Here is a 53,443-nt window from a genome sequence, read left to right as displayed (position 1 = left end):
CTTGTGGTCGCCGGACGCTATCCCGCCGAGGATCGCGTCCAAGACGACGCCGCCCACGACGGCTCCAACGTCATTGCCGCGATCGTTGTACATGCGGGCGTGGGGATCGAAGCCGTCACCGCGGCCATAATGATAACCGCCGACGTCGGCGAAGACGCCGGCGCAGCCTTGCGCGACCCAGATGTATTTGCTTTTGGGGTTGTAACCCCAAGTCCGGTTCAGGATGCACGAGCTGCTAGAAATCTGATGAATGAGCTGAGGTTGCTTCAGAGGGCCGGCATAGCACTCGTCATACTGGTAGTTCCGGGAGCGGCATTCGACGGTCGACTGCGCTTGCGCCTCGGGCGCGAACCAAAGCGCGCCTAACGCCAGGGCCACGGCAAGGCTTACACGGTGCATGGAGATACCCTCTCAAGTCGGATGTCCGCAGATACCTGTCCTGCGTCACTTTCTTCACATTGCTTTAAACAGTTTTTTGGTTTGAGCCCGAGAGCTGCCAATGCGCTATAGATTCTGTAGGGCGTCATTCCGTCGATCGGCGGCTCCTGGACGGCTTTCTGATCGTCAATGGCTGCGCCGCGCTGAGGCAGGCCAATTATTTCCTAGTGAAACGCATCGATGAGTCAATCACCAGCGCCTGGATCGGCGGCCTGCATTGTCGCGTGCCGCTCGGCCGCGAAACGACATTTACCATGTCAGGCCTGCGCGCCTCGACATCGCCGGGCGTTCGTTTTTAATCGGCAGATCACAGGATCAGGCGATGAACGGGGATAAGCGGATGGCCAACGCGACAAGACGGTTTGCAGCGTCGATCGTCCTGAGCGTCGTGTTCATCGCGCCCTCAGGGCTGGCGATCGCCGCCGAGCCGGTCGCCTTCGACGTCAACGTCACGTTGTCGAAGAAGGCGGCCTCCGCGCTCGCGGCCGCCTCCGAGGGGATCGTCGTCGGCGCGTCCTACTCGGCGGAGCCGCTGCCGTCGGCGCGGAAACATGCCGGCGAGATCGGAGAGATCGATCTCGGGAGCGAACAGGTCGAAATTCCCGGAAAGCCGGGGACGGCCCATGTTTCGGGCTCCAAGTTGCGCACGGACCGGCTGAAATGGATCACAGGCCCCATCCTGCTCAACATCAATGTCTATTCGGCGCGGAAAGGCGGGCCGGACAATATACTGGCCTGTGACTTCTTCGACGGGAAGCTGGCGGACGTGCGGTCGCCCATCACGCTCCGCTGCGCCCTGATCGAGGAAAAGCCTCAAACGGAACAGAAGTCATGAAGCCCGTGAGATGCGGGCCGGAGAGAAGAAAAATGAGGTTCTCAGGCGCAATTCTTGCTGTCGTTCTCGGCGCCACGGCGATGGCTTTTGTGTCATATGCGATTGCTGACGAATGTAGCAACGCGGACAGCCAGGCGAAGCTCAATGAATGCTATGGAAATGCGTTCAAGAAAACCGATTCCGAGCTGAACAAACTCTACAAGGAGATAGAACGAAGGCTTTCTGATGATCCCGACACCAAGAAAAGCCTTGTCGTCGCGCAGCGCGCCTGGGTCGCTTTCCGCGACGCCGAATGTAACCTGCAGGCCTCTGGCGGCGGCAGCGCCGCCGGCATGACCTACCCGATTTGTCTGAGCAGGCTGACGGAAAACCGCATCCAGGACTTCAAGAATTATCTCAAATGTGAAGAGGGCGACACGAGCTGCCCGATTCCGCCGGCGAACTGATCCGAGCCGAGACGTCCTCCCACAACCGTTTCTGCGACGACCGATCTCGTTCGGCCATTTCTGCTTGAATCATGATTGGTATTTCCGTGAACGAGTTTGCTTGGGCTGCGATTTCGACGAGCCGCGCGGACGCTCTCGGCGACGGGGTCGTCAAGGGCATGAAACTGGCCGATGTCATTGAGGACGGCGTGAGAGCGCGTGGCTTCGCGCAGCCGGAAGCCGGCCGGTTGATGTCATGATCAGGCTGCTCTTTCTTCTTCTCGGCGCCCGGGCGCTGAAGCCCATGTGGCGGCTGCTGATGGCGGCCGGAATTGTCTGGATGCTGCTCGGCGCCCTGATCTTGTTCGATCTGAGCGACGGGGCGCTCGTCTTTTTCCTCGACACGCTTGCGCTTCTTCTCGTGGTCGAAGGGGCCGTGGAGATCATAACCGCCGCATCGGTGGGGCTGCGCAGATATTGGATCGACGCGCTGCGTGGCGCCGCCTTTCTGTTCGCCGCTTTCCTGGTGTTCAACGTGCCATGGGACAACAACATCGGCGCGGCGATCGTATTCGGAGCCGCATTCCTGGTGGACGGCCTGTTCCGCATCGGTTCGGCCTATGTGGTGCACAGCCCCCGCTGGCGGGTCGGGATCGTCGCCGGGGCGATCGAGATCTGCCTCGCGCTGATGATCCTGTTCGCGTGGCCTGTGCCGCATTTGTTTACTGTGCCGTTCTGCTTCGCGCTCCTTCTTCTGACCTCCGGTTATGAGCTCGTGCGCATGGCGTCGCCGTTGCGGCGGCTGCCGGACGGCGCGTCGATCCGATCCCTTCCGCTTTACGCGGCGCGCAACTGGCAGGGCGCCAAAGTTCACCCGATCGTTGGAGACGGCGCGATCGTCGCGGACGGCGACAGGATCCTCAACGTTTACGTCTGGACCGCCGTCGGCTCGGTGAAGGATCCGGAGCGCCGCCTGCTGATCGACCGGTATGTCGCCGCCGTCGACAAGGACGGCGTCATTTCCACCGGCCACTCCGCGCTGGAAATGCCCGGCGAACTTTATGTCAGCCACTACCCGGCGAACGACATGGATCACAGCCCGGACGATTTCCGCGCGCTGCTCTCGGCGGGTCCCGAAAACGACGTGCCCGGACGTTTCAACGAGTCCCTGGCGCTCGAGGCCGCGGCCTGGTGCATGCCGGACCAGAAGATCACCTTCCGCCGCTTCAACCCGCAGGCGCTGCGGACCTTCTGGGACGCCTATTCGAGAGACAAAACCTACAATCTCACCGCGCGCAACTGCTCGACCACCGTCATCCAGGCTCTTGACGCCGCGACCGAAGGCACGGGCCATACCGGCAGCCTGTGGCGCGACCTCTTCCGAATCCTCAGCGATCCGCACTTCTGGCTGATGCGCATCGTGCGCGGGCGCGCGGAGGCGATGACCTGGACGCCGGGGCTGGTGCTGGATTACGCGCGGCTGCTTAATCAGGTCGTGGAGCACGGCGAGCGACGCTGGAGAACGCGGATCGGCGAGGCGTTTCGCTCGAGACGGGCGCTGGTTCACGAGCAGGAGCGGAATGAAGGCGAAAGGGCCGCAGTTTGACCGGGCAGGCAAGGACAACGGCGGTCGTGATCCTCACGGCGGCCACGTTCGGCCTGACCTACGGCCTAAGCGCGCCGCTGATCGCGCTGGAGCTTTCTGACGCCGGCTATTCGGAAACCCTGATCGGCGCCAACAGCGCCATGTACGCGATCGGCGTTCTGCTGGTCGCCCCGGCCCTGCCGGCGCTGCTGAAGCGTCTCGGTTTCGGCCGGCTGGCCAAGGGCGCATTGCTCCTTGCCGGCGGCCTATTCGCGATCTTCCCAGCGGTCCCGTTGCTCTGGCTGTGGTTCCCTCTCCGCGTGGTGCTGGGGGCGGCCTCCGAAACCATGTTCGTCGTCTCCGAAGCCTGGTTGAACCAGATCACCAGTGAAACGAACCGGGGCAGGACGGTCGCGATCTATGTCACCGCCCTGTCGGCCGGCACCGCGCTCGGACCTGCGATCCTCACGCTCGTCGGACGCGAAGAGGCTCTCGCCTTCGTTATCGGGGCGGCGCTCGCGCTCGCCGCCTGTCTGGTTCTCCAGGTGGGACGACCTGAGGAAGCGCTCCCCGAAAGCGCGGCGAACGAAGGCCCATGGCGATTCCTGCGGCTCGTTCCCGTGGCGGTCGCCGCCGCGGCGCTGAACGCAGCGCTGGAATCGGCGGGGCTCAGCCTGCTTCCGCTTTACGCGATCGCTCTTGGCTGGCCGGAACAGTCGGCGACCTTCCTGCTCACGATATTGCTCTGCGGATCGATCCTGCTCCAGCTTCCCATCGGCTGGCTGGGCGACAGGATGAACCGGCGCCTTCTTGTCGTCGTCCTGGCCACGATCTCGGCGGCAGGCGCCGTCGCCTGGCCCGCCGCGCTGGCGCACGCCTGGTTGGCCTATCCGCTGCTGTTCGTCTGGGGCGGCGCGTTCGTCGGCATCTACACGACCACCATCGCCGTTCTCGGCGATCGCTATAAGGGCGGCGAACTGGTCAGCGTCTATGCGCTGCTGTCGGTCGCCTGGGGGTTCGGCGCGCTCGCCGGCCCGCTGATCGGCGGAATGGCGATGGAGATTTCTCCGCACGGATTACCGATCTTCGCGGCGATCACCTGTGGTCTCTTCGCCTTCTTCGCCGGATTCGACAAAACCGAAAGTCGAAAAATCATCTAGAAGCGGGGAGGAAGCCAGGGTTCGGGATGAAATGATGAAATGGAATTTCCCCATGATCACGCTTTTATGCGCGATCCTGGCTATGGCCTCGGGATCCGTGTCGGCGCAGGCCCAGAATGAAACCACTCCGTTGCAGCCGCTGGCGGTCGGCGTCCATGTGAGCCCGCCTTTCGTCGTCAAGGATGGCGCGCGCTATTCCGGCATGGCGATCGAGCTCTGGGAGGCGACGGCGAGGCCGCTCGGGCTCGCCTACTCCTATCGCGAGTATCCGACCTTCGAAGCCCTGATCGCGGCGACCGAACGTGGCGAAGTCGCTGCGGCCGTCTCCAATCTGACGATCACCAGGGATCGCGTCGAGCGCATCACATTCTCTCAGCCCTGGTATGACGCCGGCCTCCGGATCATGATCGCCGACGATCAGGGCTCCGGTTTCTGGCAAGTCCTGGGAGGGCTGGAAAAGGCCGGGCACCTCCGCGCCATGGCCTGGCTCGTCTTCCTCATATTCGTCGCCACGATCGTGCTGGCGGCGTTTTACCGGCGCTTCGACAAGAGCTTTCCACGAAGCTGGCACGAAGGCCTCGCCGAAGGGTTCTACGAGGTCATGTCCGTCGCCACGTCAGGCAGGGTGACGCGAGCGAACGCCCTTGGCTGGATCGGCCGGATTTCCGGCGGCGTTTGGATGGTGTGCGGCGTGGCCGTGATCGCCTACGTCACCTCGTCGGTGACAAGCGTCATGACGGCGCTGACGCTCACGCACCAGATCAACTCCCTCGCCGACCTTCCCGGGCGCAGCGTCGGCGTGCTCGGCGGCAGCGTCGCGGAAAACTATTCAAACGAATTGCGCCTTTCGACCACGCCCTATGACGACATCGGCGGCGCGGTCCAGGGACTGACGTCCGGCCAGACGGAGGCGATCGTGGGCGACGCGCCGGTGCTGGAGCATTACGCCCACAGCAACCCGACGCCGCCGGTCTCGGTTGTCGGACCGATCTTCCATCCGGACAAATACGGCTTCGGCTTTCGCCACGGCGATGCTCTCAGCCACAGCATCACGCTTCAGATCCTCGCGCTGCAGGAGGCGGGCGAGTTGGAGGCTCTGAGGCGGAAGTTTTTCGGGAACGAGCGGTAGCAGATTAGACCGCAAGGCCGCGTCCTGACCGGGCCAAAGATCAGAGCATGGTCAATTCCGGAGGCGGCCCAACTGTCCGTGGAGATTAGAGAGGCGCGGCGGCGACATCGTCGGCGTCTCTGGCCCCGGCGGCCGCCAGATTTCCACCGTCAGCGCGCCGAGCCGCGTCTTGAAAAATGGCGGGCGGCGTCCCCGGGTTATCCAAATCACCGCTTTTCGTTATGACAGGGGCGAGGTCGCCAAGCCGGCGACGCGATCATGGCGCGCCGGTCGCCATGATGGTGGAGTGGTCAAGTGACGTCTGAAAACGCGAACTCGAAGCCGTCGCCGGCAAGACGGCTGAAGCCTCGCGCCGAGATCATCGACAATGAATCGGCCGCGGGGCCGGAGACGTCCCGGCAGCAACGGCGTTTTCTCGCCCGCAAGGCCGTGATCCTTGACGCGGCGCTGAGCTTGTTTTCGCAATCGGGACTGCACGGCGTCAGCACCGAACAGATCGCGGAAGCCGCCGACGTCTCGAAAACCAACCTATTCTATTACTTTTCCTCCAAAGAGGAGATCTATGTCGGCGTGCTGAAGCGCCTGCTCTCCGACTGGCTGGCGCCGCTTGACGCCCTCGACCCCGAGGCGGACCCGATCCAGGCGATCGGCGACTATGTCCGGCTCAAGATGGAGATGTCGCGCGCCGACCCGCGCTCCTCGCGCCTGTTCTGCCTCGAGATCGTTCAGGGCGCTCCGATGATCGGGGACGAACTGAGGACCTCCCTCAAGACGCTGGTCGACCGCAAGGCCGCGGTCATCCGGCGGTGGAGCGAGGACGGCAAGATCGCGTCGGTCGACCCCCACCATCTGATCTACGCCATCTGGGCCACGACCCAGCACTACGCCGACTTTTCCGCGCAGATCGCCGCCATCTCGGGCCGCACGCTCGACGACGAGCTCTTCTTCCGGGAGGCGACCGAAAACGTGCTGCGCGTGATCCTCGGCGCGCTCTCGACTGGCGTGGAAGCGAAGCCTTCGAAAGGCGCCGCCTGACGTCCCTAGGACGACCGCGTCAGCGAAAGCGGCCGCCGCTATCCCGGATCAAGTCCGTGATGAAAGGGAGCCCTGGCGCTTCCACTCGGCGACGAGGTCCGCGCTCGTCGTCACGACGCCGAGATGGAGGGAGACCATGGCGAGCGCCGCGGCCTCGAGCGCGGCGTCCGTGCCGCGCACGAGATCCGACAGCACCGTGACGCGGTAGCCGAGATTGCTCGCGTCGAAGGCGGTGTTCAGCACGCAGCAATCCGCCATGCAGCCGGTCAGGACCACGCGCTTCACGCCCATGTTGCGCAGGAGGAAGTCGAGATCGGTCGGGTAGAAGGCCGAGAGCCGCTTCTTGCCCGAGACGATATGGTCGCCCTCCGCGACCTCAGTGACGAATTCGGTCCAGCGGCTGCCCGTGAGCGCATGGGCGTCGGCGTTGGGAATCTCGCCGACATAGAGCGGGAAGGTCATGCGCCAGGCGGACGGCGTCCCCTTCACGTCGTCGACGCCGCCGGGGCGGAGCTCGCTTCGCACATGAATCACCGGCACGCCGAGCCGGCGCGCCTCGGCATGGAAGGCGTTCACCCCGTCCACCACCTCGCGCGCCCTCGGCGCGGGACAGGGGCAATCAGGATCGGCCGAGAGATGCCCCTGATGGAGGTCGATCGAGATCGCGGCGGTCGCCTCCCGGGTCGTGAACTCATTGAAAGCCGCCGGCAAAGTGCGCTTCTCGCCGTAGACGAAGGCGTCCATCGAACAACTCCTCACCGCCGCTCTTCGCGGACATGCGGCACGCCGAGCGCTCCCGGCTCGTCCGGCGCCGCGCCGCGACGGGCGACGGCGATCCAGATCATCACGCCGAGCGTCGCGAGATAGGGGGTCATCAGCATCAGGTACTGCGGCAGGCGGACGCCTGCCGCAGCGAGTTTCGGCACCAAAGCCTCAATCGCGCCGAAGAGGATCGCTCCGGCGAGCGCACGCCAGGGACTCCAGCGGGCGAAGATCACGAGCGCCACGGCGATCCAGCCGCGGCCCGAAGTCATGTCCTCGACCCAGATCTTGGCGCTGCCCACCGATATGTAGGCGCCCGCGAGGCCGATCAGCGACGCGCCCGCCATCACCGCGAAGAAGCGGACGCCCGAGACGTCGACGCCGGCGGCGTCGGCGGCCTCCGGGCTTTCGCCGACGGCGCGCAGCCGCAGGCCCGTATGGGTGCGGAACAGCACATAGGCGACCCCGAGGAAGATCGCGGGCGTCGCGTAGATCACGACGTCCTGCGCCGCGAGGATCGGGCCAAGGACGGGCAGGTTCGCGAGCGGCCCTAGGTCGATCTTGGGCAGGCCCGTGAACGGCCGATTGGTCCAGCCGAACTGCGAGCCGATCAGGCTGGTCGCGCCCTGGCAGAAGAACACCATGACGAGTCCGGCGATCACCTGGTTGACCTTGAGCCAGACGACGAGCGCGGCGAACAGCGCGCTGACGAGGGCGGCCGCGCCCATGGCCGCGGCCATGGCGGGCAGCGGCGGCATGCCGAAGGACAGGATCACGCCGACGCCGATCACCGCGCCGACCAGCATGAAGCCTTCGGCCCCGAGGCTGAGGACGCCCGCGCGCTCGCTCACGATCAGCCCGAGGGCGGCGAGCGCGTAAGGCGCGGCGAAGCCGGGCGTGTTGGCGACCCAGGAGATCAGAAAGTCGATCAGCATGGCTTCACCGGATCCAGCGCAGGCGATGGCGGACGAGGAAGTCGGAGGCCGCGACGCAGATCACCACCAGCGCCTGGATGAGCTGCACCATCGCGCCGGGGATCGAGTAGAACACCTGCAGGTTCTGGCCGGCGACGTAGAGCGTCGCCATCAGGATCGCGACGATCGCGGCCGCCAGCGGATTGCTGCGGGCGAGGAAGGCGATCAGCACGCCGGATACGCCGTATCCGTGGAAGAACGACTGGGTCAGCCGTCCTTCCTGCCCGGCGACGATGACGAAGCCGGCGAGCGACGCCAGCACGCCGGAAAGCAGCACGGCGAAGATCGTCACGCCGGCGACCGGAACGCCGAGCGCCCGCGCGGCGCTCGGGCTCGCCTCGACGAAGCGCATGTAGATCGCGGCCCGGCTGCGGGCGACGAGATAGCCGCAGACCGCGACGGCGGCGAGCGCCACGACGAGCGCGGCGCTGAGGTCGAAGGCGACCGTCGGCAGCGTCTCGAAAGGCGCGTAGGCGGGCGAATGCGGAAAGCCGTCCTTCGGGTCCTTCCACGCGCCGTAAAGCAGGTGGAAAAGCAGGTTCATGGCCACGTAGTTCAAGAGCAGGGTCGAGATGATCTCGTTCACCCCGACCTTGAGCTTCAGGAACAGCGGCAGGCTCGTCCAGGCGATCCCGAACAGGACGGCGGCGAGTCCCATCATCGGCAGGCGGAGGCTTTCGGGTCCGAGCCCGGCGAGCGAGACCGCGGTCGCGCCGATCCCGCCGAAGATCATCTGGCCCTCGAGGCCGAGATTCCAGAACCGCACCCGGAAGGCCATCAGGGCGGCGAGGCCAAGGAGCATCAGCGGCGCCGCCTGGAACAGGACGGCGTGGAGGTTCTGGCCGTCGAAAAGCGTCTGGACCAGTAGCTCGTCGACCAGGTTTTGGGCGGGCACGCCCGCGGCGACCAGAATCGCCGCCGACAGACCGAGGCCGAGCGCGACCGACGCCGCGGTCAGGAAGGCCCGCCATGCCGCGCCCGCCTCGCGCCGCACCTCGACGTTGAGGCGTCCGAGGCGGAATTTGCGTTCGGCGGCAGGGGCGGCGGCGACAGGTTCGATGGCCCGATCGCTCATGTCGCCGCCGCCTCGTCATGCGCCGGCGCCGAGTGGTCGACCATGGCGCGGCCGATGGCCTGCCGGTCGAACGGCGCCTCGAACTCCGCGACCAGCCTGCCGCCCGACATGACGCCGATGCGGTCTGCGAGCGCGGTCACCTCGTCGAGGTCTTCGCTGACGAGCAGCACCGCGGCGCCCCGGTCGCGGGCCTCGGCGAGCCGGCCGTGGACAGCGGCCGAGGCCCGCGCGTCGAGGCCGCGGCTCGGGCTCTGGGCCACGACGATCTTGGGGTCGCCGCTGAACTCCCGGGCGATCACAAGCTTCTGGGCGTTGCCGCCGGAAAGCAGCGCCGCCTTCTGGTCAAGGCTCCGCACGCCCTGAACGTCAAAGGCTTCGACCGCAGCCGCGGCGTCGGAGCGTATCGTCCCGCGCCGGGTCCATCCGATCGGTCCGTAGTCGCCACGGCGCACGCGCCCGATCGCATAGTTGTCCGCGACCGAAAGGCCGCCGGCGAGCGCGTAGGAGTAGCGGTCGGCCGGGATGAAGGCCGCGCCGTAGCCTCTGAGGCACGAGGGAGACGCGGCCTCGACCGGCTGCCCGGCGTCCTCGAACTGGATCGCGCCGCGATCGACCCGGCGCAGGCCCATCAGCACTTCGGCGAGTTCGCTCTGGCCGTTGCCGCTGACGCCCGCGAGCCCATAGATCTCGCCCGCGCGCACATGAAAGGTCACGCCGTCGACCGCGGGCGCCCCGTCGCGCCGTAGGCATGTGAGGTCGATCGTCTCGAAGCGCCGCCGTCCTGAAGCCGACGCGCGGCCGACCGCCGAGAGCGGCGCGTCGCCGACCGTGAGGCGGGTGAGCTCCGCGGTCTCCGTCTTCGCCGGGTCGACGGTCGCGACGGTTCGGCCGCCGCGCATCACCGTCACCCGGTCAGCGAAGCGCCTGACGTCGGCGAGCTTGTGGGTGATGAGCACGATCGCGGTCCCGCGCGCGGCGAGTTCGCGGAGCGTCTCGAGCAGCCGCTCGGCGTCCGGCGCCGCGAGCACCGCGGTCGGCTCGTCGAGGATCAGGATGCGGGCGCCCGCGACCAGCGCGCGGACGATCTCGACCCGTTGCTGCTCGGCGACCGAAAGAGCGTCGACGCGGGCGTGCGGGTCGATCGCGAAGCCGAGCGCCGCGCCTTGCGCCCGGATCGCTTCCGCCGCCGCCTCGACGGAAGCGCGGTAGCGGAAGCCGCGCCCCGCGCCGCGCGCCTGGAGGACGACGTTGTCGACGATCGAGAACGGCCGCACCAGCTTGAAATGCTGGTGCACCATGCCAACGCCGAGCTCCGCCGCCTGCCGAGGGCCGGAGAGGTTCGCGGGCGCGCCGTCGATCAGCACTTCCCCGGCGTCCGGGGCGTAAAGCCCGCATGCGACGTTCATCAGCGTCGACTTGCCCGCGCCGTTCTCGCCGAGCAGCGCGTGCACCTCGCCCGAAGCGACCGAGAACGAGGCGTCCTTCAGCGCGGGAAATCCGTCGAAGGACTTGTCGACGCCCTTGAGGGCCAGGGACGGGACCGTCATCGCGACGGTCCCGTGGTCGAGCGGCGAGACGTCATTGTTGCGCCACGACCCCTTCGACGAACCAGTCCATCTTCCAGAGACCCGCGTCGTCGATCTTGGCGCCGGCCGCGAGGCGCTCCTTGCCGTCGCGATCCTTCAGCGGGCCGACGAAGATCGGATCGCCGTCGATGATCGCCTGGCGGGCCGCCATGATCTTCTCCTTGGCCTCGGCCGAGACCGCCGAGCCGCAGCAGGCGACGTCCGTTCCGCCCTCCTTGATGCCGGGGAAGGCGCCATAGGGCTGCGGCTTCCAGTTTCCGGCCTTGATGGCTTCGAGCTCCGGCCCCAGGAACTTCGCCCAGGTCCAGATCGAAGAGCACTGGGTCGCCTTGGGCGCGAACTCCGAGAGGTCGCGGTGATGGCCGGTGCCAAAGACGCCGCGCTCCTGAGCGACGATCTGAGGCGTGGGCGTGTCGACGTGCTGGCCGATGACGTCGGCGCCTTGGTCGATCAGGGCGGCCGCGGCGGCGCGCTCCCTCACCGGATTGTTCCAGGCTCCGGTGAACACCACCGTCACGGTGGCGTTCGGGTTCATCTTCTTCGCGCCGAGCTCGTAGGCGTTGATCGTCCAGTTGACGACCGGCAGCGGGTTCGCCGCCACGAAGCCGAGCTTGCCTGTCTTCGAGACCGCGCCCGCCACCATGCCGCAGAGATACTGGCTCTGGTAGGTCCGGCCGTAGAAGGATTCGAGGTTCGGCCCGTTGGTGATGCCGGAGGCGTTGAGGAACGCGACCTTGGGATGCTTTTCCGACAGTTTCTTGAAGGTGTCGGAATAACCGAAGGCCGTCCCGATAATCACGTTGTGGCCGCGCTGGATGAAGCGCTCGACCGGCGGCGTGATGGAGGCCGCGTCCTCCGGCACCTTGTCGACCACCGGGATGGTCGCGCCCATCACCTTCTCGAGGCTCGGCCGCGCCTCCTCGAAGGCCTGGCTCCAGCCGCCGTCGTTCTTCGGCCCGAACAGCACGACGGCGACCTTTGGCGCTCCCTCGACCTTGAAGACGTCCTGCGCGACCGTGGGCGTCGCGGCCCCGATGGCGAGCGCCACGAGCGCGCAAATGCGGATTCTAGACATGCCAACCCCCGTCGCCGGCCGCGCCGGCCGTTGCGTTGTGATCAGAGCATCTTGTTGATGCGGAAGACGTTTTCTTCCGGGTCCAGTAGCACCGACTGGTACCAGTTGTAGTAGGTCTTGTAGGGCGGCTTGATCAGCCGGGCGCCGAGCCCGACGGCGAGCGGCGTCATGCGGTCGACGTCCCCGACGCTTTCGACGTCGAAGTTGAGCAGGAAGTTGACCCCCGTCGGGTCCTTGAACTCCGACAGCTGAAGCAGGTCGTAGGCGTCCGGGGCGTTGAAGCCGAGGTTGCTCTGACCCGTGCGCAGCCCGACGAAGATCGGGGAGCGGATCTCCTCGATCTCCTCGAAGCCGAAGACGTCGCGGTAGAAGCCCGAAAGCTTCTCCACGTCCTGTGCGAAGATGTTGACGTAGGACAGCATCGTGGCGCGCCTCGCTCAGGCCGCCTTGTCGCCCTGGCCGAACGTCGTCTGCTTGACGAACTTGCTGCGCAGATGGTCGCCGGAAGAGATCGGACCGTATTTCGGCGGGTTTTCGGGGCTCTGACAGCTCGGCAGGCACTCGACCACGGCGTCGAAATTCGGCTGGTGGAAGAACACGATCGACATGCGGTCGACGTTTTCCGGAGAGTCGAGGTCCGGGTTGACGACGCGATGGACCGTCGAGCGCCAGAGGTCGTTGGTCCACTGCTGCATCAGGTCGCCGATGTTGATGATGAACGAGCCCTCGACGACCGGAACGCTGACCCACTCGCCCGCGAGATTCTTCACCTGCAGGCTGCCGTCGGACAGCTCCTTGCGCAGGATGGTCATCGAGCCGTAGTCGGAATGGGCCCCGGCGCGCAGCTGGTTGGCCAGCGGCCGCTCGGTCTGGCGCGGATAGCGCAGCACCCGCATCATCGAGATGTTCTTGTCGATCGTGCCGTCGAAGTAGTTTTCGTCGAGGTCGAGCGCGAGCGCGAAGATGCGCATCATGTCGGTGGCGAGCCGGTCGACCTCGCGGAAATACTGCTCCCAGACCGGCTTCAGCTCGGCGGGCTTCTCCGGCCAGACGTTCGGCGCGAAATGGGGGCCGGCCTCGGCGCTCGTGAAGTACGGGTCCCCCGCGGGAACGTCGACCGGGCCGATCGAGAGCGACTCCTTGATGTCCGGCGGCGTCGGCTCGTCGAGGCTGTAGGACAGGCCCTCGCCGCCGACCGCGCTGTAGCCGCGGACCTGGTCGGGAGCAGGACGGTCGGCCTTGACCTTCTCGCCATGCGCCAGCGCGAAGAACTCTTTCGAGACGTCGTAGGTCTGTTTGATGAGTTCTTCGGGAACGCCGTGGCCCGAAACAACCAGAAAGCCGATGTCCCGGCAGGCCTGGCCGACTTCGGCCGCAACCCTCGCCTTTCCTTCCATGGAGCCCTCCCGATAGGGAGTGAGGTCGATCACGGGGACATGAAGCAGCGTCATGGCGGGGCCCTCTGATTGGTTCGGGGCTCCCTTTGCATAGCGCATGCCAAATACCGCCGCTTATCGGCAGCCGTCAGCAATTCAGACCATTCGGTCCTATTTTTGATTGCCCGGTCCAAGAACTGCGTCGCGTCGGCGCTGAAATGAGCGTCGGACGCCTAATTCGAAATCAGCCCCGACAGGCGCTTGAGCCGGGGCGCAGGCTGTGGGGACGGCCGAACAACGAGCGCCTGATCGTCTCCAACTGGCGCCGCGGCATGGACGGGAGCAGAGCACGGCGCGTTGGGGGCGCGCTCCACGCCCTCGTCGGCGGGGGGAGGTTCCGCGCCCCCACGCCGGCCCTCGTCCGAGAGTTTTCGGCGTGGCTCTGGCGCGTGACTTGGCGAAACGGGCGGGCGTAAGGTCCGTCCGCACAATTCGCCCGTCAGACGCGGGGCGCCGGGGTGGGCGAGCGGCGCGACGCGTGCGGCGTCGCCCTCCTCGGCGGACGGTCCGCCTACTCCCATGGAGCCGCCGTGAGCAAGCTCGTCTCGGAAACCGAAATCCCGCTCGACGATCCCGAGTTCGTGGTTTCGGCGGTTTGCGAGCACCTCGTCGAGCACGGCGCAACCGTCGGCCGCGACGGGGCGGCCTGGACCCTGACATGGCCGCAGGGCCGGGCGCGGCTCGATCCGCGCGGCGGCGGACTGCATGTGCGGGCCGAGACGGCCGACATGGAGTCGCTCTATCTGTTGCGGTTTGGCATCGCCTCGCATGTCGTCGAATTTTCGGGCGACGAAGCCCTGCAGATCCGGTGGTCGGGCGACGGGGGCGACATGACGACCCCGCCCAACTACCGCGTCGCCTCGGTGGTCTCGGCCGAGGACGTCACGCCGCACATGCGCCGCGTCACCCTGACCGGCGAGGGTATCGAGCGCTTCATGACCGACGAGGCGCTGCATCTCAAGCTGCTCATGCCTTCAAGGCCTGGCGCTCCGATTCAAGCGCCGACGGTCGGACCCGACGGGCTGATACGCTGGCCGCAGGGCGACGACGCGCCGCTGCGCCGGACCTATACGATCCGACGCTTCGACCGCGCCGCAGGGACGATCGACATCGACTTCGTGCTTCACGACGATCCAGGCCCCGGCGCGCGCTGGGCGGTCGCGACGACGCCCGGCGACGTCATCGGACTTATGGGCCCCGGCGGCGGCGGCGTCCCGACCGCCGAGCGCATCTTGCTCGCCGGCGACGAGACAGCCCTCCCTGCGATCTCACGCATCCTCGAGAGCTCGCCACGAAACACGCGGGGCGTCGCGATCCTGGAGGTGGCGGGAGCCTCCGAACGCCAGCCGATCCGCAAACCGGACGGCGTCGAACTGGTCTGGCTCTTTCGCGACGAGGGCGCGCCGAGCCTGCGCGAAGAAGTTCTCAAGCGCGTTCCCCTCGGCGAAGCCGACGCAGCGTTCTATTGGGCCGCCTGCGAGTTCGAGACGTTCAAGTCCATCCGCGGCGTTGTCCGAAAAGAGCTCAAGGTTCCCAAGGAAAGACACCTCGTGGCATCCTATTGGAGGCGCGGAACGTCGGGGGACGCCGCCGACCGCGAATGACGGACGGGCTTTGCATTTCGGCGGACGCCTGATCCGGGAGCGTCCGCGCAGTGATAGGGCGCGCCAAGGAGACGATCGTCTCGCTTGCGGGCGCAGGCCAGCGGCGATGACCCGCGTGATCGGAGACGACGCGATGCTGCGCATTCCCGAGGACATCTTTTCCGAGCCCGACGTTTCGCCCGACACGCTTGGCCATCTCGGCCCGCTGAGGCGGCTCGCGGGCGTCTGGCGGGCGGACAAGGGCGTCGACGTCAACCCGAAGGCGGGCGGCCCGGAGCGCAAGGTCTTCATCGAGCATGTCCGGATGGACCCGATCGACGCCCAGACCAACGGGCCGCAGCTTTTCTATGGCCTGCGCTACCACATCCACATCAACACGCCGGACGAGAAGATCACGTTCCACGATCAGGTCGGCTACTGGCTGTGGGAGCCGGCGACCGGGCTGATCCTGCAGAGCGTGACGATCCCGCGCGGGCAGGCGCTGCTCGCCTCCGGCCGCGCTGGGCCCGACGACATGACGATCTCGGTCTCGGCGAAACGCGGCCAGACCGACTACGGCATCTGCTCGAACGACTTTCTGGAGCAGGCTTTCCGCACCGACAGCTACCGGCTCGACATCACGTTCCACGACGACGGCAGCTGGAGCTATCTCGCCGCGAGCCAGCTTACGGTCAAAGGCCGTGACCAGCCCTTCGACCATCACGACGCCAACACGCTGAAGCGCGTCTCCGCCGCGACGCCGAACCCGCTGGCCGGCGCGCAGGGGTAGCCGGCCGGTCCTCTCAGCCGCGCTTCGGGAACAGCGGCGCTGACGATCGAGGCGCGGCTTCCGGCGCGGGCGCGCGCGGGATGGGCGCCGTCGGCCTTATAGGGTCGCGGCTCCGCTCCGCCCGGCGAGACGGTCCGCGATCTCGCGCCGGACGGACTCCGGGGCCGTCGCCAGGGCCTCGTCGAGCTCCCGCATCCGTCGCCGCGCGGCGTAGAGCTGGTCGATCAGCGACAGCACCACCGGCAGCGCGTCCTCGTTGACGTCCATGTCATCGCGCAGCTGCAGGATGAGCTCGACGCGGGCGACGTCGATCTCTCGGAACAGGTAGACGTCCGCGTCGCGTTCGGCGCGCACCCATTCCATCGCGACCCAGCGCTCCACGTCGGCCCGTTCGAGCGCGGGAAAGCGGGCGACAAGCGTCTCGATCCTGATCATGAGCCTGACCTCGCATCCGCCCCGGCGCCCGCGCCCGGCTCCCAGCTCCGCAGGAAGCTCTCGAGCGCGGCGTCGGGCTTGCCGATCTTCACCCGCAGCGTGACGTAGAGGTCGCCGGCGGAGGCGGATCCGCGCGCCGCGACGCCGCGCCCGCGAAGCCTGAGCTCGGAGCCGCTGTCGGAACCGGCCGGCACGCGCAGCCGCACGGTCCCGCCGGGCGTCGCGGCCTCGACATGGCCGCCGAGAACCGCCTCTTCGAGGCCCACGTCGAGGGTCATGCGGATGTCGGATCCGTCGCGCGTGAAGATCGGGTGAGGTTCGACCGAAATCTCGATCAGCGCGTCGCCGGCGGGGCCGCCGTTCCAGCCCTCCCCGCCCTTGCCCCTGAGGCGCAGCGTCTGGCCGTCCTCCACGCCGGCGGGGATCCGAACGTCGAGCACGCCGCCATCCGGCAGCGTCAGCCGCCGCGTCGCGCCGTTGACCGCGTCGAGGAACGCGACCGAGAGCGCGTAACGCTCGTCCGGCCCGCGCATCCTCGCCTCGGCGCGGGCGCGGCGCTGCTCGCGGAACGCCTGGCCGAAGATGTCGTCGAAGTCGAAGTCGTCCTCGCTCCAGCCCGGCCCCTCCGCCCCACGGCGGCTGTAGCGTCGTCCGGCCTCGCTCTCGGCATGGGCGCGGTAGCCGCCCGCAGGCGGCCGCTCCTGGCCGGCGGCGTCGATCTCGCCGCGGTCGAAGCGGGCGCGCTTCTCGGGGTCGGACAGGATTTCGTTCGCCGCGGAAGCCGCCTTGAACGCCTCCTCCGCCTTTCTGTCGCCGGGGTTGAGGTCCGGATGATGCTTTTTCGCAAGCGTGCGGAACGCCTTGCGGATCTCGTCCTGACTGGCGGCGCGGGAGACGCCGAGCGTGTCGTAGGGATCCATTGTTGCGTCCGGAGTTCAGCGGTGGCCCAGGCGCTCGCGCGCGGCGTCCCCAAACAGTTGGCTCGCCCGCGCGAAAATCAAGGTTCCGGTCCTAGCGGGAGAGGCTGCGGGCCCGCCGGCTGGCGGCCTGCGGCGTCGTCTTCGGAAACGCGCCGCTATGTGGTCGGGGTGAGGCTGAACTGGCGGCTCGCCGGGCCATGGCGTATGACGTCGCACATGTCCGACCTTCCGCCATCCGAAGCTGAGGGGCGGCGCGTCGCGATGTTCGTCGCCGCCGTGTTCCTCACCGTCGCCCTGATCTTCGGCGGCGTGGCGGGCTATCTGCTCCTGTTCAATGATGGCCCGCAGGACTTCGCCGCGGTGATGGGCGGGGCCGCCTGGATCCTCGCCTCGGTCACGGTGGCTCTGGCGCTTGCGGCTCGCTCCGGCAAGATCATCGGAACGTCCGGGTGGGACCACACGACGTCGGCAGGCGCAAGCGTTGATCCCGACGCGATGACCGCTCAGGCTTGGGCTCATGAGGGCGTCCAATGGGGCGGCGAAGCCAGCGTGCCCCTTGGCGAACCTGCGCCGACGCTGTTCATGCTGGCGTCTGGCCTCACGCTCGCTTGCGCGGGCGTCGGCCTATGGTGGATCGGCAGGCTGACGATTGGCGGCGTCGCCGTGACCTGGGGCATAGGCGCCTTCATGCTCTATTGGGCTTGGCTCGCTCACTCCAGCGGCCGCGCCGCCTGATCGTATGGGTGGTTGAACGACGGGCAGAACGGTATGGGCGCGCGCATGTTCACTCCGAAAAGTATCGTGTTCCTCGGGCTGGCGCTTGCCGGACTCGCCGTGATGGCGACGCTGTTCCAATCGCCAGAGCCGCCGAAGGGGCGGCAGATCACCTATACGGCCCTTCGCGCCATGAGCGGCGAACTGAAGTCGGCGACCATCTATGACAACCAGCTCATCGGGCGAGACGCCCAAGGCAATCCTGTCGTCACGACCCTTCCCGCCGATCCCGGCGTCGCGACATGGCTCGCCGAGCGCGGGGTGGACGTCACGATCGCGGCGCCCGCAGATCCGCAGAGCGGCCTGGGCAGCCTCGTTCAGATACTCGTCTATTACGGCTCGCTTCTCATCTTCTTTGCGCTGCTCCTGCGCATTGCGCGAGCGCTGGAGAGCGGAGCTCCTCGCTCATGAACCTCGCGTCTCCCGCGAGACATCGCCGCGGCGCGAAGCCATAGCCCCATGAACCTGGGGCGTGAGGAGCGGCGGAGGCGCCCTTCAATCGTATGAAAGCTGGGAGTTTGGCGATTTGCCGCTCTAGCTGAGCCGCAGGCTTAACGACTTAGCGTCAGCCGTCCGGTGGCAGCTTTATGATCACTTGCCGAGCAGGAAATTAACAAATTCCTCGTTGAATTCGAAGCGCGGCACCTGATTGAAAGCAATGTCTTTTATTGCTCCATAATTTATCAATATAGTCATCAAAGAATGTAGATATTCAGGGTCTTCAAAAAAAATAATGAAAGAACGGCTTCGTATTTCCGCCGTAAATGACATGTCTTGAAAGGATAATAAATTCCCGCACTAGGGGCGATTTTTTCAGGTCTTCACGCATTTCTGCGAGGAGTTTAGGGCACTTTTCCTCGAGCTCTTTGAAGGGAGCTGCCCGCTGGACTGAAAAACCGCGAGCCTCCAAAGCGGCCATATGCTCCGCTAGTTCTTTCCACTCCTCAAGCAGTGATGATGGAAAGCTAATTTCATCGTCGTCGATCAGCTTCGCGTGGGTTTGGCACAGCCAAATCCCGTTCGTGATATCGCTTCGCTGCTCAGGCGTCAGGTCCTCGTTGTAGCGCGCTCCACCGGGCGAAGCCGCTGAGATATGAGCAGCCACACCCGTGTTCGTCACGCCCCCGTCACCATCTGGGCCTGACGTCGGCTGTCTGCAGTCGGGATTAGAGCATTTCATGCCCACTCGTCTCGCCAGTCGGTCGACAACCGGCCTTGAAAAATCGTCCCTAGCCAACCTGCTCACCCTTACATTTTGATGGAGCAGTTAGGTGCTGTGCTATCGCGTTCCGCGCGCCACAACGGCAAGCTCGTCGTCGGGTTTCGAACGAATCAGTCCGCCCGCCGAACTTGAAGCGACTGCTATCGCAGTCGCTCAAACGGGCGACTGGGTCGCGGCAGATAGGCGGAGCCAATAAACTCCGGCGCGGTCAGGACGTCGGGTTGAACGCCGCGATGCCCTTAACAAGCGGCGGGTAACCGATGGCTGCCCTGCTCATCAAATGAGAGGAACCTTTGCGGACCGGCGGAAGGTTGGGATTTTGACGGCGAAGGCGGAGGCGCTGGATTGCCTCGTCTATGCCTTCGCCGCCCGGAGCTTGGTCAACGTGTCGCTTGACCGGCGCGAGGAAGAGGTCTCGACGGCCGCAGCGCCCCCGAAGCGGCCCACGGTAATTCGTAGCGCTTGGCTGGACAGGTAGCCGCCAGCGGGCTTTTCTCGCTTTCCGTGTACACGGAAGCAGTCATGCACGGACGCGCCTCGTAGCGACTGTCGAAAGGATTGATTATGGCCAGACCAGAAATTCCAAATATGAGAACGTGGCCTCGAAACTTAAGTACCTCTCAGTATGGCGGTCTTTCTACGTCGCAGTACGGAGGCATGTCCACCTCTCAGTATGGCGGCGCTTCCACCTCCCAATACGGCGGCATGAGCACGTCACAATACGGAGGGATGAGCACATCTCAGTACGGCGGACTCTCGACTTCGCAATATGGCGGCCTGTCCACATCTCAATATGGAGGCCTCTCGACTTCTCAGTACGGCGGTTTGTCTACTTCCCAATACGGAGGGCTCTCGACGTCTCAGGGTGGAGGAATGTCCACGTCGTCATCGTACGTTTATAAAAGCAACATTCCCCCGTGGCCGGTTTTTTTGAGAGAAGTTGAAGCACGGGGCTATCAGCAAGCCGGAGATCTGATCCGTCGCTACTTACCTCAGGCGCTTTGGCCCGAAAACTTTTTTAAAAGCTCGGGGCGCTGGCCTTAATCTTTTTCCTTGAATACACCTTCAAAAAATAGGGTGGCAAAGATAACGAGGAGCGTCCAGAGAACGCCGTCTATAAAGCTTTTTAGGGCCGCCGCATCATGCACGGTCGTGCCGTACAGAAGAGTGCCAAGCCAAGTCCAAATAAGATAGAGATAGCCGAGGGCGCATACCGAGATAACAATACAAGTTGTCCAAAACAGAAACCAGAAAAACCAAGCCTTGATTTTGGCGAGGTTCTTTTTGGACTCAGATTTTGTCTTTCGACGCTCGTGAGCTTCGTCGTCTTCTGTATAAGGCGTGACTGCGCGAGCCGCCTCTCCGACAGCCTCGTTGCTAGTTCCCTTCAGCCGCTCAAGTAGAGCGGGATCACCTTCAGAAGGTGGCTTGTCTGTCGGCTGCGTCAAGTATTTCCCGAATCCGCTTCTTAAAATGAGGCGCAATCAGTGTATCGGGTATCTCCTTATCGGAAACACCCTCTTCATAGGTTTGGCTCCACGGCGTTCCCGGCTCGTGGGTCTTCTGACGAAGAGACCAGCCTGAGAACATTTTGTAAGCGGACCAAACTTTATCAAGAATGGCCTTTGTTTCCTTATCGGAAGCCTCAATCTCGGGCACCGTAAAATCGAAGGTGTCGAGATCAAAACACGTCGCCTTGTCTTCGATAGGTCGCTTACCGTAGTGCTTAAACTCATGATACACGGACGGGATTACAGGGCCGTGCTGCCACGCTTGAATGGGCTCGTCAAAGAGCCGCTTTCCGGTTAGGGCCAAGACCCACCCGTACGCGATGTAGACGAGCTTGATGAGCTTGAGCGGAGTCAGTGGGCGTCCTTCACGCTCAGCGCGCGTCAGGAAATAATTCACAATATGCTGAGGGGTGTATTTCATGTTTCCTGTATGTTCTCGCCTCGCAGCGCTAGCATATGGTGATTCTGGGGTCAGTGTCGATCCTGCTCTTGACAAAAGTTGATTCTGGCGCCTTCGCGAGAGTTGCCGATTCCTTCGTGATTTGGGTCGTTTAGGGAGCGACTCACCCAAACCACTTCGTCGCCAGCGCGCGCATGTTGTCGAGGAACTCGCGGAACGGCGGCAGTTCAGCCGCGACCGCCTCGCACTCTTCCTCGCTCTCGGGCCAGCCCGTCACTGGCCCGCCAAGCTCGGCCTCCAGCCTGGCCTTAAGCCGATCTGCCTCGCGCTCGAAAGCGCGACGGCGCGCCCGGGAGCCATAGGCGACGGCGTTGAGTGAGCACCGCCGACCGCCCGCCGCGCCCATGGCGGCAAGTCCAGCCATCGCCAGTCCGGTCGTCGTCACTTCGCGCATGGGCGAATCCCTTACGAAAAAGCCCGACCGCGACGCCGAGGAATCAGGCGCGGCCGGGCTTCGCGGAGACGCGACCGGAGGCAGGACAACCCCGGGCGCGAAGCAATCATGCCGAGTCCATAGCTCGGTTGCAAGACGTAAATTGGATCGTAAACTTCAAGTTGGCTATCGGATATTCACCCAGCGGTAGAATATGCTTCCGTGTACACGGAACAGGCTCGCGAATCAGCTTGACTCCCATGCTTTGGACTCGGTCTATTCGGGAAACTTCCTGAGGAGACGAAGATGCAGACCGAAATCGCTTGGCCCGCGCGGGACGTCCCGGAGACCATGGACCGCGAGAGCGGCATTACGTCGGTTGAGGTCGCGGAGCGCCTATCCGAGGGCGGCACGCTCGACCGCGACGGCCTCGTGGCCCGCTTTCGGGGCTTCGTCCGCCGCAACTACATCACCCCGGCCGCGCTCTACATGGGCGACCGGAAGGGTGCGTATCTCTACGGCGCGCCGGAGGTCTTCATCGGCGCTTGCCTTGGCCGCCTCTGCGACCACGGCTTCAACGACTCCGATGTGTTGCTCGCGGCGTCGAACGCGCTGACGAACTGGAACGTGGACGATTGGCCGGAGGGCATCCCGACGCTTCGCGCCGATCCCTCGCGCAAGCCCCTCACGCCCGCCGAATATCTCTTGGACATGCACGTGACGGGCGTGGATGGCTGGGCGCTTGAGATCGGCTCGTTCCGCCATCCCGACGACGACCGGCCGCGCATCAAAGCCCGGGTCCGCAACGGCTTTTATCGCAACCCGGGCGGCGGGTCGGTCGGGACCAACTTCCACGCGGGCGACGGCTATGAGCTTCGCACGCTCACGATGATCGACCTCGCGACCGTCATGGCGAAGCTCGTGGGCGTGGTCCGCGAGCCCGGAGCGGCGACGCACTGATGCTCGACCGCGCCCGCACCGCTCTGGCGAATCTGATCCGTCCCGCCGCTCCGAACGCGGTCCGCCGCTTCGACGGCGCTGCGGGCGGTCGGCGCTTGCGCGGCGTCGGGACGTTCGGGCCAATCAACCCGGAGATCGGCGCGGCGGCGTTCATGGTCCGGGCGCGCGCCCGCTACCTCACCCGGAACAATCAGTGGCTCAGCAACGCGGTCGCGAACTGGACAACGGCGCTCGTGGGCTCCGGCATCCGCCCCACGAGTGAGAGCGCGGAGGCCGTCGCCGAATTCGACACGTGGGCGCTCGACGCCGACGCGGACGGCCGCACGGACTTCTGGGGCCTTCAGGCGGTCATCGCCCGGGCACTCGTTGAGGACGGCGAGTCCTTCGTCCTGCTGCGGGCTGAAGACGAGGGCTTCCGGGCGCTCGTCATTCCGGCGGAGCAGGTTGACGAGTCGATGACCCGCGACCTCGACGGGGGCGGCTACATCGTGCAGGGCGTTGAGTTCGACGCCTCCGGCCGCCGCGTTGCCTATTGGGTGCTCCCGCACCGGCCGACACAGGCGTTCGCCAGCTATGCCGCACCCGTCCGGGTGGACGCCGCCGACGTGCTCCACGTCATGGCCGCTATCGCCCCGGGGCAGGTGCGCGGCGTCTCGTGGCTCGCGCCGATCATTTTGCCAGCGAACGAACTGGACCAATTGACCGATGCGCTCTTGGTCGGCGCGAAGGTCGCGGCCATGCATGCCGCCTTCCTCGTGGACCAGAACGGCGCGGGCGAGCCGTTCGACGGCGACCCCGCTGATATCTCGCTGGAGCCCGGCACCGTCCGGCGGCTTCCGAACGGCTTCGACATCAAATTCAACACCCCGCAGCAGGCTCAGCAGACCGCCGAGTTCGTGAAGCATTCGCTTCGGGGCCTCGCGGCGGGCCTTGGCCTGCCGAGCCACATGCTCGATGGCGACCTCTCCGGGGCGAACTATTCGAGCCTCCGCGCGGGCCTCATCCCGTTCCGCGCCCCGTGTCGAGCAAGTCCAGTACGGCGTGCTCGTGCCGCAGATGCTCCGCCCCGTCTGGGGCCGCGTGCAGCTTCTCACGGGCGTGCCCGAGGCGACCGCCGAATGGCTCCCGCCCGCATGGGCTCAGGTGGACCCGCAGAAGGCGATTGAAGCCGACGTTGCGGAGATCAACGCGGGCCTCGCATCGCGCCGCCAGAAGGTCGCCGAACGCGGCTGGAGCGTCGAGGAACTAGACGCGGAGATCGCCGCCGACCGGGAGCGCGAAGCCGCCTTGGGTTTGTCCTTCGGCGCGCCGGAGCTCGCAGCAACCGAGGAGTTCGCCGATGCCTAGCGGCAGGGTCGCGACCGGCGTGGCCGGGAAGCGCAAGAACGATCCGACGTGGGTCCGCCCCGAGCGTGACGACGTGATGGCGGAGCGCACCATTCTGCGGCGCATCCCGGCCGAAGCCGCACCCCTGATCGTTCGTCGCGGCTCGTTCGGCCCGAGCACATTCGATGGTGACGCCATGACCGCCGAGGCCGTCATCACGGCCTATGCGGACGTGGCGCGGCGCGACGCGCGCGGCGGCTTTATCGAGCGGCTGGACCCGGCCGGGCTGGACACCGCGAGCCTTGGCGGCGCGCCCTTGCTCGACGGCCATCGGCAGGGCGGCGCGCGCGACGTGATCGGCGTGGTCCAGAGCCTCCGGCATGAGCCGGGCCGCCTCGTGGCGGTCCTCCGTCTCTCGACCGCAGACGACGCCGCCCCGGCCGTCACCCGCATCCGGGAGGGCACGCTACGCGGCGTCTCTGTCGGCTACCCGGTCGCCAACTGGCGCGAGAGCGTCGAGGGCGGCCAACGCATCCGCACCGCCACCTCGTGGGCGGTCTTCGAAGTCAGCGCGGTCCCCGTGGCCGCTGATCCCGCAGCGAGCTTTAGGAGTCGCACCATGGAAGAAGATGACGTCCAGACCGTCGAGCGGCCCGAAGCCGAGCCGACCGTCACTGAAACCCGCGCCGCCATCCGTGGTATCGCCCGCGCCGTGGGCGGATGAGCAGATCGACGCGGAGGCGACCCCCACGGAAGCCCGGGCCGCCGCCTTCGAGGCGATGCAAGACCGCACCCGCCGCACGCCGCGCACCCGCACGGCCGCGCCCGAGGCTGACCCGGCTATCCAGCGCCGCGCCATGGAAGACGCGCTCGCCACTCGCGGCGGCGTGGCGCTCGACGACGCCCGCGCGGAGGCGGCCCGGCCGTTCCTGGGCTTCTCTCTCCGCGACTTCGCCCGGGCCTCTCTGGAGGCGCGCGGCGTCTCGACGGTCGGCATGGACCCGGACGCGCTCTTCCGCGCCGCCATGACGACTACCAGCGACTTTCCGGCCCTTCTCACGGGCGCGGGCCGCCGGACGCTGCTGGCGTCCTACACGGCCGCCGCGTCGGTCCTGAAGACGCTTGCGCGGCAGGGCTCACGCGTGGACTTCCGCACCGGGTCAGCGCTCCGTCTCGGAGAGATCGGCGCGCTTCAGAAGGTGAGCGAGAGCGGGGAGATCAAGCACGTCTCCCGGTCCGAGGCCGTCGAGAGCTACGCGCTCGACACCTATGGCGCGCTCTTCACCATCTCCCGCAAGGCGCTCATCAATGATGACCTCGGGGCGTTCAATGATTGGGCGACCGCCGCCGGGCAGGCCGCCGCTCAGACGGAAGCCGCGCTCCTGTGGGGGCTGCTGTCGCAGTCCAACGGGGCCGGTCTTGTGATGGGCGACACGAAGCGGCTCTTCCATGCCGACCACGGCAACCTTCTGACGGGCGCAGCCCTGAGCGTCGAGGCGCTGTCCGACGCTCGCCTCGCCATGCGGAATCAGACCGGGCTCGACGGCAAGACCCGCATCGCGGTCACGCCCCGCTATCTCGTGGTCGGTCCCGAACTGGAGACCGAAGCCGAAAAGGTACTCGCCAGCATCTATGCGGCGACCACGGCGGACGTGAATCCCTTCAGCCAGAAGCTTACGCTCTTGGTCGAGCCTCGGATCACGGCCGACTCGTGGTTCGTGGTCGCGGACCCGGCCTCCGCGCCGATCCTCGAATACAGCTACCTGTCGTCGGCTCCGGGGCCGCAGATGAGCGAGCGCGAGGGCTGGGAAGTGCTCAGCCGCGAGTTCCGCGTCGTGCTCGACTTCGGCGCGGGCGCGCTCGACTGGCGCGGCGCGGTCCGGAACCCGGGACCGTGAGCGGACCTGACGAACAAGCCGCCGCCGAGCGGCTGAAGCGGCTCCGGTGCGCCCGCGTCGAGCTTGAGGAAGCTCGATACAACGGCGTGCGCCGGGTCCGCGACGCGAACGGCGAGGAAGTTGAATACCGATCCGACGCCGAACTGGCGCGCGCCATGGTCGCGCTGGACCAAGAGATCGCGACCATGGCCGGGCGCACCCGCAACGCCTTCACCTTCAGAACCTCGAAAGGGCTCGACCATGCGTAACCACGTCCAGAAGGGCGAAAACATCACGATCCCCAGCCCCGCCGTCGTCGCCTCCGGCGACGTCGTGGTGGTCGGCGCGCTGTACGGCGTGGCCGCTGGCGACGCCGAAACCGGAGCCGACCTCGACCTCGTGACGGTTGGCGTGCACACGCTTCCGAAGGTGTCCGCACTCGCCATCAACATCGGTGACAAGGTCTATTGGGACTCGACTACGAAGCTCGCCAATAAGACGGCCTCCGGAAACACGTATATCGGCGTCGCCGTTACTTCGGAGAACAATCCCTCGGGCGCCGTAAACGTCCGTCTCAACGGTAGTTTCTGAGCCGCGCCGCTGGCGCGGGTCGCTGATCCACGCTATATCTGGGCCACGGTGTCCTGACCGCCGTACCCCAGCCGCAACCCGCCGTTTCGCCCATGGAGCGACACGGGAGACGTGTGTCAGGACCATGGAAGTCGAAGACAAGAGGCCAAGCCGCAACTTGCTCTTGACCAATCTCGCCCCGCTCATGGTCGATAAGACTATGGCGGCGCAACTTTGTTCAATGAGCGTGGCGACCTACGACAAGTATGCGAGGCAAAAACTACTTCCTCCCATGAATGTCACAGGCCGGATTTCGGTCGAAGCACTCAGACAGGCCGTTTTTAGACTCGACGGAGTCGTGCAAGGCTTTGCTGATGACGCCGATGCGGCGTTGGCGAGATGGGAAGCCGAGCATGGTGGCGGTTGATTTGAAGGGCGTGAACCAAGTCCGCAAGCGGCTCGCGGACGGCTCGATGCGGCTCTACTTCTACCATCGCGGCAGCGGGAAGCGGCTCACCGGCGTCCCCGGCTCCGCTCAGTTCCTTGCGGACTATCAGGACGCGGAGCGTGTGGCCCCTCGGGACGCGGGCACCGTGGGCGGGCTCATGCGGGAGTATCAGGCGTCGCCGAAGTTCGTGAGCAAGCCGCTGTCCACTCGGCGCGAGTACAAGCGGATGCTGACGCATCTGGAGACCAAGTTCGGGACGATGCCCGTCGTCGCGCTGGCCTCCCCCCGGGTCATCGGAAAGTTCATCGACTACCAAGAAGAGATCGGCCGCGACCGGCCCCGGGACGCCGACAACCGGCTCACGATCCTGTCGGCCGTGTTCTCCTACGCCCTGCGGAAGGGCCGCATCGCGCGCAACCCCTTGAAGGGCTTCGAGCGCCTGTACGACGGCGATCGCTCGGACAAGATTTAGACCGAGGCGGAGATCGTGAAGTTCATGGACGGCGCGCCCGTCGAGCTTCAGCGCGCCATGATCCTTGCGATCCACACCGGGCAGCGCTACGGCGACCTCGTGCGGCTCCGCTGGTCCGACTACGACGGCGACGCGATCAGCCTGAAGCAGTCCAAGACGGACATGCGCGTGTGGGTGAAATGCACGGCCGCGCTCAAGACCATGCTCGACGCGACACCCAAGGCGGGGCCGTTCATCCTCACGCGTCCGGACGGACGGCCGTGGCACACCGAGAAAGACGACAAGGCGCTCGGCAAGGCGTGGACGGCTCGCATGAAGGACGCGGAGCTTTATCCCGAGAAGCGCGCCGAACGGCTGCACTTTAACGACCTTCGCGGCACGGCCGTGACCCTGCTGGCGGAGGCGAACGTCGCCATCCCGGGCATCGTCGCGATCACCGGCCACACGCTGGAGTCCGCGACCCGGATTCTCGAAAGCTACCTCTCCCGGACCAAGCGGCTGTCGGAAGCGGCGATCCACCTGTTTGAGAACGCCGAAGCAACAGCGTTTGCAAACCGGCTGCAAACCACGGGGAACGGGCTTATCCCGGCGGCGTCAAAATGCTTAGCGATTTCAGTGGGATGAATGGCGCGCCCGAAAGGATTCGAACCTCTGACCCCCAGATTCGTAGTCTGGTGCTCTATCCAGCTGAGCTACGGGCGCGCTGGCCGCGGGCGTTGCCCGACGGCGAGGGCGGTTAGTTAGCCGCTCGCCGGACGGAATGCAAGCGCCGCGATGCGCGGCTTAAATCCGCCGCGCCGGGCCGGGTCACGCGCTGGCGCGCTGGCGCGCGCGCGCCTGCAGGTCGATCGGGCGGTCCGGAACCGTGATGCGGAAGGTGGCGCCGATGGTGCCGTCGACCAGGGCGATCGAGCCGCCATGAGCGCGCACCAGTTCGGCGGCGATGGCGAGCCCGAGCCCGGAGCCGCCGGCGCGGGTGGAGCCCTGGAACGGCTCGAACATGTGCTCGCGCGCCTTGCGCGGCACGCCCGGCCCGGTGTCGGACACCTCGATCACCACCACGCCGCCCTCGCGCCGCCCGGAGATGCGGATTTGGTCGCGATCCGGGTCCGGCTCGCCGCGGCTCTCGAACGCCTGCACGGCGTTGCGGCCGAGATTGAGCAGCACGCGGAAAATCTGCTCCGAATCAGCGTCGATCAGCAGCCCGCGCTCCACCGCCGCGGCGAAGCCGACCCGGCCATGGGGCGCGACGCCGAGCGCGGTGCGCACCTCCTCCACCACCTCGGCGAAGGGCGCCATGCGGCGCGCCGGCGGGCGCTCCTGCGCGCGGCCGTAGGACAGCGTCGACTGGCAGAAGGCGATGGCGCGGTCGAGCGTGCCGATCAGCTTAGGCGCGAGCTTCTGCACCGTGGGGTCGGCGACCGTGCCGAGGCGGTCCGACATCAGCTGCGCGGAGGCCAGCAGGTTGCGCAGGTCGTGGTTGATCTTGCTGACCGCGAGCCCGAGCGCCGCGAGGCGGGACTTCTGCTGCAGCTGGTCGTGGATTTCCGTCTGCATGCGGGCGAGCTCGGCCTCGGCGACGCCGATCTCGTCGGCGCGGCCGGACGCCACCACGATCCGGCTGGCGTCTTCGGGCGCCGCGGCGAAGCCGACCATGGTGGCGGTCAGGCGCCGCACCGGGCGCACTATGATCCGGTCGAGCGCCACATAGACCAGCGCCGCGGCGATCATCGAGATCAGCGCCGACAGCATCAGCACCGTGCCGGAGAACGACAGCATCGCGCGTCTGAGCTCGGTCTCGTCGACGACGATCTCGATGAACTCGCCCTGGCCGTGCGCCTCGTCCACCACCCGCGCGAGGCGCTTGTGGCCGTTCAGCAGCGTGTCGAACGCGTCGATGACGGAGCTGGGGCCGACCGGATCGCGGAGATCGACGGTCACCGCCACTTCCGCCGGCATGTCGGAGACCGCGAGCAGCCGCCTCGCGTCGCCGTCCTTCAGCGCGAGCGCCACGGCGCCCACGCTCTTGAGCAGGCGTCGCGCCAGCGGCTCCGCCACCGCCCCCTCCGGGGCCGCGTCGAGCGCCAGCGCCGCCGTGCGCGCCCGGTTCATCTGGTCGTCGAGGAAGTTCAGCCGGAAGTTCGCGATCGACGGCACGTAGACCAGCACTTCCGCCAGCATGACGAACGCAACGGTCAGGCCGAGCAGCTTGCCGGAAAGGCCCAGTCGTCCGCCCGTGGGTGATGGAAAGGTGTCGGCTGTCATGGCGTCGGGGGCGCAAACGGGAAAAGCGGCGCGCGGCGCGGATGATGCGGCGGGCCAGAGGGTTCGTCAAACCGGAGCCGCCGGAAACGCCGCCGCCGGCCCCCGCCCGCCGCGCCCGGACGCCCTTTCAGGATCGCGTCAACGGCGCCGCCGCGTCATTGACTTCGCGGCGTCGCCGACACTATAAGCCGCCCGTGATCGCGCCCGCGTCCTCGCGGGCCGTTTTGTTTTGACCGCGTCGCGCCGGTCCCGCCGAAGGGCGGGGCGGACTTGGCGGCGCCGACCGGAGAAGAGACCCGTGAAACGGACCTATCAGCCCAGCAAGCTCGTCCGCAAGCGCCGCCACGGCTTCCGCGCGCGCATGGCGACCGTCGGCGGCCGCAAGGTGATCGCGGCCCGTCGCGCCAAGGGCCGCAAGCGCCTCAGCGCCTGACGCCGGACATGCCTCGCGCCGCGGCCGGTCTCGAAACCCTGCGCCGCCGCGCCGATTTCGTGGCTGCGACGCGCGACGCGGTGAAGATCGGCGGCCCGCTCATCGGACTGCAGGTCCTCGACCGCGGCGACCCCGCGGCGACCCCGCGCGTCGGCCTCACCGTGACGAAGCGCGTCGGCGGCTCGGTCGAGCGCAGCCGGATGAAGCGGCGCCTGCGCGCGGCCGTCGCGCTCGCGCTTCCCGGCGCCGCCCGCTCGGGCTGCGACTACGTGCTGGTGGCGCGCCGCGCCGTGCTCGACGCCAAGTTCGACCGGATCGTCCGCGATCTCGGCGAGGCCGTGAGGCGCGCCCATGGCCGCCTCGGCCGCGCGCCCCGGCGTGACGACGCCGCTCCGGAACGCTCTCCCGCCCCCGATTCCCCGCCGAACGACCGGCTCGCCTGACACGCGGACGACGATGGACAACCGCAACACGATTCTCGCGATCGCCCTGTCGGCGCTGGTGCTCATCGGCTGGCAGTATTTCTTCGCGCGGCCGCAGATCGAGGCCCAGCGCGAGCAGCAGGCCACGCAGCAGGCTCTGACACAGGACAAGGCCGCGAACGGCGCGCCCCAGCCGGGCGGCGCCGCCGTCCCGCAGCCGGGCGCGCCCTCCGCCGCTCCGCCGCCCGCGACTCAGAAGACCCGCGAGGGCGCGCTGCGCGACAGCCCGCGCATCCCGATCGACGCCGACCGCCTGCATGGTTCGATCGCGCTGATCGGCGGCCGCGTCGACGACGTCACGCTCAAGGACTACCACGAGACGGTGGACCCGAAGAGCCCGGAGATCGTGCTGTTCGCGCCGCTCGGGAGCCCCCAGCCCTACTACGCCGAGTTCGGCTTCGTGAACGCGCCCGGCGGGACGGCCGCGCTGCCGAACGCCCAGACCGAGTGGAAGGCCGAAACCACCGGCCCGCTCACCACCCAGAACCCGGTGACGCTGACCTGGGACAACGGCCAGGGCCTGACCTTCCGGCGCACCATCTCGGTCGACAAGGACTTCCTGTTCACGGTCAAGGACAGCGTCGCCAACTCTGGCGACCAGCCGGCCTCGCTGTTCCCCTACGCGCTGATCTCGCGCCATGGCGAGCCCGTCGTCTCGGGCTACTACATCCTCCACGAGGGCCTGATCGGCGTGCTCGGCGACGAGGGCCTGCAGGAGATCGCCTACAAGAAGCTCGCCGAGCAGAAGTCCCGGACCTTCAAGGTCACCGGCGGCTGGCTCGGCATCACCGACAAGTACTGGGCCGCGACGCTCGCGCCGCCCCAGGACAAGCCCTACACCGCCCGCTTCGCCACGACCGAGGACGGCGGCCGCAGCTACCAGGCCGACTACCTGCTCGAGCAGATGACGGTCGCTCCCGGCGCGACGGCCGAGGTGACGGGACGCCTGTTCGCCGGCGCCAAGCAGGTCGAGGCGATCGACCGCTACGAGCGCGAACTCGGCATCCGCAAGTTCGAGCTGCTGATCGACTGGGGCTGGTTCCACTTCATCACCAAGCCGATGTTCTACGCGCTCGATTTCTTCTTCAAGCTCGTGGGCAATTTCGGCGTGGCGATCCTGATCGTCACGGTGCTGCTGAAGCTCGTGTTCTTCCCGCTGGCGAACAAGTCCTACGTCTCGATGTCGAAGATGAAGCTTGTCCAGCCGGAGATGATGAAGATCCGGGACCGCTACGCCGACGACAAGGTGAAGCAGCAGCAGCAGCTCATGGAGCTGTACAAGCGGGAGAAGATCAATCCGCTGGCCGGCTGCCTGCCGATCGTGGTGCAGATCCCGGTGTTCTTCGCGCTGTACAAGGTGCTGTTCGTGACCATCGAGATGCGGCACGCGCCGTTCTTCGGCTGGATCCACGACCTCGCCGCGCCGGACCCGACCTCGCTGTTCAACCTGTTCGGCCTGCTGCCCTATGACGTGCCGCACTTCCTGCTGATCGGCATCTGGCCGCTGATCATGGGCGTGACGATGTTCGTGCAGATGCGCCTGAACCCGGCTCCGCCGGACCCGGCGCAGGCCATGATCTTCAACTGGATGCCGGTGTTCTTCACCTTCCTGCTGGCGTCGTTCCCGGCCGGCCTCGTGATCTACTGGTCGTGGAACAACTTCCTGTCGATCATCCAGCAGTGGGTGATCATGCGGCGGCAGGGCGTGAAGCCGGACATCCTGGGCAACACGCTCGAGGTGTTCCGGAAGAAGCCGAAACCGGCGGACACCGCCAAGCCCTGACGGGACGCCGTCCCGAGGGGCGGCCTGAAGATGCGGGCCGGGCTCGACGCCCGGCCCTTTTTCGTTCGGGATGGCGCCGCCCGTCCCCGACGGCAGCCGAAGCGAGCCGCGACCCCGATGACCGACACGCCCACCGAAGACGACCCGTTCCCCGAGATCGGCCGCAAGCTGTTCGCGGGGCCGTGCGATTTCGTCATGGGCGCGGCGAGGCTCGAGCAGCTGCCTGCGATGGACCGGCCCGAGATCGCGCTCGCCGGACGCTCCAACGTCGGCAAGTCGAGCCTCGTCAACGCGCTGACGGGCCGCAAGACGCTGGCGAAGACCTCCAACACGCCCGGCCGCACCCAGCAGCTCAATTATTTCGACCTCGGCGGCCAGGCCTATATCGTCGACATGCCGGGCTACGGCTACGCGCAGGCTCCGGTGGAGCAGGTGCGCGCCTGGACCGGGCTAGTGAAGGCCTACCTGCGCGGCCGCGCCAGCCTCGCGCGCGTGCTGGTGCTGATCGACGGCCGGCACGGGCTGAAGACGGTCGACGAGGACGTGCTCGGCGTGCTGGACCAGGCCGCGACCTCGTACCAGATCGTGCTGACAAAGTTCGACCATGTGCCGAAGGGCGAGCGCGAGGGACGGATCGCCGACACGCTGAAGGCGCTGTCGCGGCGCCCGGCGGCCTACCCCGAGGTGCTCGCCACCTCGAGCCGCGAGGGCCTCGGCGTGCCCGAGACCCGCGCCGCCATCGCCCGGCTGATCTCCGAGCGACGCTGAGAAGCGTCGTCTCTCAGAGCGACGCTGAGAGGGGGCGCCTACCGGCGCGCCGCCGAGGCCGTCAGGACGCCTTCACGATGACGCTGAGCAGCGCGCGGGCGACCTCGGGCGTGACCTTGCGGCGGTACTTGCGGTGAACGAGCTGGCCGTTGTGATAGACGTCGTGCTCGACATAGACCGAGGTCCCGTCCCAACGCAGCACGTTGTCGGTCTCGGTGGTCTCGATCACGGCGAGGCCCTGGATCAGTTCGCCTTCCTGGCGCGTGTCCGGCATACGACGGTCTCCCTCCCGTTCTTCGCTGTTGGGCGGCATGGTGAGCGCCGCAGCGGCGCTTGTCGAGCCTCGACGCGGCTTCATGGCGCGCCGGCGGCGGTTCCGAGGCTGTCCACGGGGAAGCGGTGCATGTCGCGCAGCAGCTCGATGAAGGCGGCGGCGCCGTGCGCGAGAGCCGCTTCGCCCTTGGCCGACGTCGCCGCCGCCGCGTTCCCGATCGCGCCGGACGGGTGCAGATCCTGGCTCATCCATCCGAAGCCGGCCGGCGTCGAGGTTCTCAGGCGGGCGTAGTCGCGCTCCATGCCGTAGGCGGCGGAGCGGAAATCGTCCGCCCTGTCACGGCGCACGAGATCGGGGCGCAGCTTCAGCATCACCGACGTCTCAATCTCGCCGCCGTGGATTCCGTTGCGCAGCTCCTCGGCCGAAAAGAGGCCGTCGGGATAGCCCAGCCGGTGCCAGCTCGTGACGACCGCGAGCATGCCGTGCTCGACCCGGAGCGCGCGGGCCACGACGTCGAGCACAGCCGAGTTGCCGCCATGGCTGTTGATGAACAGGATCTTGCGGACGCCGGCGCGGGCCACCGAGGCCCCGATCTCGGTCCAGGCGCGGATGACGGTTTCCGGCGACAGCGTCAGCGTGCCGGGAAAGGCGAGATGCTCCGGCGACAGGCCGACCGCCTGTGTCGGCAGCGCCGTCACCGGCAGGTCGTCGGGCGCGAGCGCCAGCGCCCGTTCGAGGTAGCCTTCGCCCAGCATGACGTCGACGCCGAGCGGCAGATGCGGGCCATGCTGCTCCACGGCCGCGACCGGCAGCGCCGCGATCCACGACGCGACGTCGCCCTCGCGAAAATCCTCCGTGGTCATGTCGGTCCAGCGGCGGCGCGGCCCTGCCATCGAAACTCCTGCGCGAAGGCCGCGTCACGCGGCGGCGGCGATCGTCCGGGTATGCCGCAGAACGACGCCGACCGCACGCGCCATCTCGGCGATCGTCAGACGCGGAGCCTTCGGTCGCCGCAGCGCCGCGGGGACGCGGTCCGCGACCTGCTCCGCGCATGGCGGCAGATGCAGGAAGGTCGCGGGCGGACCTGCGCGCTCCAGCGCGAGGTAGAGCGCCTGATTGCAGAGATGCGCGCCGGCGTCGTCGGAGACCGTGGCCGAAAACCCGGCCTGCGCGAGCGCCGCGGCGGCGCCCGCGAGATCGGGCCAGGTGGCGGCGCGGAGGTCGGGCCCGCCGGCGCGCACCGGCCCGAGCGGGCCGCGGCGACCGCAGGCGTCGGGCGCGGCGAGGTCGCGACGGTTGCGGGCGGCGCGTTCGAGCGTCAGGCCGTCCCGCGCGGCCGCCTGCCCCATCAGCAGGAGGTGCGACGGTCGGACCTCGGCGAGCGCGTCGTCGAGCTGGCGTTCGATCGTCTCGGTGTCCACGACGAGCCGGACGAAGGCGACCGGCGCTCCCCACGCCTCCTCCACCTCCGCCCGGTCGCGCTCCAGCGCGTCGAGCAGCCGATCCGAGACGTTCCAGCCTCCGTCGAACGGACCGAATGCCGTGATCATCAGCGTCATAAAGTCATGATATCGCATTTCGAGCCGGCTCAGCTCAGCCGCGCCGCTCTCGACTTCGAGAGCGAGGCGCCGCATGCTTTTCACAGTCGCGGCCGGGAGTTTCGGATGGCCAAGAATCCGTATGCGAAGACGATCGGCTACGAACTCATGCATGTGGCGCGGCTGCATCGGGCGCGGGCGGCGCAGTTGCTGGCGGAGCTCGGCCTGTTCCCCGGCCAGGAGCAGGTGCTGAACCTGCTCGCCGCGGGCGACGGCCGCACCATGGGCGACCTCGCCTCCGAGCTGCGCGTCCGTCCGCCGACCGCCTCCAAGACCGTGGCCCGGCTCGCCGCGCAGGGGCTCGTGGAGCGGCGGACCACCAATGGCGACGGGCGCGTGGTGCGCGTCGACCTGACGCCCGAGGGCCGCCTCCGCGCCGCCGCCGTCGACGCGGTGTGGGCGCGGCTCGAGACCGAGGCGATCGAGGGGTTCGACGGCAAGGAGCGCAAGCGGCTCAAGAAGCTGCTGCGCAAGATGGGCAAGAACGTCGCCGGCCGGCTCGGCGCGCCCGTTGACGAGACGCCCGTCGAGGACGCCCCGGACGACGAGCTCGAGTGACGTCCGGCATGCGCCGCGCGCATGGCGTCAGGGCTTGTTCTTTTTTTCCTCCCGTGAACACATGTCCGCTCGCTTTTCGGGAACGGCGGCAGCCGCCCATGAGCCGGCGGGTTTTCGCGCCGGCTCCGTTCCGCCCGCACCAAGGTCCAACCGTGCCGCGACATCGACGCCCGGGCGCGCTTCGCTGATGGCGGACGCCGCCCGCCGTTTCGCTGGAAATCTCGACGCCGTCGGCGCCGAGGCCCGCCGCGCGCGCCTCAAGGGCGTGGGCCTGATGCTGGCGGCGCTCGCCTGCTTCTGCTGCCTCGACACCACCGCGAAGATCCTGAACGGGCGCATGGACACGGTGCAGGTGGTCTGGGCGCGCTACGTGTTCCACTTCCTGCTGACGCTGCCCTTCATCAACCCCTGGAACACGCCGGGGCTGATGCGGACGGCCCGACCAGGCCTCCAGGTCGGGCGCGCGCTGATGCTGCTCGCCTGCACCGCCTGCAACTTCGTCGCGCTGATCTTCCTGCAGCTCGACGAGACCATCTCGATCACTTTCACGACCCCGTTCCTGGTCGCGATCCTCGCCGGGCCGATCCTCGGCGAGTGGGTGGGCCCGAAGCGCATGGCCGCGATCCTCGTCGGCTTCCTCGGCGTTCTGATCGTCACGCGGCCGGGTCTCGGCGGCCTGCACTGGGCGGCGGGAATCGCCTTCCTCGGCTGCGTCGCCTACGCGCTCTATCTGGTGTCGACGCGCGTGCTCGCCCGGCACGACCCGACGACGACGACGCTGTTCTACTCCGGCCTTGTGGGCGTCGTGGTCATGACGCCGGCCGCGCCGTTCTTCTGGACCTGGCCGAGCGCCGTCGACTGGGGGCTCATGGCGATGCTCGGCGCGCTCGGCGGTCTCGGCCACTTCCTTCTGATCGCAGCCTACCGGCTGGCGCCGGCGGCGGTCCTTGCGCCGTTCATCTACTGCCAATTGATCGGCATGATCGCGCTCGGCTACGTCGTGTTCGGCGACGTGCCGACCGGATGGACCCTCGCGGGCGCCTCGGTCGTCATCGCGTCGGGGCTTTACCTGCTGATGCGGGAGCGCCGGACCAAGCCCGTCGCGGCGACCATCGCGCGACCCGACTGACGGCGGCCGGATCGGCGGATCGTCCGCCGGCCCGGCCCCGTCAGGCCGCGGTCGCGGAAAAGCTCACTTCTTCGCTTTGGCGGTCGACTTCCGCACCACGAACTTGCGATCCTCGATCTTCATCGGGATGTTCTTGTCCTCGAACAGCTCCTTGACCGCGCGCCGCACGCCCGGCCAGTTGATGTCGTCGCCGACGAGCACGCCGCCGGGCTTCACGACCTCCCAGTAGGTGCGCAGGTCGAGGTGCACGCCGTCATATTCGTGATCGCCGTCGATATAGACGATGTCCGCCTTGACCTTCTTGTTCTCGAAGAACTTGTACGCCGAATAGCCGGGCAGAGAGAATGGCGTGATGATGTCCTCATAGCCTGCGCAGACGACGTTGTTCAGGAACGTGTAGTACAGCGTCGGATACCCATTCACGAGGGCGAGGTCCTTGACGCTGCCCACGCCGTCTTTGCGCGCCCAGTGCTGCCAATTGCCGAGCCAGGTGTCGACGCAGACGATCTCGGCGTTCAGGCTTTTCTCGCGGACCAGCTTGGCCATGTGCAGGGCCGAGCCGCCCTTCCAAGTGCCCACCTCGATGATCAGCGACGGGTTGATCGCGTCGATCACCTTCTTGAAGACCGGGTGCTCCGACCCCCACCCCTGCATGTCGACGCGGCTTGGGTTCTTCGAAAAGCCTTCATACGGAGAATTTTCCCCGTAGATGATCTCGCGGACGGACATCTGACTCCCCCGTTCTATGTTTGTTTATTTGCTAACATCTCGACATTAGGCGCTTCAATTCTGCTGCGTATTACCTTCGCCGGGTTGCCCGCAATGAGCAGGTTGTCCCCGAAGCTCTTGGTGACGACGGATCCCGCGGCGACGATCGTGTTGGCGCCGATGCTGCAGCCGTCGGTGACCACGACGTTCGCGCCGATCCAGACGCCGTCGCCGATGGTGACGCCCTCCGTAGAGATCGGTTGCTTGTAGATGGGCGTCGCCACGTCGGCGTAGCCGTGATTGAACCCGAAGATCGACACCTGCGACGCGATCCGGACGCCGGAGCCGATGGTCACCTTACCCGCGATCTGCGAATATGCGTTGACGGTGCTGTTGTCGCCGATGCGGACTTCGCCGCGGATGATCGTCTCGCCTGCGACCCAACTGCGGGCGCCCAGCCGGAACCGCGTCGTGAAGATGTAGGCGTCGGGCGAGACGTAGCTGCCCTTCCCGAAGACGGCGCCGGCCAGCTTCGCCAGCACCGCCTGCACTTCTCGCTGCCGTGCGACCTCGCTGTCCGGCGTCTTGTTCCACGGCATGATGGATTTCCGACGCGCGAGGAACCGCTGCTCGTAGCTCTCGCCCTGGGGCGCGGCGCCGGCGACATCGGGGGCCGGTGCGGAAGCGGGAACCGGCGCTGACTCCGCCGCGGCCGGCGCGCTTTCGCCAGCCTCCATCAGGGCGATGCGCTGGCGCGTCTTCTCGATCGAATCGAGGTGCGCCGCGCGGACGGCCTCCTTCGCCATAAGCGCCGCGACGCCTTCCGCCGTGCGCTGCTCGAACCGCAGGATCGAGTCGTCGAACGCCTCGTTGCGGTTGAACTCGTTGAAGAAATCGTCGTTGTGACGCTCGGTGTTGGCCTTGCCGTTCGCCTTGACCTTGGGGTGCGACCGCCCGCGGTGCTTCTTCAGGCGATACATGTCCTTGGTGCGCACGGTGTAATGGTTGACCTGCGCGATGTCGGTTCCGTAGTCCGCCCTCGAACAGCAATGCATCAGCGAGCGCGGCGCAGTCGCCTCGTCGCCGTTCAGCCACTCCTTGTGCGTCGGGAATTTCCCGTCCAGCGACGCGCCCTGACCGTTGAGGAAAGAGGCGTTCTTCAGACCGGCTTCTGGCGAGATGCGGGGCCGGTGGGGGTTCCGCATGAAGCTGGTCTGGCCCTCGATCCAGCGGAAGATGGTCTTGACGCGGCGGTTTCGCCCGTAGTCGCGCGTGTCCGACTGCGTGAAATCCTTGGAGATGAACCGTCCGGGGAAGACGGCGTGGCCGGAGTCTCCGAAGCAGTGCCAGTTCACGAGCATGCCCTGACGCTTGCCGATCCGCTCGATCAGCGCGTCGACCGTGCCGTCGCCGATATGGACGTTAAGGAACTCGTCGCCGTCGAGCCACATCACCCAGTCGCCGGTCGCGATCGAACCGCTGCGGTTGATGATCTCGGCCGCCTTGCCGTGCGCCGATTCTTCAGGCCTCACATTATGATAGAAGTGTTCGATGACGTTCTCTGCGGCCAGAGCATTCAGTATCTCTGTCGTACCGTCATCGCTGTCATTCGACACGATCAGAATTTTATCGAACCCGATCGCAATATGATATGCGACCCACTCAAGTAGAAACGGGCCTTCGTTCTTGACCGCTGTGAAAACGACCTTTTTCGCCATGTAGCCCTACAATAATACTGCTCGCCGCGGCAAAGCTACCGTCTCTTCCTGCACTGCACAAGACCCGCCTCGATGCATACGCATCGGCCGCGTCGGCGGTCCGTCAAAGCCTCGCACGTCTCCCCACGCGACGTAAGGCAGCGCGAGGCTTTCCAAGCGGCGACGCGAACGCGTAAGACCATGCTCCCCTGAGAACGCGCCGGTCCGAACGTCATGATCCCCTCCCCCGCCCAGCTCGACGCCCGAAAGGCGCAGGTCCGCGCCTGGTTCGAGACCCTGCGCGACCGCATCCATGCGAGCTTCGAGGCGCTGGAGGACGAGGCGCCCGGCGACGGCCCCGCGGGCCGGTTCGAGCGGACGCCCTGGTCGCGGCAGGACCACACCGGCGCCGACGGCGGCGGCGGCGTGATGGGGCTTATGAAGGGGCGCCTGTTCGAGAAGGTGGGAGTGCACGTCTCGACCGTGTTCGGCGAGTTCGCGCCAGAGTTCCGCAAGGAAATCCCCGGCGCCATGGAGGCGCCCGGCTTCTGGGCGTCCGGGATCTCGCTGATCGCGCACCCCGTGAACCCGAACGTGCCGACGGTGCACATGAACACGCGCTACGTCGTCACCAGCCGCGCCTGGTTCGGCGGCGGGGCGGATCTGACCCCGGTGCTGGACCGCCGCCGCCGCCAGGACGACCCGGACACGCTCGCCTTCCACGCGGCTATGCGCGCCGCCTGCGAGGGCCATGCACCGGCCGACTATCCGAAGTTCAAGACGTGGTGCGACGAGTACTTTTTCCTGAAGCACCGCAACGAGCCGCGCGGGATCGGCGGCATCTTCTACGACTGGGTGAACACCGGCGACTTCGAGGCCGACTTCGCCTTCACCCGCTCGGTCGGCGAGCGCTTCGCGGAGGTCTATCCTGCGATCGTTCGCGCCAACATGGCCAAGGGCTGGACCGAGGCCGACCGCGCCGAGCAGCTCGTCCGCCGCGGGCGCTACGTCGAGTTCAACCTGCTGCACGACCGCGGCACGATCTTCGGCCTGAAGACGGGCGGCAACGTCGCCTCGATCCTGTCGTCGCTGCCTCCGGTCGCGGCCTGGCCTTAGAGCCGCTCAGGTCGCAAAGCGCCGGGCCGCCGTGACGAGGCCCTTGGTGTAGCCGTCGGTGGGCGCGGAGAACACCGTACGGCAGTCGCCCTCCTCGACCACACGTCCGCGCCGCATCACCGCCACGCGGTCGCAGAGCTGCTCGACGACCGCGAGGTCGTGGCTGACGAAGATCATCGCCAGCCCCCGCTCCTCCCGCAGGCGGCGCAGCAGCGCCAGCACCTGGGCCTGCACGGAGACGTCGAGCGCCGAGACCGGCTCGTCGAGCACGACGATGTCGGGCTCCGCGGCCAACGCGCGGGCGATCCCGATCCGCTGGAGCTGGCCGCCGGAAAACTCGTGCGGATGGCGCGACGCGTGATCGGCGCGCAGCCCGACCACCTCTAGCAGTTCGCACACACGCGCCCGGCGGCGTTCCGCGCTCCAGTCGGTCAGGCCGATCATCGGCGCGGCGACGCTGGCGCCCACGATCTTGCGCGGGTTCATCGCGCTCGCCGGGTCCTGGAACACCATCTGCACGCGACGCTGCAGGCGGCGGCGGTCGGCGCCGCGACGCAGGTCCAGCGCCACGCCATCGAGGGCGACCATTCCCTCGCTCGGGATCGCGAGACCGACCAGCATGCGCGACAGCGTCGACTTGCCCGAGCCGGATTCGCCGACGATCCCGAGCGTCTCGCCGCGCGCGAGAGCGAGCGTCACCCCGTCGACCGCCACGAAGCCTTCGCGCGCGCGGCCGAACAGGCGGCGGCCGCCTCCGAACCGGCGCGTCAGCGCGCGCGCCTCGAGCAGCGGATCAGGCATCGGCGAACTCCCGCCAGCGCAGGCACCGCGCCCGCCGCCCTTCGCCCGCCGGCTCCAGCGCGACAGGCGCCGCCCGGCAGGCCTCGATCGCATGCTCGCAGCGGGGCGAGAACGCGCAGCCGTGGGGGATGGCGTCGATCGGCGGCGGCGCGCCTTCAAGCGCGGCGAGCGCCCGGTCCGGTTCGCCCAGCCGCGGCGCACAGCCGATCAGGCGTTTGGCGTAGGGGTGGCGCGGCGCGCGCAGCACCTCGCGGGTCGGGCCCTCCTCGACGATCTCGCCGGCGTACATCACGATCACCCGGTCGCAGAGCGCGGCGACGACGCCGAAGTCATGGCTGACGAACAGCAGCGCCGCGCCCCGCTCTTTCGCGCGCGCTCCCATGAGCTCCAGCACGCGGATCTGGGTCATGGCGTCGAGCGCCGTCGTCGGCTCGTCCGCCACCAGCACGTCCGGCCGGTTCGCGATCGCCATCGCCACGCCGATCCGCTGCCGCTGCCCGCCGGAAAGCTCGTGCGGAAAGGCCCGGGATGCGCGTTCTGGATCTTCCAGCCCAACGTCGGCGATCAGGGCGAGCATGCGGGCGCGAAGGCCCGCCCGGCCCTCCCCCGGCGCAGGCCGCAGCGCCTCGAGGATCTGGTCGCCGACGCGCATGACCGGGTTGAGCGAGGTCAGCGGGTCCTGGAACACATAGGCGACGCGGTCGCCGCGCAGCGCGCGCAAGGGTTCGAAGGCGAGATCGAGCACGTCGTCGCCACGGAATCCGACGCGGCCGGCGACGATCGCGCCCGGCGGCGTCGGCGCAAGCCGGGTCAGCGACAGCGCGGCGACCGACTTGCCGGAGCCGGACTCGCCGACGACCCCGAGCGCTTCGCCGGGTTGGAGCGCGAAGGAGACCCCGCGCACCGCCGCATGCCGGCCCTCGGCCATGTCGAAGGCCGTCGTCAGTCCCCGGACGTCGAGCAGGCCGCCGAGGTCCGAGGCCGGCGCGGCCGAAGCGCGCTCGACCGCCGTGGCGGGCTGGGGCGCGCCGCCGGCCCCCGCCTTGAGCCGCGGATCGAGCAGGTCGCGCAGGCCGTCGCCGAGCAGGTTGAGGCCGATCACCAGCAGGAGGACGACCACGCCCGCGGCTGCGGCCACATGGGGCGCGGCGACCGCGACCTTGCGCCCGTCGCCAAGCATGGAGCCGAGATCGGCCTGCGGCGGCTGCGCGCCGAGCCCCAGGAACGACAGGCCGGCGGTCTCGAGGATCATCCAGCCGATAGTGCTGGCGCAGGCCACGACCAGCAGCGGCGCCACGTTCGGGAGCACTTCGCCCAGCAGGATGCGGAGGTCGGAGAAGCCGGCGAGCCGCGCGGCGTCCACATAGTCCCGCCGCACGACGACGAGCGCCGCGCCGCGGGCGGCGCGCGCGAAGAACGGGACGTTGGCCACCGCGATAGCGAGCGCCGCGTTGACGAGGCCAGGCCCGAGCGCCGCGACGATGGCGAGCGCCAGCAGCAGATAGGGAAACGCCATCAGCACGTCGATCGTCCGCATCAGCGCGCCGTCGACGATGCGCCCGTAATAGGCGGCGACGAGGCCGATCGCGGAGCCCACGAGCGCCGCCGCGGCGGTCGCGCCCACGCCGACCGCGAGGCTGACGCGCAGCCCGTCCAGCACGCGGGCCAACAGGTCGCGGCCGAGATGGTCCGTGCCGAGCGGATGCCCCGGCGACCCCGGCGGGGCGAGCCGGTTGAACGGCGCGGTGAGATCGGGATCGGCGAGCGGCAGCAGCGGCGCCGCGAGCGCCGCCACGACGAGGACGCCGACGATCGCGAGCCCGGCGAGCGTCATCGGCCGCCGCCCGAGCGTGCGGATCACGGAAGCGACGCTCACGCCTTGACTCGCGGATCGAGCGCGGCCTGCAGCAGGTCGGTCGCGATGTTGACCAGCACGTAGAGCGTCGCGATCGCCAGGACGCCGCCCTGCACGAGCAGGATGTCGCGCCGCCCGATCGCTTCCACCAGCATGCGGCCGACGCCCGGCCACTGGAACACCGTCTCCACATAGACCGCGCCGCCGAGCACATAGCCGGCCTGGAGCCCGATCACCGGCGCGATCGTGGCGGCGGCGTTGCGCAGGGCGTGCACGGACGCGACGCGGTCCTCGTCGACGCCCTTGGCGCGCGCCGTGCGGATGAAGTCCTGCCGCAGCACGTCGAGCATGGCGGCCCGCGTCATGCGGCCGAGGATCGCGGTCGCCGCCGCCGCCAGCGTGATCGCGGGCAGGGCGAGATGGCGCAGCAGGTCGACGAGGCCGCCGCCGCCGAACAGCGCGCTCATGCCGCCGGTCGGAAACCAGCCGAGCTCCACCGAGAACAGCAGGACCATCAGGATCGCGAGGAAGAAGGAAGGCGTCGACACGCCGACGAGCAGGGCGAGGCCGATGGTCCGGTCGGCCCAGCCGTTCTGCCGGACGGCGGCCACGACTCCGGCGGAGACCCCGAACAGGACGCTCAGGGAGAGAGCCGCGGCGGCGAGGATCAGCGTCGGGCCGAGCCGGTCCAGCACCTCGTCCAGAACCGGGCGATCGAGCGCGTAGGAGCGGCCGAGATCGCCCGAAAGCACGCCGCCGAGCCAGCCGAGGTAGCGCTGCGGCAGCGGCCGGTCGAGCCCGAGCTCCGCGCTCAGCTTCGCGACGTTTTCCGGACTTGCGTAGGAGCCGAGGATCGCGACGGCCGGATCGCCCGGCACGAGCGCGATCACGAGGAAGACGACGACGGACACGCCGAGGAGCACAGGCGCGCCGAGGGCGAGACGCCGGAGCGCATAAGCCGTCATCGCTTGTCGACCCCGCGCAGGTCGAGCAGGAACGACGGCTCCAGCTCAAAGCCGCGCACGCGGGCGGCCGCGACGGCGTTCTGGCGCCAGGAGGCCACGAAGGCGAAGGGCGCGTCGTCGTGGACCAGCCGGTCGATCGTCCGGTAAAGCGCCGCGCGCCGGTCGGCGTCGATCTCCGCCCGCGCCTGTTCGAGCAGGCGGTCGAGCTCCTCGTTGGCGTAGCCGCCGGCGTTGAAGCCGCCCTTCTCGGGCCCTGCGTCGCCGCGCAGCGCGAGATAGGGCAGCGTGTCCGGATCGTTCGTCATCCACGCCATCTCGGCCATGTCGGCGTCGCCGAGACCGGCGTTGACGCGGGCGAGATAGGCGTTCCACTCGAAGGTCTCGATCTCCACCCGGAGGCCCACGCGGGCGAGATCGGCCTGGATCGCGACCGCCATGGCGATCGGCTCCAGCATCCCCGAGCCGCCTTCGGCCGCGAGCAGCCGCAGCCGCGCGGCCTCCGCGCCGGCCTGCTTCAGCAAGGCGCGGGCGTGGTCCGGATCGTGCGGATAGGGTTTCAGCTCCGGGTCGCTCGCCGGCCCGAAGGCCGCGGGGATCACGCCGGCCGGCGCGTCCGCCGTCCCGCGCAGCAGGCTGTCGGTGATCGCCCGCTTGTCGATGGCGTAGTTCACCGCCCGGCGGACGCGGACGTCCGCGAGCGGCCCGCGCCGGGCGTTCAGCGCGAGGTACCAGAGATGGGGACCTGCGACGCCGTGGATCCGGAACCGCTCCGGGTCGCTCAGGCGCGGCGCCGCGTCCGGCGGCAGCTCGAGCATCAGGTCGAGCCCGCCGGCGAGCATCTCGGCCGCCCGCGCGTCGCCGTCTGCGATCGGCCGGAACACGACCCCGTCGAGCTTGGGCGGCCCTGCCCAATAGGCGTCGTTGCGCGCGAGCTCCACCTGCCGCCCGCTCTCCCAGCGCACGAAACGGAACGGGCCGGAGCCCACCGGCGCCCGCCCGAAGCCGCGGCCGGCGGCCCGCGCCGCGGCGGGCGAGACGATGAAGCCGGCGGGATAGGCGAGGTTCGACAGCAGCGGCGCATAAGGCCGCTCCAGCCGGAAGCGCACGGTCAGCGGAGCGACGGCCTCGACCGCCTTCACCGCCGCGAAGAAGAAGGCGAGCGGAAACGGGCCGGCCTCCGCCTGCGGATGCTCCGGATCGAGCATGCGCCCGAAGGTGTAGGCGACCGCCGCGGCGTCCACCGGCTCGCCGTCGTGGAAGCGCGCGCCGGGCCGCAGATGGAAGGTGTAGGTCAGGCCTCCGTCCGAGATCTCCCAGCGCTCGGCGAGCGCCGGCTCGACCGCGAGCGACCCTTTCCGGAACCGCGTCAGCCCTTCGAACACGCTCGAAATGATACGGAAATCGTTGCTCGCGGTGACCGTCGAAGGGTCGAGCGACCGCGGCTCGCCGGTCTGGCCGACCACGAGCACGCCCTTCGGCCGGTTGTCCGCGTCCGGCGCGGTCGCCGCCAGCGCGGCGAGGCCGAACGCCAGCGCGGCCATCAGCGCCGCGACGCCTCGCCCGATGGTCATGCGCGGCGCGCGCCCCGCGCCGGTGCCTGTCGTCGCCATGACCGTCGATATAGAGGCGAACGCCGCCCCGTCAGGCCCAGATGCCCGGTGACAACGCCCCGCGCGACGGCTTATGACTGCCGGCGGGGGCCTGTAGCTCAATGGTCAGAGCCGGCGGCTCATAACCGCTTGGTTGCAGGTTCGAGTCCTGCCGGGCCCACCACTTCCCTGTTTTTCATTTTGAAGTCTCCTAACGGTCTGGACGCCATTGATATTTTGGCGGTTTCGATAGCCTTCGGTCGAATTTAGTTAAGGCGAGTTCGGTTCGGCGCCAGCAGAGCGCTGCTCGGACATCGATCTGGTCTCGATCAGCGCCGCGGCTTCCCGCGGCGACGTGACGGCCGCTAGAGCTAACGAAAAGACCGGGCACATCACGCAAACTCCTTGCCCCGCGGGGGCCGGTTCACGGGGAACACTTCAGGGGCGGACGGCGGGCGTCTCGAGCGCAAGTCCGGCGGCGCGCTCGGCGAGATAGAGCTCCAGCGCCACGAATTCCGCCGAGCCATAGGCGAAGGGCTCGGCGCGCACGCCGACCATGCAGCCGCGCATGCGCCGCTGCAGCGAGCCGACCGTTTGCCATTCGAGACGATAGATCGGGTAGCCGGTCGGGTGCGCCTGGGTGACGGCGCTGCCGCCCAGCCGCCCGCGCCAGTTGCCGTCGTGGCAGGAAGAGCAGGAGAGATCGAGCTGGCCCATGCGCGTCTGGAACAACCGCTCGCCCTCGGCCCGCGCCGCGTCGAGCCGCGGATCGGCCGGCGGGGCGATGGGCGTTCCGCGCGACTGATGGCCGACATAGGCGCTCAGGCCGAGCAGGTCCTCGCTCTCGCGCGGCAGGCTCGTCGCCTGCTGGCGCGTCGTGCGGCACTGATCGATCTTCCCGGCGAGGTCGAGGGGCGCGCCGCTCGCCGCGTCGAAGGCCGGATAGCGCGCCGCCGCCCCGCGCATCGAGGCCGACGCCTCGCCATGGCAGGAGGCGCAAGACCGCCCCGCGGCGCCCGCCGGCTCGTCCCAGAGGCTCTCACCCTGCAAGACCCACAGCATACCCGGATTGGCGGTGTCGTCGGCCTGCATGGCGCGCGTTTCGGCCGACATGAAGTCGGCGCCTGAGCGGCGCTCGCCTGGCGGCGTCTCCTGCGCGGCGGCTCCGCCGGCGGCGAGCAGGCCGGCGGCGAATGCGAGCCGGAACCGCATCAGCTCACCGCAATTTCGGCGCTCGCCGTCTCGACCTTGCCGTCGTCGTCGGTCCAGCGGAAGGTCAGCGCGCCGCTCCTCGTCGCCACCGTGCTGAACGCGACGAAGGGATTGGCCGACATGGCCGGGTGGAACTCGGCGGCGAACACCTCCTCGCCGTCATAGTCGCAGGCGAAATGGCGGATGATCTTGCGCGGGATCGCCTGGCCGTTCGGCCCCATGCGGTAGCCGGTCTCCATCGGGTGGGCGATCATGGCGCGGATGTCGACGATCTCGCCGGCCTTGGCGGTCTTCGGCGCGCTGACGAGGATGCGGCTCATGACAGATCCTCGATGCAGGCGGCGAGCGTGACGATGACGTCAGCCGAGCTCGACCAGTAGGTCCCGTCGCTCAGTTCGGCGACGGCGATCAGCGTCTGCGAGGTGGCGAGGCGGATGCGGGTGGCGATCCGCGCACGGCCGGCGCGGGGGCCGAGCGTGAACACGGCGACGTCCGCCTGCGGGTTCTTCTCGTTGAACAAGGCGATGCGGCGCACGTGCTCGGCCGCACTCATCGGGCTCTCGACCGACACGGTGACGCCGACCGCATTGCCGTTCTCAACCAGCGGCGGCACGTCGAGCTTCACCTTGCCGGTCTGGACCGGCGCGCCGCCGGTGAAGCCGTTCACGGCTTCCTGCAGCGAGGGGCGGGCGAGCGCGCGGGCTGGCGGCGAAGCGAGCACGAGCAATCCCGCGCCGCCGGCGAGGACCAGATCGCGCCGTCCGATGAGGCCGGTCTTTCTCACATTCATTCCTTCAGGCTCGCGAGATAGGCGACGATGTGCTCGATCTCCTGCTCGACCAATATGGGCCGGCCGCGCCATGCCGCCCCGACCCGCTCGCCGGCTTTCAACGCCGCATAGGTCGGCATCAGGCTGTCCGGGTTGAGGCGCCTCATGTCGGTGACGCGCAGGCGGATCTGGTCCTCCGACAGCCGCGCGCCGACGCCGGAAAGGTCGGGGGCGAGGTCGCCCTGCAGATGCGGATTGGGGAACGGGCCGGAATGGCAGAGCACGCACAGGCTCTTCTGCCGGTCGGCCACGAGCCGCGCGCCCTCGGTCGCGTCGCCCGCCTCGATCCCCGGCGGACGGGCCAGCGTGTCGCCGGCCTGGGCCAGCGCGCAGGTCGGCGCGATAAGGCCGATCACCGCCGCCAGCAGCGGGGCGTTCATCCGAAGGCCTCCTGCGTTATGGTCTCGAACCAGGCCTGAGCATAGACCGCCTCCTGCTCGCGCGCCGAACGCGGCGCGTCGAGCGGGCTGGCGCCGCCGGCGCCCTGCACTTCGGCGAGCAGGCCGTTCGCCGGCTCGTAGACGCCGGCGATGGAGACCGCCTGGTCCGGCGCGATCAGGCTGTAGCAGGTGTTGATCAGCTTCGGGCTTTCCGGCTCCCGCCCGCGCAGCAGGCGCGCGATGGCGGCCGCGCAGGTCTTGGCCTGGGCGTTGGCGGTGAAGGCGGATTTCGGCATGGCGCCGCCGATGGCCGCGTCGCCGATGACGTGGACGTTCGGCGCGAGCCGGGATTCGAACGTCACTGGATCGATCGGGCACCAGCCGGTCTGGTCGGCGACGCCGATCGTGGCGGCGATCGCGCCGGCCCGCTGCGGCGGGATGACATTGGCGACCGCCGCCTTGTGGCTGCCGAACTCGGTGGCGAGCGTGCGGGCGGACGCATCGACCTCGGTGACCCTGCCGCCGAAGGACAGGCTCACCCATTCGACGAGGCCGGGATAGAGTTCGGCCCAGGCCTGTTCGAACAGGCGCTGCTTGGAGAAGGCGTCCTTGGCGTCGAGGATGAGCAACTTGGAGTGCGGCTTGCGGGTCTTGAGGAAATGGGCGACCAGGCTCGCCCGCTCATAGGGGCCGGGCGGGCAGCGAAACGGGTTTGCCGGCGCGGAGATGACGACGAGGCCGCCATCCTCCATCGCCTCCAATTGTCGGCGCAGCAGCAGCGTCTGCTCGCCCGCCTTCCAGGCGTGCGGCAGCAGCTCGGCCGCGGCGGCGTCATAGCCGGGGATGGCGTCGAAGCGCATGTCGACGCCCGGCGCGACGACGAGCCGGTCATAGTCGAGCACGACATCGTCGGCGAGCGCTGCGCGGCGCCGGGCGGCGTCGACCCGCACCACACGCTGCGGCACATGGACGACGCCGCCCGCCTCCAGTCCGCCATAGCCGAAATGCTGGGCGCCGATGTCGCGCAGGCCGGCGATCACCGCATTGCTCATCGGGCAGGCGACGTAGCGCCCGCTCGGCTCGACGAGCGTTACGGCGATACCGTGGTCCTCGCGCTTGAGCGCGCGGGCGAAGCTCGCCCCGGCGAAGCCGCCGCCGACCACCAAGACGCGCGGACCCGTTTGCGCCAGCACCGTCGGCGCGCCGAGCACGGCGGCGCCGGCGGCGAAGCCGCCCAAGAGGCTCCTACGGCTGAGCGGGGGCAGGAGACGCTGCGGCGGCGGCGGCGAAATAGTCGGCGATGGCGCGGATTTCTTCATCGCTGAACCCTTTGGCGATGCGCGACATCACGGTGGACGCGCGCTCGCCGCTGCGGAAGGCCGTCATCTGCGAGACGATCTGCTCCGACGGCTGTCCGTTCAAACTCGGAATCGGCCCGCGCCCGGCGGTCCGCGGATGGCAGCCGGCGCAGGAGGCGGCCCCGCGCGGCGGCGCGGCCTCCGCCGGCGCCGTGGGCATGGCCGCCCACAGCGCCGGCAGCAGTAAAAGCATAAGGCGCATCAGCTCAGTTCGTGGTTCTTGAGCGGCAGCGTACGGTAGCGCTTTCCCGTCGCCGCAAAGAGCGCGTTGAGCACCGCCGGGCCGGCCACCGCGATGGTCGGCTCGCCGACCCCGCCCCAGAAGCCGCCCGAGGGCAGGATGATGGTCTCGACCGCGGGCATCTGCGCGAGGCGCATCACCTCATAGGTGTCGAAGTTCTCCTGCTCCATGCGCCCGCCCTTCACCGTGCACTCGCCATAGAGGCAGGCGGAGAGCCCGTAGACGAAGGAGCCTTCGACCTGCCGCTCGATCTGCGCCGGGTTGACGGCGTGGCCGGGATCGGTGGCGGCGACGATGCGGTGGACGGTGAGCTCGCCATTGGTCACCGACACCTCGGCGGCGGCGGCGACATAGGAGCCGAAGCCCATGATCTGCGCGAGGCCGCGCCCGCGCCCCTGCGCCGGCGGCGTGTCCCAGCCGATGCCCTTGGCGGCGGCCTCCAACACCGCGAGGTGCCTGGGATGGTTCGCCATCAGCCGGCGGCGGAAGGCGAGGGGTTCGACGCCGGCGGCATGCGCCATCTCGTCGATGAAGCATTCGACGTAGATGGCGTTCTGGTTGAGGTTCACCCCGCGCCAGAATCCCGGCGGGATCGGCGGGTTGCGCATGGCGTGGTCGATCAGCAGGTTCGGCACGGTGTAGCCGAAGTGGCCCTCCGGCAAGTTCGCCGTCAGCCCCTGGAACACCACCGGGTCCATGCCGCCCTGCATGCCTTCCGGCCGCACCGCCGCGAGAATGGACTGGCCGGAGATGCGCATATGCATCGCCGTCACATTGCCCTGCGCGTCGAGGGCGGCGGTCAGCTTGGCCTGCGTCGTCGGGTGGTAGTTGCCGTGGAGCATGTCCTCCTCGCGCGACCACAGAAGCTTCACCGGCGTGCCGGGCATCTGCTTGGCGATGCTCACCGCCTGGCGGACATAGTCCTGGAAGTTGCCGCGCCGGCCGAAGCCGCCGCCGAGATGAATCTTGTAGACCTCGCACTGGCCGACCGGCAGGCCGGAGGCTTCCGCCACCGCCGCGAGGCTCGACTCGCCGTTCTGCGTCGGCACCCACACCTCGCACTTCTCGGGCGTGTAGAGCGCCGTCGCGTTCATCGGCTCCATGGTGGCGTGGTTCTGGTAAGGGAAAGCGTAGCTGGCGGTGACGATCCTGCCGCCCGCCGGCGCGCCCTTGGCGAGCTCGGCCTTGGCGTCGCCCTGCCGGTTGCCGACGAAGGCTTCGGCGGCGTCGAGGCCTTCGCGCAGCGTCTCGGCGATCGAGGCGGACGAGAGACCGGCGTTCGGCCCCTCGTTCCAAGTGATGGGGAGCGCGTCGAGCGCGGTCTTGGCGCGCCACCAAGTGTCGGCGACGACGGCGACGGCGGTGTCGTCGACCTTCACCACCTTCTTCACGCCCGGCATCTTCTCGACCGCGGCGGCGTCGAAGCTCGCCACCGTGCCGCCGAAGATCGGGCAGGCCTTGACGGCGGCGTTCAGCATGCCCGGCAACTTGAGGTCGGCGCCGTAGACCTGTTTGCCGGTGAGCTTGTCCACCGTGTCGAGGCGCGCCAGCGGCTTGCCGGCGATCTTCCAGTCCTTCGGATCCTTGAGCTTGACGTCGGCGGGCGGCGTCAGCTTGCCGGCCGCTTCCGCCACCTCGCCGAAGCGCAGCGTGCGCCCGCTCGGGCCGTGGGTGATGACGCTGTTGGCCGCGGAGCATTCGCCCGCCGGCGCGTTCCACTGCGCGGCGGCGGCGGCGATCAGCATCTCGCGCGCGGCTGCGCCGCCCTTGCGGACATAGTCGTGCGAATCCCGGATGCCGCGCGAGCCGCCGGTGGAGTAGCTGCCCCAGACGCGGTTGCGTTTGAGATTCTCTCCCGGCGTGGGGTACTCGGTCGTCACCTTCGACCAGTCGCACTCCAGCTCTTCGGCCACCAACTGGGCGAGGCCGGTGAGCGTGCCCTGGCCCATCTCCGAGCGGGCGACGCGGATGACGACGGCGTCGTCCGGCTTCACCACCACCCAGGCGTTGATCTCAGGCGGCAGGTTCGCCGCCGCGTCCTGAGCCAGCGCGCCGCCCGTGAAGGGGATGTGGAAGCCGAGCGACAGGCCGCCGAGCGCGGCGGCCGAGCCGGCGAGGAAGTTGCGGCGGGATACGTCGGGAACTCTCTGTGCGATCGTCATGTCCGCCCCTCAGCCCGCCTTCTCGTCCGCCGCCATGTGGATGGCGGCGCGGACGCGGTTGTAGGTGCCGCAGCGGCAGATATTGGTGATCTCGGCGTTGATGTCCTCGTCGCTCGGCCGCGGATTGGTCTCCAGGAGGCTGGCGACGGCCATGATCATGCCGGTCTGGCAGTAGCCGCATTGCGGCACGTCGAGCGCCAGCCACGCCTTCTGCACCGGATGGGAGCCGTCGGGCGAGAGCCCCTCGATCGTGACGATCTTCTGGCTTTCCTCGATGGAAGACACCGGCGTGACGCAGGAGCGAGTCGCCACGCCGTCGATGTGCACGGTGCAGGCGCCGCACTGGGCGATGCCGCAGCCGAACTTCGTGCCCGTCATGCCGAGCTGCTCGCGCAGAACCCACAGGAGCGGCGTGTCGGGTTCGGCCTCGACCTCCTCGACGCGGCCGTTAACGGTCAATCGAGTCATGGCTGAACCTCCCTTTGAACCCGGTGCGACGGGACCGCAGGCTAGGTTCGCGCTGTCGCAGAACCATGCCCTCCGCAAAAAAAGATGTCGCGAAACGTGTCAGGCGCCGCCTTTGACAAGAATTGATACAGTTCCAGTCTGCGAGCGCGGCCCGGCGACCGGAGGGCGGCATTGGGAAGCCGTGGCGGCGCCGAGCCCGACTTCCGCCAGCACATCGCAACCGTCAAATTCCGGAGAAATGGGCCACGTCCCCGACGGAGAGCACCGCGCGGTTGCGGAAAAAATCGTCCTGCCTGAGCCGGGTTATGCTTCCCGATTTAACGGGGAAAGACACGAAACCTGCCGCGTCGATAGGGATTTTCATCCATGCCGCGACGACCATGCTAAGCGTAAGGCCGTGCGTCACGATGATCTGTGTCTCGCACCGACGTCCGACAATTTCATCGACAAAAGGAAACACTCGCTTTGCGACGTCGCGTCGTGTCTCGGCGCCTTCAATACCGCAGTCATGGTCGAGCCGATTGTCATCCGGCGCCGGAGCATAACGTGAATCCAGCCATTCCTGGGGTTTGCCGCCTGCGACCCCGTAGTTGATTTCCCGCAGGGCCGAGGTCTCCCGCGTCGTCTGAGCCAAACGCTTGGCGATTGCAGCCGCAGTCTGAGACGCACGTCGCAGGTCAGAACTGTAGATTTCGACGTCACCTGGACGGATCATTGTCGCAAGGCGTTCGGCGACGGTATCCGCCTCTCGCAAGCCGCGATCGGTCAAGTCGCTGTCGTACCAACCTCCAACCTTGTTCTCCAGGTGATGGGTGGCCTCGGTGTGGGTCACCACGAAGATCTCTTTCACGGCAGCCAAACCTTCACGCATCCGCCCGTCCGCTTTGCTCCTGTCCTCGATCAAAGCGGACTGTCAACGAACCACCCGGAAGAGGCCATACGCGCAGTGGCGGGTGAGGTTGTTTGCGAACCGCGGACGACCGGTGAGGCTTGGCGCGGGACAGCGGAGCGGAACGGGCGGCCCCACAGTCGCTTTAGAAAAAGTATAAAGTACTGAATTTGCTTAGTAATTTTGAATTTGCATGGTAGGCGTCAAGCGCCCTGTTGACGAATGCTGGATCGGTCATGCGCCGCTGGAACCTCGAGGCGCTGTTTCGCCAAAGCGCCAAGGCGATAAGCTATGGCCTCGTGCGGCGCGGATTGTCGCCGGACGCGGCCAGCGACGTCGTCCAGGACGCCTTCGTGCGCCTCATGACCGCTTCGACCGGCGAGACGCCGCACGCGCGCCAGGACGATCGGCCGGAGGGCTATCTCGCCACGGTCGCCCGCAACCTCGCGCTCGACGCGGCCCGGCGGGAGCGCATCGCGCCGTTCGCCTCCATTCCGCCGGAGGCGCTGGCGCTTGCGGCGGATCCGGAGCCCTCGCCCGAGCGACGCCTGGACGACCGGCAGCGCCTCGCGCTTGCGATGGCGGCCCTCGACGAACTGCCGGAGCGCACCCGCCGGGCTTTCGAGCTCAACCGCATGCAGGGCCTC

Annotated in this window: 62 protein-coding genes and 2 tRNA genes (2 of these 64 only partly in view); 30 read left to right on the top strand and 34 right to left on the bottom strand. The window is 67.8% G+C overall.

Annotated elements, in window-relative coordinates:
• A protein-coding gene (locus ACFSCV_RS10270) for a DUF3011 domain-containing protein (RefSeq protein ID WP_378799497.1) crosses the window boundary here: on the bottom strand, positions 1 to 399 show its 5' portion. It extends 243 nt beyond the left edge of the window; the window shows 399 of its 642 coding nt (coding positions 1–399); the start codon lies at positions 397 to 399; the stop codon falls past the left edge of the window.
• A gap of 361 nt (positions 400 to 760) precedes the next feature.
• On the opposite strand from ACFSCV_RS10270, the gene ACFSCV_RS10265 reads away from it, so the two are divergent.
• The 7 genes from ACFSCV_RS10265 to rutR all read left to right on the top strand — a co-directional run bounded on the left by ACFSCV_RS10265 (position 761) and on the right by rutR (position 6,607).
• Positions 761 to 1,273 carry a hypothetical protein gene (locus tag ACFSCV_RS10265; RefSeq protein ID WP_378799496.1) on the top strand — a complete coding sequence of 171 codons (513 nt, stop codon included), beginning with the start codon at positions 761 to 763 and terminating at the stop codon, positions 1,271 to 1,273.
• A gap of 32 nt (positions 1,274 to 1,305) precedes the next feature.
• Positions 1,306 to 1,719 carry a lysozyme inhibitor LprI family protein gene (locus tag ACFSCV_RS10260; RefSeq protein WP_378799495.1) on the top strand — a complete coding sequence of 138 codons (414 nt, stop codon included), beginning with the start codon at positions 1,306 to 1,308 and terminating at the stop codon, positions 1,717 to 1,719.
• 71 nt (positions 1,720 to 1,790) lie between these two features.
• Positions 1,791 to 1,958: a hypothetical protein gene (locus tag ACFSCV_RS10255; RefSeq protein WP_378799494.1), complete on the top strand. Its 168-nt coding sequence runs from the start codon at positions 1,791 to 1,793 to the stop codon at positions 1,956 to 1,958.
• Positions 1,955 to 3,304: an HdeD family acid-resistance protein gene (locus ACFSCV_RS10250; protein ID WP_378799493.1), complete on the top strand. Its 1,350-nt coding sequence runs from the start codon at positions 1,955 to 1,957 to the stop codon at positions 3,302 to 3,304. The genes ACFSCV_RS10255 and ACFSCV_RS10250 overlap by 4 nt, the downstream gene beginning before the upstream one ends.
• Positions 3,301 to 4,443 (top strand): MFS transporter, encoded by a 1,143-nt coding sequence (locus ACFSCV_RS10245; protein WP_465264208.1) that lies wholly within the window; start codon positions 3,301 to 3,303, stop codon positions 4,441 to 4,443. Before ACFSCV_RS10250 ends, ACFSCV_RS10245 begins: the two co-directional genes overlap by 4 nt.
• Complete coding sequence (locus tag ACFSCV_RS10240) at positions 4,385 to 5,572, top strand: transporter substrate-binding domain-containing protein (RefSeq protein ID WP_378799491.1); 1,188 nt, start codon at positions 4,385 to 4,387, stop codon at positions 5,570 to 5,572. The genes ACFSCV_RS10245 and ACFSCV_RS10240 overlap by 59 nt, the downstream gene beginning before the upstream one ends.
• A 294-nt stretch (positions 5,573 to 5,866) precedes the next feature.
• Positions 5,867 to 6,607 carry an HTH-type transcriptional regulator RutR gene (gene rutR, locus ACFSCV_RS10235; protein WP_378799490.1) on the top strand — a complete coding sequence of 247 codons (741 nt, stop codon included), beginning with the start codon at positions 5,867 to 5,869 and terminating at the stop codon, positions 6,605 to 6,607.
• A gap of 48 nt (positions 6,608 to 6,655) precedes the next feature.
• Here the strand turns inward: rutR and ACFSCV_RS10230 are convergent, their stop codons facing one another.
• From ACFSCV_RS10230 to ACFSCV_RS10200, 7 genes are read right to left on the bottom strand one after another with little or no spacing between them, the layout of a single operon-like run.
• The gene (locus ACFSCV_RS10230) at positions 6,656 to 7,351 is read right to left on the bottom strand and encodes a cysteine hydrolase family protein (protein WP_378799489.1); all 696 of its coding nucleotides are present in this window, start codon (positions 7,349 to 7,351) and stop codon (positions 6,656 to 6,658) included.
• Positions 7,352 to 7,362: 11 nt separating this feature from the next.
• The gene (locus ACFSCV_RS10225) at positions 7,363 to 8,304 is read right to left on the bottom strand and encodes an ABC transporter permease (protein WP_378799488.1); all 942 of its coding nucleotides are present in this window, start codon (positions 8,302 to 8,304) and stop codon (positions 7,363 to 7,365) included.
• 4 nt (positions 8,305 to 8,308) lie between these two features.
• Positions 8,309 to 9,418 (bottom strand): ABC transporter permease, encoded by a 1,110-nt coding sequence (locus ACFSCV_RS10220; RefSeq protein ID WP_378799487.1) that lies wholly within the window; start codon positions 9,416 to 9,418, stop codon positions 8,309 to 8,311.
• Positions 9,415 to 10,965 carry an ABC transporter ATP-binding protein gene (locus tag ACFSCV_RS10215; protein WP_378799486.1) on the bottom strand — a complete coding sequence of 517 codons (1,551 nt, stop codon included), beginning with the start codon at positions 10,963 to 10,965 and terminating at the stop codon, positions 9,415 to 9,417. Before ACFSCV_RS10215 ends, ACFSCV_RS10220 begins: the two co-directional genes overlap by 4 nt.
• A 31-nt stretch (positions 10,966 to 10,996) precedes the next feature.
• Positions 10,997 to 12,079, bottom strand: coding sequence for a BMP family ABC transporter substrate-binding protein (locus tag ACFSCV_RS10210; RefSeq protein WP_378799485.1), 1,083 nt, complete (start codon positions 12,077 to 12,079; stop codon positions 10,997 to 10,999).
• Positions 12,080 to 12,120: 41 nt separating this feature from the next.
• Positions 12,121 to 12,501, bottom strand: a complete 381-nt coding sequence (locus ACFSCV_RS10205; protein ID WP_378799484.1) for a VOC family protein — start codon at positions 12,499 to 12,501, stop codon at positions 12,121 to 12,123.
• Between the two features lie 15 nt (positions 12,502 to 12,516).
• Positions 12,517 to 13,530: an isopenicillin N synthase family dioxygenase gene (locus ACFSCV_RS10200; protein WP_378799483.1), complete on the bottom strand. Its 1,014-nt coding sequence runs from the start codon at positions 13,528 to 13,530 to the stop codon at positions 12,517 to 12,519.
• Positions 13,531 to 14,045: 515 nt separating this feature from the next.
• Between ACFSCV_RS10200 and ACFSCV_RS10195 the strand changes: the two genes are divergently transcribed.
• Positions 14,046 to 15,119 (top strand): DUF2218 domain-containing protein, encoded by a 1,074-nt coding sequence (locus ACFSCV_RS10195; RefSeq protein WP_378799482.1) that lies wholly within the window; start codon positions 14,046 to 14,048, stop codon positions 15,117 to 15,119.
• Between the two features lie 133 nt (positions 15,120 to 15,252).
• Positions 15,253 to 15,888: an FABP family protein gene (locus tag ACFSCV_RS10190; protein WP_378799541.1), complete on the top strand. Its 636-nt coding sequence runs from the start codon at positions 15,253 to 15,255 to the stop codon at positions 15,886 to 15,888.
• A 96-nt stretch (positions 15,889 to 15,984) separates the two neighbouring features.
• Here the strand turns inward: ACFSCV_RS10190 and ACFSCV_RS10185 are convergent, their stop codons facing one another.
• Complete coding sequence (locus ACFSCV_RS10185) at positions 15,985 to 16,323, bottom strand: chaperone modulator CbpM (protein WP_378799481.1); 339 nt, start codon at positions 16,321 to 16,323, stop codon at positions 15,985 to 15,987.
• Positions 16,320 to 17,243 carry a DnaJ C-terminal domain-containing protein gene (locus tag ACFSCV_RS10180; RefSeq protein WP_378799480.1) on the bottom strand — a complete coding sequence of 308 codons (924 nt, stop codon included), beginning with the start codon at positions 17,241 to 17,243 and terminating at the stop codon, positions 16,320 to 16,322. The genes ACFSCV_RS10185 and ACFSCV_RS10180 overlap by 4 nt, the downstream gene beginning before the upstream one ends.
• Before the next feature lie 21 nt (positions 17,244 to 17,264).
• Here ACFSCV_RS10180 and ACFSCV_RS10175 point away from each other — a divergent pair, with 21 nt between their 5' ends.
• Both ACFSCV_RS10175 and ACFSCV_RS10170 read left to right on the top strand, forming a co-directional pair.
• Positions 17,265 to 17,978, top strand: coding sequence for a hypothetical protein (locus ACFSCV_RS10175; RefSeq protein WP_378799479.1), 714 nt, complete (start codon positions 17,265 to 17,267; stop codon positions 17,976 to 17,978).
• 12 nt (positions 17,979 to 17,990) lie between these two features.
• Positions 17,991 to 18,428 (top strand): hypothetical protein, encoded by a 438-nt coding sequence (locus ACFSCV_RS10170; RefSeq protein WP_378799478.1) that lies wholly within the window; start codon positions 17,991 to 17,993, stop codon positions 18,426 to 18,428.
• Positions 18,429 to 18,738: 310 nt separating this feature from the next.
• Here ACFSCV_RS10170 and ACFSCV_RS10165 read toward each other — a convergent pair whose 3' ends face one another.
• The 4 genes from ACFSCV_RS10165 to ACFSCV_RS10150 all read right to left on the bottom strand — a co-directional run bounded on the left by ACFSCV_RS10165 (position 18,739) and on the right by ACFSCV_RS10150 (position 21,604).
• Entirely contained in the window at positions 18,739 to 19,122 is a 384-nt protein-coding gene (locus ACFSCV_RS10165) for a hypothetical protein (RefSeq protein ID WP_378799477.1), read from the bottom strand.
• A gap of 1,157 nt (positions 19,123 to 20,279) precedes the next feature.
• Positions 20,280 to 20,687, bottom strand: a complete 408-nt coding sequence (locus tag ACFSCV_RS10160) for a hypothetical protein (protein ID WP_378799476.1) — start codon at positions 20,685 to 20,687, stop codon at positions 20,280 to 20,282.
• Positions 20,656 to 21,171, bottom strand: coding sequence for a Panacea domain-containing protein (locus ACFSCV_RS10155; RefSeq protein ID WP_378799475.1), 516 nt, complete (start codon positions 21,169 to 21,171; stop codon positions 20,656 to 20,658). The genes ACFSCV_RS10160 and ACFSCV_RS10155 overlap by 32 nt, the downstream gene beginning before the upstream one ends.
• Positions 21,172 to 21,313: 142 nt before the next feature.
• Positions 21,314 to 21,604 carry a hypothetical protein gene (locus ACFSCV_RS10150; protein WP_378799474.1) on the bottom strand — a complete coding sequence of 97 codons (291 nt, stop codon included), beginning with the start codon at positions 21,602 to 21,604 and terminating at the stop codon, positions 21,314 to 21,316.
• A 285-nt stretch (positions 21,605 to 21,889) separates the two neighbouring features.
• On the opposite strand from ACFSCV_RS10150, the gene ACFSCV_RS10145 reads away from it, so the two are divergent.
• The 10 genes from ACFSCV_RS10145 (at position 21,890) to ACFSCV_RS10100 (ending at position 27,860) form a co-directional block, all read left to right on the top strand.
• On the top strand, positions 21,890 to 22,543 hold the full coding sequence (locus ACFSCV_RS10145) for a hypothetical protein (protein WP_378799473.1): 654 nt from the start codon (positions 21,890 to 21,892) through the stop codon (positions 22,541 to 22,543).
• Positions 22,543 to 23,709, top strand: coding sequence for a phage portal protein (locus tag ACFSCV_RS10140; protein WP_378799472.1), 1,167 nt, complete (start codon positions 22,543 to 22,545; stop codon positions 23,707 to 23,709). Before ACFSCV_RS10145 ends, ACFSCV_RS10140 begins: the two co-directional genes overlap by 1 nt.
• The gene (locus tag ACFSCV_RS10135) at positions 23,687 to 23,890 is read left to right on the top strand and encodes a hypothetical protein (RefSeq protein WP_378799471.1); all 204 of its coding nucleotides are present in this window, start codon (positions 23,687 to 23,689) and stop codon (positions 23,888 to 23,890) included. The genes ACFSCV_RS10140 and ACFSCV_RS10135 overlap by 23 nt, the downstream gene beginning before the upstream one ends.
• Positions 23,883 to 24,593, top strand: a complete 711-nt coding sequence (locus ACFSCV_RS10130) for an HK97 family phage prohead protease (protein WP_378799470.1) — start codon at positions 23,883 to 23,885, stop codon at positions 24,591 to 24,593. Before ACFSCV_RS10135 ends, ACFSCV_RS10130 begins: the two co-directional genes overlap by 8 nt.
• On the top strand, positions 24,565 to 25,767 hold the full coding sequence (locus ACFSCV_RS10125) for a phage major capsid protein (protein WP_378799469.1): 1,203 nt from the start codon (positions 24,565 to 24,567) through the stop codon (positions 25,765 to 25,767). Before ACFSCV_RS10130 ends, ACFSCV_RS10125 begins: the two co-directional genes overlap by 29 nt.
• Positions 25,764 to 26,015, top strand: coding sequence for a phage head-tail joining protein (locus ACFSCV_RS10120; protein WP_378799468.1), 252 nt, complete (start codon positions 25,764 to 25,766; stop codon positions 26,013 to 26,015). The genes ACFSCV_RS10125 and ACFSCV_RS10120 overlap by 4 nt, the downstream gene beginning before the upstream one ends.
• Positions 26,008 to 26,337, top strand: coding sequence for a DUF2190 family protein (locus ACFSCV_RS10115; RefSeq protein ID WP_378799467.1), 330 nt, complete (start codon positions 26,008 to 26,010; stop codon positions 26,335 to 26,337). Before ACFSCV_RS10120 ends, ACFSCV_RS10115 begins: the two co-directional genes overlap by 8 nt.
• A 124-nt stretch (positions 26,338 to 26,461) precedes the next feature.
• Positions 26,462 to 26,743, top strand: coding sequence for a hypothetical protein (locus ACFSCV_RS10110; protein WP_378799466.1), 282 nt, complete (start codon positions 26,462 to 26,464; stop codon positions 26,741 to 26,743).
• Entirely contained in the window at positions 26,730 to 27,236 is a 507-nt protein-coding gene (locus ACFSCV_RS10105; protein WP_378799465.1) for a hypothetical protein, read from the top strand. The genes ACFSCV_RS10110 and ACFSCV_RS10105 overlap by 14 nt, the downstream gene beginning before the upstream one ends.
• Positions 27,237 to 27,251: 15 nt before the next feature.
• Complete coding sequence (locus ACFSCV_RS10100) at positions 27,252 to 27,860, top strand: tyrosine-type recombinase/integrase (protein ID WP_378799464.1); 609 nt, start codon at positions 27,252 to 27,254, stop codon at positions 27,858 to 27,860.
• Between the two features lies 1 nt (position 27,861).
• On the opposite strand, the gene ACFSCV_RS10095 is transcribed toward ACFSCV_RS10100, so the two are convergent.
• A tRNA-Arg gene (locus ACFSCV_RS10095) sits at positions 27,862 to 27,938 on the bottom strand.
• A 105-nt stretch (positions 27,939 to 28,043) separates the two neighbouring features.
• Complete coding sequence (locus tag ACFSCV_RS10090; RefSeq protein ID WP_378799463.1) at positions 28,044 to 29,501, bottom strand: sensor histidine kinase; 1,458 nt, start codon at positions 29,499 to 29,501, stop codon at positions 28,044 to 28,046.
• A 298-nt stretch (positions 29,502 to 29,799) separates the two neighbouring features.
• Here ACFSCV_RS10090 and rpmH point away from each other — a divergent pair, with 298 nt between their 5' ends.
• The 4 genes from rpmH (at position 29,800) to yihA (ending at position 32,967) form a co-directional block, all read left to right on the top strand.
• The gene (gene rpmH / locus ACFSCV_RS10085) at positions 29,800 to 29,934 is read left to right on the top strand and encodes a 50S ribosomal protein L34 (protein ID WP_020179492.1); all 135 of its coding nucleotides are present in this window, start codon (positions 29,800 to 29,802) and stop codon (positions 29,932 to 29,934) included.
• A gap of 8 nt (positions 29,935 to 29,942) precedes the next feature.
• Complete coding sequence (rnpA, locus tag ACFSCV_RS10080) at positions 29,943 to 30,377, top strand: ribonuclease P protein component (protein WP_378799462.1); 435 nt, start codon at positions 29,943 to 29,945, stop codon at positions 30,375 to 30,377.
• A gap of 13 nt (positions 30,378 to 30,390) precedes the next feature.
• On the top strand, positions 30,391 to 32,199 hold the full coding sequence (yidC, locus tag ACFSCV_RS10075) for a membrane protein insertase YidC (RefSeq protein WP_378799461.1): 1,809 nt from the start codon (positions 30,391 to 30,393) through the stop codon (positions 32,197 to 32,199).
• A 117-nt stretch (positions 32,200 to 32,316) separates the two neighbouring features.
• Positions 32,317 to 32,967 carry a ribosome biogenesis GTP-binding protein YihA/YsxC gene (yihA, locus tag ACFSCV_RS10070; protein WP_378799460.1) on the top strand — a complete coding sequence of 217 codons (651 nt, stop codon included), beginning with the start codon at positions 32,317 to 32,319 and terminating at the stop codon, positions 32,965 to 32,967.
• 61 nt (positions 32,968 to 33,028) lie between these two features.
• Here the strand turns inward: yihA and ACFSCV_RS10065 are convergent, their stop codons facing one another.
• The 3 genes from ACFSCV_RS10065 to ACFSCV_RS10055 all read right to left on the bottom strand — a co-directional run bounded on the left by ACFSCV_RS10065 (position 33,029) and on the right by ACFSCV_RS10055 (position 34,800).
• Entirely contained in the window at positions 33,029 to 33,241 is a 213-nt protein-coding gene (locus ACFSCV_RS10065; RefSeq protein ID WP_378799459.1) for a hypothetical protein, read from the bottom strand.
• 80 nt (positions 33,242 to 33,321) lie between these two features.
• Complete coding sequence (locus ACFSCV_RS10060) at positions 33,322 to 34,134, bottom strand: creatininase family protein (RefSeq protein ID WP_378799458.1); 813 nt, start codon at positions 34,132 to 34,134, stop codon at positions 33,322 to 33,324.
• A 24-nt stretch (positions 34,135 to 34,158) separates the two neighbouring features.
• On the bottom strand, positions 34,159 to 34,800 hold the full coding sequence (locus ACFSCV_RS10055; protein WP_378799457.1) for a pyroglutamyl-peptidase I family protein: 642 nt from the start codon (positions 34,798 to 34,800) through the stop codon (positions 34,159 to 34,161).
• A gap of 105 nt (positions 34,801 to 34,905) precedes the next feature.
• Here ACFSCV_RS10055 and ACFSCV_RS10050 point away from each other — a divergent pair, with 105 nt between their 5' ends.
• On the top strand, positions 34,906 to 35,397 hold the full coding sequence (locus tag ACFSCV_RS10050; protein ID WP_378799456.1) for a MarR family winged helix-turn-helix transcriptional regulator: 492 nt from the start codon (positions 34,906 to 34,908) through the stop codon (positions 35,395 to 35,397).
• 187 nt (positions 35,398 to 35,584) lie between these two features.
• Positions 35,585 to 36,526 carry a DMT family transporter gene (locus ACFSCV_RS10045; RefSeq protein ID WP_378799455.1) on the top strand — a complete coding sequence of 314 codons (942 nt, stop codon included), beginning with the start codon at positions 35,585 to 35,587 and terminating at the stop codon, positions 36,524 to 36,526.
• A 63-nt stretch (positions 36,527 to 36,589) separates the two neighbouring features.
• Here the strand turns inward: ACFSCV_RS10045 and ACFSCV_RS10040 are convergent, their stop codons facing one another.
• The gene (locus ACFSCV_RS10040) at positions 36,590 to 37,255 is read right to left on the bottom strand and encodes a class I SAM-dependent methyltransferase (protein ID WP_378799454.1); all 666 of its coding nucleotides are present in this window, start codon (positions 37,253 to 37,255) and stop codon (positions 36,590 to 36,592) included.
• 14 nt (positions 37,256 to 37,269) lie between these two features.
• Complete coding sequence (locus ACFSCV_RS10035; RefSeq protein ID WP_378799453.1) at positions 37,270 to 38,952, bottom strand: glycosyltransferase family 2 protein; 1,683 nt, start codon at positions 38,950 to 38,952, stop codon at positions 37,270 to 37,272.
• 213 nt (positions 38,953 to 39,165) lie between these two features.
• Here ACFSCV_RS10035 and hemF point away from each other — a divergent pair, with 213 nt between their 5' ends.
• Positions 39,166 to 40,047: an oxygen-dependent coproporphyrinogen oxidase gene (hemF, locus tag ACFSCV_RS10030; RefSeq protein ID WP_378799452.1), complete on the top strand. Its 882-nt coding sequence runs from the start codon at positions 39,166 to 39,168 to the stop codon at positions 40,045 to 40,047.
• A gap of 6 nt (positions 40,048 to 40,053) precedes the next feature.
• Here the strand turns inward: hemF and ACFSCV_RS10025 are convergent, their stop codons facing one another.
• From ACFSCV_RS10025 to ACFSCV_RS10010, 4 genes are read right to left on the bottom strand one after another with little or no spacing between them, the layout of a single operon-like run.
• Positions 40,054 to 40,848 carry an ATP-binding cassette domain-containing protein gene (locus tag ACFSCV_RS10025; protein ID WP_378799451.1) on the bottom strand — a complete coding sequence of 265 codons (795 nt, stop codon included), beginning with the start codon at positions 40,846 to 40,848 and terminating at the stop codon, positions 40,054 to 40,056.
• Complete coding sequence (locus tag ACFSCV_RS10020; protein WP_378799450.1) at positions 40,841 to 42,724, bottom strand: dipeptide/oligopeptide/nickel ABC transporter permease/ATP-binding protein; 1,884 nt, start codon at positions 42,722 to 42,724, stop codon at positions 40,841 to 40,843. The genes ACFSCV_RS10025 and ACFSCV_RS10020 overlap by 8 nt, the downstream gene beginning before the upstream one ends.
• The gene (locus tag ACFSCV_RS10015; RefSeq protein ID WP_378799449.1) at positions 42,721 to 43,668 is read right to left on the bottom strand and encodes an ABC transporter permease; all 948 of its coding nucleotides are present in this window, start codon (positions 43,666 to 43,668) and stop codon (positions 42,721 to 42,723) included. The genes ACFSCV_RS10020 and ACFSCV_RS10015 overlap by 4 nt, the downstream gene beginning before the upstream one ends.
• Complete coding sequence (locus ACFSCV_RS10010; RefSeq protein ID WP_378799448.1) at positions 43,665 to 45,239, bottom strand: ABC transporter substrate-binding protein; 1,575 nt, start codon at positions 45,237 to 45,239, stop codon at positions 43,665 to 43,667. The genes ACFSCV_RS10015 and ACFSCV_RS10010 overlap by 4 nt, the downstream gene beginning before the upstream one ends.
• 126 nt (positions 45,240 to 45,365) lie before the next feature.
• On the opposite strand from ACFSCV_RS10010, the gene ACFSCV_RS10005 reads away from it, so the two are divergent.
• A tRNA-Ile gene (locus ACFSCV_RS10005) sits at positions 45,366 to 45,441 on the top strand.
• Between the two features lie 254 nt (positions 45,442 to 45,695).
• Here the strand turns inward: ACFSCV_RS10005 and soxA are convergent.
• The 9 genes from soxA to ACFSCV_RS09960 all read right to left on the bottom strand — a co-directional run bounded on the left by soxA (position 45,696) and on the right by ACFSCV_RS09960 (position 52,778).
• Positions 45,696 to 46,469 carry a sulfur oxidation c-type cytochrome SoxA gene (gene soxA / locus ACFSCV_RS10000; protein WP_378799446.1) on the bottom strand — a complete coding sequence of 258 codons (774 nt, stop codon included), beginning with the start codon at positions 46,467 to 46,469 and terminating at the stop codon, positions 45,696 to 45,698.
• Positions 46,469 to 46,789 carry a thiosulfate oxidation carrier complex protein SoxZ gene (soxZ, locus tag ACFSCV_RS09995; protein ID WP_378799444.1) on the bottom strand — a complete coding sequence of 107 codons (321 nt, stop codon included), beginning with the start codon at positions 46,787 to 46,789 and terminating at the stop codon, positions 46,469 to 46,471. The genes soxA and soxZ overlap by 1 nt, the downstream gene beginning before the upstream one ends.
• Complete coding sequence (locus ACFSCV_RS09990) at positions 46,786 to 47,253, bottom strand: SoxY-related AACIE arm protein (RefSeq protein WP_378799443.1); 468 nt, start codon at positions 47,251 to 47,253, stop codon at positions 46,786 to 46,788. Before ACFSCV_RS09990 ends, soxZ begins: the two co-directional genes overlap by 4 nt.
• Before the next feature lie 2 nt (positions 47,254 to 47,255).
• Positions 47,256 to 47,678 (bottom strand): sulfur oxidation c-type cytochrome SoxX, encoded by a 423-nt coding sequence (gene soxX / locus ACFSCV_RS09985; RefSeq protein ID WP_378799441.1) that lies wholly within the window; start codon positions 47,676 to 47,678, stop codon positions 47,256 to 47,258.
• Entirely contained in the window at positions 47,675 to 48,916 is a 1,242-nt protein-coding gene (locus ACFSCV_RS09980; RefSeq protein WP_378799439.1) for an FCSD flavin-binding domain-containing protein, read from the bottom strand. The genes soxX and ACFSCV_RS09980 overlap by 4 nt, the downstream gene beginning before the upstream one ends.
• 7 nt (positions 48,917 to 48,923) lie before the next feature.
• A complete protein-coding gene (locus ACFSCV_RS09975) occupies positions 48,924 to 49,196 on the bottom strand; it encodes a c-type cytochrome (RefSeq protein WP_378799437.1) in 273 nt (90 codons plus the stop codon).
• A 41-nt stretch (positions 49,197 to 49,237) separates the two neighbouring features.
• Entirely contained in the window at positions 49,238 to 51,439 is a 2,202-nt protein-coding gene (locus ACFSCV_RS09970; RefSeq protein ID WP_378799435.1) for a xanthine dehydrogenase family protein molybdopterin-binding subunit, read from the bottom strand.
• Between the two features lie 9 nt (positions 51,440 to 51,448).
• Positions 51,449 to 51,907 carry a (2Fe-2S)-binding protein gene (locus tag ACFSCV_RS09965; RefSeq protein ID WP_378799434.1) on the bottom strand — a complete coding sequence of 153 codons (459 nt, stop codon included), beginning with the start codon at positions 51,905 to 51,907 and terminating at the stop codon, positions 51,449 to 51,451.
• A 223-nt stretch (positions 51,908 to 52,130) separates the two neighbouring features.
• Positions 52,131 to 52,778: a histidine phosphatase family protein gene (locus ACFSCV_RS09960; RefSeq protein ID WP_378799432.1), complete on the bottom strand. Its 648-nt coding sequence runs from the start codon at positions 52,776 to 52,778 to the stop codon at positions 52,131 to 52,133.
• A 254-nt stretch (positions 52,779 to 53,032) separates the two neighbouring features.
• Here ACFSCV_RS09960 and ACFSCV_RS09955 point away from each other — a divergent pair, with 254 nt between their 5' ends.
• Positions 53,033 to 53,443, top strand: the 5' portion of a protein-coding gene (locus ACFSCV_RS09955) for an RNA polymerase sigma factor (RefSeq protein ID WP_378799430.1). 108 nt of this gene lie beyond the right edge of the window; the window shows 411 of its 519 coding nt (coding positions 1–411); its start codon is at positions 53,033 to 53,035; its stop codon lies beyond the right edge, outside the window.

Origin of the sequence: Methylopila henanensis (genome assembly GCF_042681025.1) — a bacterium.
Classification (GTDB): Bacteria; Pseudomonadota; Alphaproteobacteria; order Rhizobiales; family Methylopilaceae; genus Methylopila; species Methylopila henanensis.
Note: the sequence above shows the minus strand (reverse complement) of the source record. Positions and strands in the feature narration are given on the sequence as shown.

Coding starts and splice junctions, on each gene's coding strand:
- ACFSCV_RS10265 (WP_378799496.1), top strand. CDS start 761: ATGAACGGGGATAAGCGGATGGCCAACGCGACAAGACGGTTTGCAGCG.
- ACFSCV_RS10260 (WP_378799495.1), top strand. CDS start 1,306: ATGAGGTTCTCAGGCGCAATTCTTGCTGTCGTTCTCGGCGCCACGGCG.
- ACFSCV_RS10255 (WP_378799494.1), top strand. CDS start 1,791: ATGATTGGTATTTCCGTGAACGAGTTTGCTTGGGCTGCGATTTCGACG.
- ACFSCV_RS10250 (WP_378799493.1), top strand. CDS start 1,955: ATGATCAGGCTGCTCTTTCTTCTTCTCGGCGCCCGGGCGCTGAAGCCC.
- ACFSCV_RS10230 (WP_378799489.1), bottom strand. CDS start 7,351: ATGGACGCCTTCGTCTACGGCGAGAAGCGCACTTTGCCGGCGGCTTTC.
- ACFSCV_RS10225 (WP_378799488.1), bottom strand. CDS start 8,304: ATGCTGATCGACTTTCTGATCTCCTGGGTCGCCAACACGCCCGGCTTC.
- ACFSCV_RS10220 (WP_378799487.1), bottom strand. CDS start 9,418: ATGAGCGATCGGGCCATCGAACCTGTCGCCGCCGCCCCTGCCGCCGAA.
- ACFSCV_RS10215 (WP_378799486.1), bottom strand. CDS start 10,965: ATGACGGTCCCGTCCCTGGCCCTCAAGGGCGTCGACAAGTCCTTCGAC.
- ACFSCV_RS10210 (WP_378799485.1), bottom strand. CDS start 12,079: ATGTCTAGAATCCGCATTTGCGCGCTCGTGGCGCTCGCCATCGGGGCC.
- ACFSCV_RS10205 (WP_378799484.1), bottom strand. CDS start 12,501: ATGCTGTCCTACGTCAACATCTTCGCACAGGACGTGGAGAAGCTTTCG.
- ACFSCV_RS10200 (WP_378799483.1), bottom strand. CDS start 13,530: ATGACGCTGCTTCATGTCCCCGTGATCGACCTCACTCCCTATCGGGAG.
- ACFSCV_RS10190 (WP_378799541.1), top strand. CDS start 15,253: ATGCTGCGCATTCCCGAGGACATCTTTTCCGAGCCCGACGTTTCGCCC.
- ACFSCV_RS10185 (WP_378799481.1), bottom strand. CDS start 16,323: ATGATCAGGATCGAGACGCTTGTCGCCCGCTTTCCCGCGCTCGAACGG.
- ACFSCV_RS10180 (WP_378799480.1), bottom strand. CDS start 17,243: ATGGATCCCTACGACACGCTCGGCGTCTCCCGCGCCGCCAGTCAGGAC.
- ACFSCV_RS10155 (WP_378799475.1), bottom strand. CDS start 21,171: ATGAAATACACCCCTCAGCATATTGTGAATTATTTCCTGACGCGCGCT.
- ACFSCV_RS10150 (WP_378799474.1), bottom strand. CDS start 21,604: ATGCGCGAAGTGACGACGACCGGACTGGCGATGGCTGGACTTGCCGCC.
- ACFSCV_RS10145 (WP_378799473.1), top strand. CDS start 21,890: ATGCAGACCGAAATCGCTTGGCCCGCGCGGGACGTCCCGGAGACCATG.
- ACFSCV_RS10140 (WP_378799472.1), top strand. CDS start 22,543: ATGCTCGACCGCGCCCGCACCGCTCTGGCGAATCTGATCCGTCCCGCC.
- ACFSCV_RS10130 (WP_378799470.1), top strand. CDS start 23,883: ATGCCTAGCGGCAGGGTCGCGACCGGCGTGGCCGGGAAGCGCAAGAAC.
- ACFSCV_RS10115 (WP_378799467.1), top strand. CDS start 26,008: ATGCGTAACCACGTCCAGAAGGGCGAAAACATCACGATCCCCAGCCCC.
- ACFSCV_RS10110 (WP_378799466.1), top strand. CDS start 26,462: ATGGAAGTCGAAGACAAGAGGCCAAGCCGCAACTTGCTCTTGACCAAT.
- ACFSCV_RS10105 (WP_378799465.1), top strand. CDS start 26,730: ATGGTGGCGGTTGATTTGAAGGGCGTGAACCAAGTCCGCAAGCGGCTC.
- ACFSCV_RS10090 (WP_378799463.1), bottom strand. CDS start 29,501: ATGACAGCCGACACCTTTCCATCACCCACGGGCGGACGACTGGGCCTT.
- rnpA (WP_378799462.1), top strand. CDS start 29,943: ATGCCTCGCGCCGCGGCCGGTCTCGAAACCCTGCGCCGCCGCGCCGAT.
- yidC (WP_378799461.1), top strand. CDS start 30,391: ATGGACAACCGCAACACGATTCTCGCGATCGCCCTGTCGGCGCTGGTG.
- yihA (WP_378799460.1), top strand. CDS start 32,317: ATGACCGACACGCCCACCGAAGACGACCCGTTCCCCGAGATCGGCCGC.
- ACFSCV_RS10065 (WP_378799459.1), bottom strand. CDS start 33,241: ATGCCGGACACGCGCCAGGAAGGCGAACTGATCCAGGGCCTCGCCGTG.
- ACFSCV_RS10060 (WP_378799458.1), bottom strand. CDS start 34,134: ATGGCAGGGCCGCGCCGCCGCTGGACCGACATGACCACGGAGGATTTT.
- ACFSCV_RS10055 (WP_378799457.1), bottom strand. CDS start 34,800: ATGACGCTGATGATCACGGCATTCGGTCCGTTCGACGGAGGCTGGAAC.
- ACFSCV_RS10050 (WP_378799456.1), top strand. CDS start 34,906: ATGGCCAAGAATCCGTATGCGAAGACGATCGGCTACGAACTCATGCAT.
- ACFSCV_RS10045 (WP_378799455.1), top strand. CDS start 35,585: ATGGCGGACGCCGCCCGCCGTTTCGCTGGAAATCTCGACGCCGTCGGC.
- ACFSCV_RS10040 (WP_378799454.1), bottom strand. CDS start 37,255: ATGTCCGTCCGCGAGATCATCTACGGGGAAAATTCTCCGTATGAAGGC.
- ACFSCV_RS10035 (WP_378799453.1), bottom strand. CDS start 38,952: ATGGCGAAAAAGGTCGTTTTCACAGCGGTCAAGAACGAAGGCCCGTTT.
- hemF (WP_378799452.1), top strand. CDS start 39,166: ATGATCCCCTCCCCCGCCCAGCTCGACGCCCGAAAGGCGCAGGTCCGC.
- ACFSCV_RS10025 (WP_378799451.1), bottom strand. CDS start 40,848: ATGCCTGATCCGCTGCTCGAGGCGCGCGCGCTGACGCGCCGGTTCGGA.
- ACFSCV_RS10015 (WP_378799449.1), bottom strand. CDS start 43,668: ATGACGGCTTATGCGCTCCGGCGTCTCGCCCTCGGCGCGCCTGTGCTC.
- ACFSCV_RS10010 (WP_378799448.1), bottom strand. CDS start 45,239: ATGACCATCGGGCGAGGCGTCGCGGCGCTGATGGCCGCGCTGGCGTTC.
- soxA (WP_378799446.1), bottom strand. CDS start 46,469: ATGCGGTTCCGGCTCGCATTCGCCGCCGGCCTGCTCGCCGCCGGCGGA.
- soxZ (WP_378799444.1), bottom strand. CDS start 46,789: ATGAGCCGCATCCTCGTCAGCGCGCCGAAGACCGCCAAGGCCGGCGAG.
- soxX (WP_378799441.1), bottom strand. CDS start 47,678: ATGAACGCCCCGCTGCTGGCGGCGGTGATCGGCCTTATCGCGCCGACC.
- ACFSCV_RS09975 (WP_378799437.1), bottom strand. CDS start 49,196: ATGCCCACGGCGCCGGCGGAGGCCGCGCCGCCGCGCGGGGCCGCCTCC.
- ACFSCV_RS09970 (WP_378799435.1), bottom strand. CDS start 51,439: ATGACGATCGCACAGAGAGTTCCCGACGTATCCCGCCGCAACTTCCTC.
- ACFSCV_RS09965 (WP_378799434.1), bottom strand. CDS start 51,907: ATGACTCGATTGACCGTTAACGGCCGCGTCGAGGAGGTCGAGGCCGAA.
- ACFSCV_RS09960 (WP_378799432.1), bottom strand. CDS start 52,778: ATGCGTGAAGGTTTGGCTGCCGTGAAAGAGATCTTCGTGGTGACCCAC.